This is a genomic window from Candidatus Omnitrophota bacterium (assembly GCA_021735655.1).
GTDB lineage: Bacteria > Omnitrophota > Gorgyraeia > Duberdicusellales > 4484-171 > JAHKAJ01.
In genome coordinates this window covers 1-56791 of record JAIPGM010000011.1, presented here as the reverse complement: position 1 = coordinate 56791, position 56791 = coordinate 1, and the positions used below count along the sequence as shown (strand labels likewise).

Below are 56791 nucleotides of genomic sequence, written 5' to 3'. Positions count from 1 at the left end.
TCTCCTTTACGGGGTCAATTAAGCCCCAGAAAAACAATACAACCTATAACCTATCTACTCTGTGACTATCTATTTATTCTACTGATAATCCAGAGTTTTCACCAACTATCATTGAACAATTATCGTATCATCTCCTTTTGTTTTAAACATTATACCACAATACTAGAATTACCGTCTATGCTTTTACGATTATCCCAGCTCCCAGGAGTAAATCCTTATAATAGAAGGCCGCTACTTGGCCGGGAGCTATTGAGTCTATTTTGTTGACAAGCCTAACCTTAACCCGATTCCCTGTCAAATCTAAGCTACAAGGTACTTCTTGAGCATTATAGCGTACTTTAACCTTAACCTTTCTCTTGCCTGGGTCAGTAAACCAATTAACCGAATGAACTAAAAACTCACTCTGGCAAAGACTGTCCCTATTCCCGACAATTACGTTTTTACTCTGGCTGTCTATGGCAGTTACATAAAGCGGGTGCTTGTGGGCAACCCCCAAGCCACTCCTTTGACCATAGGTATAATAATATATACCCTTATGTTTTCCTAAAACATCTCCGTTTTGATCTACAATATTACCAGCATAACTAGCCGGTGACTTAAGATTCTCTTCAATAAACTGCGGATATTGCTTATCCTTAACAAAGCAGACATCTTGGCTTTCCTTTCTTTGCTTAAAAAGAAGCTTTTTATCTTTAGCGATTTTTTCTACCTGTGGCTTAGTGTAATTAGTCAAAGGAAATATCAAAAACTTTAAAATGTCCGGCCTAACCAAAGAAAGAAAATACTCTTGCGACTTCTTTAAATCTTTAGCCTTTCTAAAAAGATAAGTACCTCTTTTTTTAACTAAACCAGTGTAATGACCGGTAGCTAGATAATCAGCCCCGAAAGACTTTACTTTCTCAAAGAAAATACCGAACTTGATAAAACGATTGCAATAAGCACAAGGGTTGGGGGTTTGCCCTTTTAAATAACTTTCACTAAAATAATCTATGACCTTTGTCCGAAATGAATCGCCAACGTCTAGCACGTAATGCGGAATATCTAAAAAATGACAAAGCCGCTTAGCCTGATCTAAGCTATCTAAATCACAACAACGATTTTCTTGTGGGTAAAATTTAAGTGTAAATCCTAATACTTCAAAGCCCTTTCGTTTAAGAAGATAAGCAGCTACCGTAGAATCAATTCCACCACTTAACCCCACCGCTATTCGTTTTTTTGCCATATTAAATAAAGATCCGACAAGCAAATTAATGAATTCTAAACGTAACTCACCATTCGCTCTAAAGCCAGGCGTGCCTTACTCATGATAGCAGGATCTAACTCTATATCATACTTTAAATTGTCTAAAGATCGATAAACATCATCAAGGGTTGTTTTTTTCATATTCATACAAACCTTAGGGCTGCCTAAGGAGTAAAATGTTTTGTTAGGATTTTCTTTTTTTAAACGGTAAACTAAACCCTCCTCAGTACCAATAATAAACTCTTTCTTATCTGAATTTTTAACCGCCTTAGACATCCCGGCCGTAGAAAGAACCTGATCAACAGCCTCAATAACTTCCCGACGACACTCAGGGTGAACCATAATCTCTGCCTCAGGGTGAAGCTCTTTTGATTTTGTTACATCTTCTTTTGTAAAATACTCATGAACCAGACAATGCCCAGGCCAAAGAATAATTTCCTTACCGGAAACATTCTTAGCAACCCACCAACCTAAATTTTTGTCAGGAACAAAAATTACCTGTTTAGTTGGAACATTTTTTACTACGGTAATAGCATTGGCTGATGTACAACAAACATCACTCAAAGCCTTTATCTCAGCAGAACTATTCACGTAGCTAACAACCCAAGCCTCAGGATATCGGGTTTTAAGCGCGATTAAATCAGCAGTAGTTATCATATCCGCCAAAGGACAACCAGCATCAAGAATCGGCAAGATTACTTTTTTCTGAGGTGAAAGTATCTTAGCCGTCTCAGCCATGAACCTCACTCCGCAGAAAACAATTAACTTCTCTTTAAGATCACGTGAAATCTTGGATAATTCTAAAGAATCGCCGATAAAATCAGCAATATCTTGAACCGCCGAAATCTGGTAATTATGCGCCAAGATTACCGCTTTCTTCTTCTTCTTTAATTTAACTACTTTGTCTTGCAAAATATCCATGACAATGATTTAAGCCATTATAATAAACCTCAATATTATGTCAATTACTTTAACCTTTCATCAACAAAGATAAATAAAAAAGCCTATCCTCACAATCAATAAGGATAGGCCATCATCGTTGATCGCCAAATTTATAGAGTAAAGCTTACTTTGCTTTAAATCCTTTTGCTTATTTTATTGCAACTAGTCTAAAAGTCAACTAGTTAGTTCTTATCTTAGAAAAAACACTGACCACATCATTATAATAATATACACTGTGGGTAATGAAAAAACAAAGATGCCAAAAGGATACAAAATTGGCATTTTCTTATTAGTCTTAACATCTCTGGCAACGAGGAATATGATTCCAAGGAATACTGCCACTATTGAGCCAATTAAGCTAAAAACACCCCAAAATATACTTTGATCTACAACCCCACTAGAAATCAAAGAAATTGCCATCCCAAGTAAAAAATTAATTCCGCAAAAGATAAAACAACTAAAGAGAATTCTTTCTCTTCCTACCCTGTAAGCCAACTCTTCGTTTGTAAGCTTTAAATTTTCATATTTAGGATTGTATTTTTTATTAACTGTTTTTTCAATTATTGACAAACAAAAAATACTATAAATCCAAATAATAACGTCAAAAATAAATAGGTTGTTTGAAAAAAATCTATTCTTGGTATAGGCATAAAAATGATAATCAGAAAAATAGCAGATTAAACGAAGTGTCCAAACCATATACTCAGACCAAAAATAATCCCATTTATTTAAACTCATCGTTAATGCTTGTTTTTATTTTCTCAACCAATCTACTAAAAAATTTGCCTTTAGGGGCATTTCTACTTCTTCCGCCAAATAAAAACCTTATCGTTTCGCTTTAAGGTAAATGGGACTTTTAAGCCACCTTTTTCGCCCCTTTTTAATTGGTCAACAAAAGCATGATTTATCTGAATATCGCTAACCATAGCAAAGGAAGCTGGGGTAGCTTTGCCAACGCAAAGAATTCGGTCGCCTTTTTTTAGATCATGGTCTCTCACCCAAATCTCAGCTACACCTATTTTCTTATAAAACTTTATAACTTCTCCAACATAAACCTTTTCATAGCTACTATCTAAATTTCGGCTAGTCGAGTCTTTAGGTTTACCAAAATAGAATCCGCTGGAAAACCCCCGATTATATACAGTGGCCAACTCTTTCTTTAGCTCGGCTTTTAACTTTTTAGTTAAACAACCGAAAAAATAAGCATCTATGGCTCTTCGATAAACCGAAGTTACTACTGAAACATACTCTGAAGATCTAATTCTGCCTTCTATCTTAAAAGCACTTATGCCAGATTCAATCAACTGATCAATAAAATCTATGGTGCATAAATCTTTTGGGCTCAATAAATAATCCTTACCTAAAATATACTGTGACTCATCGTCACTGTCGGTGATTAAAAACTTTCTTCGACAAGGCTGAAGACATTCACCTCGGTTAGCTGATTTAGAAAATGAGTATTCCGACAAAAAACACCTTCCGGAAACACTAATGCACATCGCCCCATGAACGAAAGCTTCAATTTTACAATTAATGGCTTGTTTCTTTATTTCACTGGCAATAGCCTTAATCTCTGAGAGACGACACTCTCTGGCCAAAACCACTCTTTTTACACCTTGAGCACTATAATTTTTTAAAGCCAAAAAATTGGAAACACTGGCCTGGGTAGATAAATGGATTGGTAAATCTAATTCCTTAGCTAATTTAAAAACCGCCATATCCCAAAGGATAACTCCGTCAACCTTACCTTTCTTGGCCTCAGTTAAGATCTTCTTTACCTTGTTTATTTCTTTATTATAAATAATTACATTCAGGGCCAGGTAAGCACGTTTTTTACTCTTATGCAGGACACTAACCAGTTTTTTGATTTCACTTAGATCAAAGTTTGAAGCCAAATTGCGCATGTTAAGACCTTTTACGCCAAAATAAACGCTGTCGGCACCAGAATTAACAGCACTCTTTAAAGCACTCCAATTTCCAGCTGGGGCGACCAACTCTGGTTTGCTTAAATTTTTTTTCATCTTCATTAACAAAAAGGTTAAAAATCAGCGGGATATTTCGACTACTCGATAACTTAATTTTCCGGCCGGTACATTTATCTCGATAGCATCACCTTTCTTATGTCCAAGGATAGCTTTACCTACTGGAGAAACTACTGAAATTAAATCATTTATTGGGTCAGCCTCGTCTTGGCCAACCAGGGTATATTCAACTTCCTGGTCAGTATCCAAATCAACCAGTTTAACCTTTGAACCGATATAAGCAGCATCGGAAGCTACGCTGTTCTCGTCGATGATTTCAACTCGGCTAAGTTTATCTTCAAGCTCAGAAACCCGTTTTTCATTATAAGACATTGCCTCTTTTGCTGCATGGTATTCGGCATTTTCCTTCAAATCACCCAAAGAACGAGCATGGGCTATTGATTTGGTAATTTCCTTTCGTTTTATTTTTTTTAAATACTCTAACTCTTGAATCAACTTTTCATACCCACCTCTAGTTAAATAGACTCTTTCCATAATAACTTAACTCCTTAAATAAATGTCAGCCAACCTCTTACTGAATCCGCACAAAGTAAACTTAAAACCGTCACTATCAATCCGGCTAAAGCTACTCCGATAGCAATCGCCAAAGCCGCCTTTTTTGTTTTCATTTCAAACAAAGTAGCGGCAACCGTTCCAGTCCAAGCTCCGGTTATTGGTAACGGAATAGAAACAAATAAAACTAAACCCCAAAATCCCCACTTATCGACTATTTTTGACTTCTGCTCAACTCGCCTAAACCACCAACTAAAAAACTTACCGATAAATTTTATATTTTCCAAATGATGAAAGAAATACTTAAACAATAAAAGCAAAGGCACTATCGGAATTAGATTGCCAATTAAAGATAAAAAATACACCTCCAGTAACGGCAGATTAAATTTAATTATCCCTAAAGGTATGGCTAATCTTAACTCAAAAATAGGAAGCGCGGCCACTAAAACAATTAGTAGTTTTTTAGAAAATAGTGCCGTTAAAAATGCAAAAACTTTAGTTTTCATATCCGTATTTACCGATTAGAGGAACAAAAACACAACTAAAAATATTTTCGGTTTTAACTTCTTTATCTGAAATCTTATCTAAAACCGTAAGCTCTTGGCGAGATTGACCGCCAACCGGAACAACAAGCCTTCCGCCTATCTTGAGCTGTTTGACTAAAGGCTCTGGTATAGAACTAGCTGCGGCAGTAATAATAATCCGATCATAAGGGGCGTACTCTTCCCAGCCAAGCGTCCCATCAGCCATCTTCACCTCTGCCCGATAATCTAGACTATCTAAAACCGCTTTAGCCTGATCAGCCAATTGCTTAATCCGCTCAATACTATAGACTCGCGCTCTGAGTGCACAAAGTATAGCGGTTTGATAACCACTGCCGGTTCCTACTTCCAAAACAGTCATTTCCGATTTAAGCTGTAACTCTTTAGTCATTGCAGCAACCATATAAGGCTGAGAAATTGTCTGGCCGTATCCAATTGAAAGTGGACAATCACTATAGGCACTAAGTAGCTGCTCTTTGGGGATAAATTCATGCCGAGGCACAGACCTAAAAATATTAAGAATTCTTTTATCAACAATACCGCGGCTGCTTATCTGTTCAGAAACCATCCGCTCTCTCATTTTGCTAAAGTTGGTTTGCTTCACTTATCTACCTTAGCTATAAAGGTTATAAATCTTATCGCATCCCTAAAAGGGCGAATTTTACTATGCGGGTTCTTAAAATAGATAGTTTTTATCGGCATGCTTTTTATATCAAAGCCCAGTTTCGCCGCCTTAATTAAGATTTCTGATTCTATTTCAAACTTTTTAGTCTTAATAGCTATCTTCTCTAAAACCTGACGTTTGATCATTCGAAAGCCACACTGGCTATCGGGAACCTGCTGACCAATTATCTTTGAAATAAGCCAGGACATAAACTTATTGGTAACGACCCGATTGTAGGGCATACCCAAAGGTTCAACCATTCGATTGCCGATGACGAAAGAACTACCCTTCTCGGCTTCTTCGAAAAACTTGTCTATGTCCTCCGGACTGTGCTGGCCGTCGGCATCCATGAAAATAAGATAGTCAAACTCTTGATGATCAAAAAGATAAGAAATAGCCTTATTCAAAGCTAATCCTTTCCCAAGATTTTTCTCATTTTTGATGGCGACATCGGCTTTAGCCTTAGCTACCTTATAGGTTGCGTCAATCGAACCATCATCAATTACAAGTATAGATAAATTTTTATCGCCCAGCCGATTAAGAAGCGACTCTAAACTCAAAACCTCATTGTAAGCCGGAATAACAACCCAAATCTTCATCGCCCAACTAATTTCTTCTAACTTTTATTTTTAAGATTTTCTTAATCCAGCCAGTATCGATCAAACATGTACCACTGACCCGGATACTGTTTTAGGTACTTTTCTAAAACAGCTATATATTTATTAATTATAGTTACTTCATCACTTTCAGTATCTTTATTTAAAAAAATCGGCTTGTCAATTATAAGATGATAAAAATACTTATCGACTCTAACGAAAAATACCGGCACAATCGGAGTATTGGTTTTTAAAGCAAAAAAAGCAGCCCCGCGAGGAAGTTTAGCCTGACGAGAAAACATCTCGAGCTTTAAACCACCCCCAGAAAAATCTTTATCACCCAAGAGACCTAATACCCTTCCAGTTTTAAGCGCTGAGAAGCAACCGCGCACAGCACTACCAGTAGAAATTACTTGCATCCCTACCATATTACGCCGATGATCAAAAAAATTATTTATCCGTTTATCTTTATGGGGAAGAGCAACCGCAGAGACCGGATACCCTAGAAGCGAAATCACGGCTCCGGCCAACTCATAATTTCCTAAATGAGCAGTAAGGGCTATTACCCCCTTATGTTGATCAATAACCGAACCTAAATTATCTAAACCGATAACTTTTACGTATTTTTTTATAAAGGCTTCATTTAACTTAGGGTAGCGGAAAAAATCAGCTAAATAGTAAGAAAAATTTATGAATACGTTTTTAACTTGCCTTCTTCTCTCTTTCGGATCAAAAACGATGGCCCCCAAATTATAATCTATATTTCGTTTATCTTTAACGAATAGATAAAAATTAGATAAGGCCACTATTTTAGCAAACAAATAACAAATATTCCGGGGAAAAATTGAGGCTAGCAGGCTTCCGAAAACAAAAAGATAATACATTAACTGATTAGCTCCAAAATTAAATCAACTATCCTCAAAGAAGAATCAATAAACGAATATTCTTTTGCCCGCTCTCGAAAACGATACATATCTTTGGGATTACTAAAGAACCTGCCGACAACTCCAGCAACCTCCTCTGCCTTATCGGCCTTAGTTATTGCCTGAACGTTATTTAAATAGTTAACATTTCTCTCTTCTTGACCGGGTATCGGATTAGTAACAATAATACATAATCCTTTAGCTAAACTTTCAGAAATAGTTATCCCACCGCCTTTGGTAATAATAATATCTGAAAAATCCATTATTTTGTATATCTTATGGGTATAGCCAAAGGTAAAAATTGGCTTCTTGAAAAGTCCTTTGTTCTTCGAGAACCATTCGTAAAGTTTCTTATTCTTACCGCAGATGACTATAATCTGAAAATCATGACTTAAAGCATCCAGCTCCTGAGCAATAAACTGTATTGGACCTAAACCTAGGCCTCCGCCCATAATCAATAATGAAGGTAAATTTTTTACAAACCCTAACTCATCAGCAATCTCTTCCTTAGGATAACTACCTAAAAACTTAACCGAGATTGGTATCCCTAATACCTTTATTTTTTCAGGAACAACACCTTGGCCAATTAAAACTTTCCGTGCTTCTTGACAAGCTACAACATAACGATCAACATGAGGATGAACCCAAAAACGATGCGGATGATAATCGGTGACAATGGCAACTAAGGGTATTTTTAAACCCTTACTCTTTTTAAAATCAGCAATTAAACCGCAAGGAAAAGCCTGGGTAGCAACAAAACAATCCGGCCGAGACTCATTTATCAAACGGTTTAACTTACCAAAGGTTATTTTGTGAACAATTTTACGATAAGGGGTTAAAGCTTTTATGACTTTCTTGCGATCATAGGCCTTACCCCAAACAGAAGGAAAGTGTTTTATGGTCATCATATAGGCAAAGTCGACCACTTTCTCTCCTCGCGGATAAAAATGACCTAAGCCGTTTAAAGTTACAACGTCTATCCGGGGGTCTTTGAAAAGAAAGGCTTCCTTGATATTTTGGGCAGCTTTACTGTGACCACCAAACTCAGAAATATGTAAAACGCTAACTCTTTTCATCAATAAATAATACCATAATTACTTTAACGGGTAAATATTTTTGCCAAAACAAAATTACCCTTATTATATAAATCTAAGATACTGTTTGCCCTCAGTCAAAGGATTAAGGGCGTGACGTATCCCAATCTCAGGATTACTTGATAAATCGACCATCTCTCCGGCCGAATCAGAAACAATCTCAACTTGGGGTCGATAGATATCCTCCTCATTCGGCTGACGCACCACAGCTATTCTGGAATCGCTCAAACGCACGATACTTCCTTTTGGCCAAAGACCTAGTATTTTAAAAAACTTATCCAGCAATTTCGGAGAAAATTTAGCCCCTTTCTGCTTATTCATTATTTGATAAACTATCTCTGGCGGATAATCTCTCTTATAAGAACGGCGTTGAGTAAGGGCATCATACTCATCACAAATATGGACAATCGAAGAGGCTAAATGCGGCCTCCGAGAAAAACTAATCTTAGGATACCCCTTGCTATCCCACCCCAAGTGGTGCTCAAAGGCAACGATTGCCGGTAAAACCCCTAACTTATCAGAATGATGCAAAAGAATCTCTGCCCCTAAAATTGTATGGCTTTTAATCTTGGTAAACTCCTCATCCTTTAGTTTGCCTGACTTTTGAATTATTTTTCGAGAAATAGAAAGCTTTCCGATATCATGCAAAAGAGCTGAAACTCCTATATCAAGACAATCATCACGGCCCAAACCTAATTTATGTGAAAAATAAATCGAAAGTACACTTACGTTTAAAAGATGCACGAAAGTTGCACTATCATAATTTTTTACTTCCGAAAGCGATAAAAATATCTGATAACTATCCGATAAGTTGTCCATAATCGCATTAGTAACAAATTTAACCTTTAAAAAATCAACCTTATCCTCATCAATTAAAGAATCCAAAGATTTAGATACCTTATCTAAGCAATCTTTATACTTATCAATTTTATCAAAATTCGATCCATCTTTATCAACCGGACCTAAATCCGACTCAATAATCTTGCCCACTCTAATATTTTTTATGCCAATAACCGATAAGTAATCTTTGAATTCACCCTCAATTTGAGTTTGCGGAACCACCAAGAGCGATATGAACTGGGAAACCTCTTCTTTGTCTACACCTTTTTGGAAAATAATTCTTTCAATGCCTTTTTCTTTTAACTGAGCAATTGCTAAACCTGATTTTTGGCTAAGTTCAAAAAAGATATCTTCACCGCAGGCAAATTCCGATCCAACCACCCCAATAATTAATTCTTTTTTCGCAATAAGTATTGGCTCTAAATTATCGAACACTACGTCTAAAGAGCTCAAAAATCGTGGATGTTCAATCCCGTAAATCTTTGCAACTTGCCAGGTCGAGATAAACTCACGTAAAAATTTCTCGATTATATTAATTTCCATATTTAGTTAAAATAGCATTAGCCTTTCTTCTGACAGCCCGGTTCCAAAAGAATTTATATTGAGTTATAACAACCAGATACTTTTTAGCCTCGGGAAAATATTTTTCGTCGATAAGCCTCATATTCTCCTTAAGAAGTCTCGTCTGTATACCAAAAGAATTATCAAGTGACAAAAGTTCACGGGCCAGCTTAACTCGCGCTGAACGATGTTCTACTAAAACCAAAAAAGCCTGCTTGCGAAGAATAGCCTTTTCAGTGCTCAAAATTAAAAATAAAAATGCTTCATCGTAAAGTTTTAACTCCTGTATCGTTTTAAGAATATCTAGTTTTATAAACTTATTTGAAAAAGCAAAAATGCGTTTAAAAACTATTAAAGCTATTTGGGGATTAATGCTTTTTAATCTCTCAACAATGACTTTGTTAAGCTTAACATTACTACTGTTAAGCTTAACCTGCTGGCAAAAGCGACTCGTTTCTTTAGAAAAAAACTTAAAAAATATCTGAAAAGCATATTTATTAGGTGGCTGCTCTTTAAAAATCTTATTTAGATAAAATTGATAATCCCGAGTACTTTTTTGCATAATTGAAATGAGTCTCGCGAAATCAAAAGTTACTCCACTTGAAAAAACCACATCCTCAATAAAATCACTTATTCGCTGATCGATCTCGCTGGGAAAAAAAGCCGAATCTCTGTCGTTGCCCCGACGGCTCTGAAAAACATCAATAAATTTATCAACATAATCTCTATCCTTATTATGAAAACAATCCGAGAGTTCTGCTAAGATTCGATCGATAACTATATCAAGCCGCTCATGCTCAGTCTCGAGCCTCAATAAATCTAAAAGCATAAGCCGATAGTTACTTTTTAAGTGTTTACGGTCAAAAGAACTTCCGTCCCCCAGAGAAATAGTTGATAAAATTGAAGAAAGGCTGTGCTGGTAAACTTCTGATATATAAGAATCTTCAGGTAAAGAAAAAATACTTTTAATCTTCTCGATGGCCTGCGGGTTATCCTTAATCCATCTTTCTTGTTCAAGCTTTTTAGCTAAAGAATTCGCTATTTTTTCATGATTTTCGCGCTTAACCAGCTTGGAGAATATATTAAAATTTAATGAGTCAAAATTCTTAACGCTTTCTAATTTAGAAAATATAATTGACGCTAAATCATCCGGCTCTAAGTCAATGATAGTTTCCTTAATCTTGCTAACGTCTAAATTCACCGCCTGGGGTGATTCCAAAATTAGTTTCACAAAAGCGCCGAGACACCCCAAGAATCTATTTTTATCATTTTGCCGCAAATACTTAAAAAAATCACCGACGATTAGCTCCAGCTCTTTCAGGTCAACTGGATCCCCAATATCAAATTGAGTTAACATTTTTTCAAAAGTATCCGCTAAAAGTTGCAACTTGGCAGTATCATTATTTTTTAACCCTTTCCTCAAAAGATAAAACCAGCTATACTTATACTCTAGACTTTCGTCCACCAAAAGGTTTGAATAATCTAAATCCTCTACATCAATATTCTGCATTTTCTCCTGATCGAGGATTACCTTTAAACCGCCATTCAGTACAATATCTTTAGGGGATAGGCTGACTTTCTGAAGAAAAATAGTCAGATCCTCAACCGAAACCCCTTTCTCAATTTTAATTCTCTTTACCTTACGTTGATGTAGAAAATTACGCACATTTTCAACTAAATCCGAAATTTTGAGTTGCTCTCCATTACAAGATAAAGAATTATAAGTGATTTCAACCTCCAAGGGACTCGTAAACTGGAAAAGATCAACTATTTTTCTTTTTAAATCCTGAGTAGATTTTACAAAAATCGGATGGTCTTTAAAATAAATAGAGACATTAGTGAGCGCTACACGTAGGCTTTTCAAAAATGATTCGTATTGTTTTTGTTTATCCATAGTGCAAACACATCCTCAAGGAAGACTAAAAATACTCTCGATAAATACTAACCGCGCGTTGTAAAAAAGACTTATTTTTTCTATAATCCAACTCTAAAAATGGCGACAAACCATACCGCAAACACCCGAAAGATGTTGACTGGACCGAACGCTCTAGGCTAGTTGCCAGCTCACAAGAAACGCACCCCCTAAGGAACTTATAAAAACCATCTTTATTTCCTAACTGGCCTAAAAATGAAAAAATAAACTCTTCGCCATCAGTATGCAAATTTATTAACTGGAAAAGATTCTCAACCTCACTCTTAATATAGTCCTTCATAAATAAATTCATAGTCTGGATGCTTAAATTGGCATAGCCCGTCCCCTTCTTTATGGTTATTTCCTTAAAGTAAGGTATCTCTTTGAAAGAAATGTAACGCTCGAATAATTCTTCGGCTAAAGCAAAATCAAGAAAAAATCTTTTTGCTAATTTATCGATTAAAGATTTTAAGTTAAAATTGACCTCTTCCGAAAAAACAAAATCCCCCTTTTTACGAACTACAAAGCTGCTTTGCTGATAGCCACAATACATAACAACTTGTGGTTTATCCGGCTTAGTAAAAACATTAGCATATGTGCTTACCATTGAAGAAACCAGACCAAGGAACTGTCTACCAAAATTATCAAAGATATCTTCAAGTTCCTTATAAACCTTATCTTTTATGCTCACCAACAAAGATTTAACTGCTAATTTTTTAGCCCAAACACCATAAGGAGGCTCCTGATAAGTTGCGCCTCTAGTCGTAAACTGAAGCCCAATATTATGAATACAGTAATCATCCCAATCAAGAAATTTATCCTCAAGATATTTTTTGATAAGCTTTATATCAGAAAAAGAAACTTTCCGCTTGCCCCGCAAAGGCACTATATCCGTCACAATCTTTGTATTAATAAAGCTTTGAGGCAGCTCAAGGAAAACTTTATCTATTTTTAAGTTATGACGCTTGGCCACATTATCAATTGTCCGATTTATCATCTCGGCATTATCTTTAATCGAACTAAATAAATCGGCTGATTTTTGAGAAATAGTTATTGAAAATTCCTCAATAAATAAAAAGGCAGGTTTTTTTAAAAGGCCAAAAGAAAAAAACACCTTACCATCGTCTATCGCAATTGCGCAAGCTCCCTTCATACTTAAAATAGATAAAATTAAATTTTAACGATTAAATCCAACGTAGACTTCCTTGTAACGTAGATCAACGTATTGGATAAGGTCCAATTTATCTTTAAATTTTATATTAACTACACTCTCAAAACGGGCTAATTTTCTCGAAAAATCATTTTTTCCAACAATTACCTTTATTTTTTTATCTAATCCCCCCGATTCCTTTAAAGCGCCCCCTAAATTAACTATAAAATAAAGTGCTTCCGGTTGAGTAGCATTAATCGACTCCACTCTCAGAGAATTAAAAATATTACTCCTTTTCAAACTAGAAATAAGCTCAAAGGCATAATCAAGATTTTTACTACGTAACTTATAGCCCTTGCTAAAGGTCCGAGGATCTTTACCAATCTCGACAACAATTAAATTTTCGAAAGGCTGAAAAGACCCCTCATCAATAAGAATACCTTCTTCATCTAAAGGGAAAAACCTTCTTCCTTTTATCTGAGCATAAGCTATTCGTTTATCTATATTAACTATAAGCGTTGAAGGAAATTTTTTTAGAATGGTCACTGCTTTATATTCCGGATTCTCTTTTAAAATATAATTAACTATCTGCTGTATATTTAAAGCAAATAATGACTCACCCTCCACCTTAGCTCTAACTTCTTGACTCAATTTTAGGTTGGACTGAACAGTCTCTGATCCGACTTTAAAAATACTTGAAGTATAGACGGCGTAGCCCAAGCTGCCAAATAAAGCTAAAAAAATAAGTAGAAAAGATCCAGTCCAAATTGCAACCGGATTCAGTTTAATTTTAAATTTCTTTAACTGTTTAAACTTTTTACGTCTTCTACTCCCCATGCACAATCTCCTTAAATAATTTAGTTAAGCTTCTCACATTAAAAATATCAAAAACAGTTTTTATTAATAAATACCTAGACTATAAATACTCGATCTTTTAAGGCTAGCTCGCTCATTTTTAGAATTAACTGATCAAATTCTATCTGCGCTACCTTGGCTGAAAGCGGTAGAAGACTGTGAGAGGTAAGTCCCGGTATGGAATTAACCTCCAAAACGTGCGCTCTCATTTCTTTATCGAGACGTAAATCAACCCGTGAAAAATGCCGACAGCCTAAAACTTTGTGGGCTGCTAAGCTAATCGCCTGGATATCCTGATAAATACCATCAGGAATCGCAGCTGGCGCAATAAATTCAGTTAAATCATCAGAATATTTTGCATTAAAATCATAATAACCACTACTCGGAACTATCTCGACTACGCCCAAAGCCTGATCATCAAGAATACCCACCGTTAATTCACGCCCCTCAATATAATCTTCAATCAAAATTATATCCTGATGTGAAAAGGCTAAATCAACTGCAGCGTCGAGTTCATTCTGGCTCCTAACGATAGATACACCTAAACTGGATCCGGAACGATATGGTTTAACTACCAAAGGATAGGTTAAATCAGCGGGGACCCTACTTCGATCACAACAAATATGAAATTCTGGAGTAAGAATGCCGGCTTTTTGAAAACTGTGCTTTGACAAAGCCTTGTTCATAGCTAAGGCGCTAGCCTCGGGATCTGAACCAGTATAGGGTATATTCAAACTTTCAACTACTCTCTGAATCCCCCCATCTTCACCAAACTCTCCATGCAAGGCTATAAAGGCAAGATCTAACTCTTTGCCACTAAGCAGCCCCCTAACCTCTTCTCTTTGAGAAGTGTTGATATCGATAAAGGTTGGCTTAAGGTTATTTCTTTCCAAAGCTTCAAACGCCGCCTTGGCCGAAATAAGTGAAATTTCTCTCTCTGGGGAAACGCCTCCCCCGAGAACTCCAATCTTAACATCTTTTAGATTACTCATAGATTAGTTTAAATCTATCGATTAATTTAGCTCCATCGTTTTATCTCTTCATCTAAAATTATACTATATTTATTGCAAACCTCACTCTTAATTTTCTGAATTAAATAATCAACATCTCTATAGCTGGCTCCGCCTAGATTGACAATAAAATTAGCATGTTTAGAAGAAATCTGAGCCCCGCCCTCTTGAACTCCTTTTAACCCACAAGCTTCGATAAGCAGGCCAGCCGACTCACCTTCCGGGTTCTTAAAAATACATCCACAACTAGGCAAACTAAAATCCTGCGAATTTAATCTTTCCTGGATAAAACAGCTTAGTCGCTGCTTTAAACCTTTTGATTTCGATAGGCTAAACCTAACCCAAATAATAATAGAATTTGCTATTGCCGAATATCGATAGCCAACAATTAAATCTTGTCTTTTTAGCTTACGAATATTTCCTTGAACATCAACAAGGCAAACTTCTAAAACCTTGGAAGAAATTTCCTCTCCGTAGCTAGATGCATTCATGGCCAAAAGGCCCCCGATTGTTGCCGGGATACCGACTAAATTCTCTAAACCCGAAAGGTCATTTCTAAGACAATAATTCATTAAACAAGCTAAACTAGTCGCTGCCCCTACCTCTACTATAGAATCAGATCTTTTCTTTATATAATTAAACTCCTGACCTAGTTTTATTATCGGCTTCTCAATCAAAGTATCGGCAATTAGTAAATTAGATCCTTTGCCTAAAATATAATAAGAATCCGATTCAGACAAAGCCCTGCGTAGCTGTTGCAGACTATTAACTAAAAAAAAGGAACTAGCCCTGCCTCCAATCTTAATAGTAGTATAATCTTTTAACTCGGTTATTTTAGTTAACTCGGCTCTTTTTAAACTCATCAATCACTCCTAACATAAGCTTATTAATATCGCCAGCCCCTAAAGACAAAACCAAATCACCATCTTGTAATCCTTCAGGAATACACTCGGCAAGCTCAGCTTTAGGAACATAACTCAATTCAACTGGTAAATGTTTGCCTATCTGGTTTGTAAGCTCCTGAGCAGTTATCCCCTCCAAGGGGCTTTCTGAAGCACTATAGATATCAGTTACTACTAACTTATCAACATCAGAAAAGCAAGTAAGGAACTCCTTAAATAATGCTTTAACCCGAGAATACCGATGTGGCTGCAAAACAACAAAAAGCCGCCTAGGCTTTAAGAGGCAAGCGGCCTTGATCACTGCTTTTATTTCAGTCGGATGATGCGCATAGTCATCAATGAAAGTCACCCCGGCCACCTTAGCACTTAGTTGAAATCTTCTCCTGGTGCCACGAAAATCCTCTAAAATTTTAGAAGCCTTTTTTAAATCCTCATCAAGATACCAAAGATAAGCTAAAGCTGCCAAAGCATTGCGACAATTATATTCACCAATCAAAGGCAACTTAACCGAAGCAATTCGACTTCCACCGGCAAATAAATCAAAACAACTATGTTTTCCATCAAAATTAAAATTTCGCCCCTGCAAATGATTAGAATCTCCCCAACCGAATTTTATCCCCTTCGTTTTATCAATAATTGTCGAAACTGATTCCTGATCACCCCAGCCGAATACTTTATCTTTAGTGTTAACGGCAAAATCTAAAAAACTATCACTTAAGGCTTCGGCTGTTCGATAATACTCAATATGCTCATAATCAATATTAGTAATTATCGAAACTAAAGGATTATAATAAAGAAAACTTCCATCGCTCTCATCAGTTTCAATAAGACAATGCTCGCTCCCCCACCAAGCACCTTGCGAATAGTTCAGTGACGATCCTCCCAGAAACACCGTAGGTTCATAACCTAAAGAAGTAAGCAAAAAGCCTAAAATAGCAGTGGTAGTAGTTTTCCCGTGGCTTCCGGCTACGGCTATTGTTTTCTTATCTCGGCAGAGTTCGGCTAAAAGCTTGCCTCTTTTTAAAATCGGTATTCGCCGCCTCATTGCCTCTTGTATCTCGGGATTACTTTCATTTACTGCCGAAGAATATCCTAGCAACTGGACATCTTTTGATACTTGCTCTTTGCGATGGCCAAGGAAAACCGTGATACCATGCTCTCTCAGCACTTTAATCATATAGCCGGAAGATAGATCTGAACCGCTAACAGAATAGCCCTTAGCTTTAAGCAACAAAGCCAATCCACTCATACCTACTCCGCCGATACCAACAAGATGGATATTCTTTACTTTAGATAAAATTTTATCCATTGTTTCTCTAGCTCTTCATAATTTCTACAGTCACTAAAAGACTTTGAAATAGCGCTCTCAATGCTCTCCCCATGTTTAAGACGAGAAAGGAAATTGGAAAACTTATACTTTCCGTATCGCTTGCTGAAAAAATTAACTATCGAAAATGATTCAACATAAAACAAACTGACATAATCAGCTGATTTTTTCGTTAAAACGCTCGAAGTCGTCCGGATGAGCTCCGATAAAGGTATATGCTTCCCCTGTTTAATCGCGTTCTGTAAATAAGAAAGTCTCCTTTGGTAAAGACCCATGCTATACTTATCCTCAATATAAGTTGCAACTCCTTCATCTAGCCAGAGCGAAAGACGATTTCTACCCGCATATTCGTGAAGAATAATATGTGTTAATTCATGGATAAAAATGGAATTAAAGCTTTTCTGATTAGGGTAGGTGTAGATAATCTTAGCCTTATAGTTAACACAAGCCCCCGACCAACTAGAACAACCAAACTTACTAAGATATTCTTTTTGATCTTTAGCGATAAAGACTTGAGCTCGATTATCCCACAGCCAAAGCTTATCCCGAATAAGATTAAACTGTTGAGTAATTATCCGGTAAAATTTTTCTCCGGTTTTCTTAATATCGTAAACATAATCTTTAGAGACTCCATCTTGATAACGAATCATGAAATGCTCCGAACGCAACTCTTGAAAATCTGTAGTTTTATCTCCAAAAGCAATTGCAACCGGAGTAATCGTAAACAAAAGAGCTAAGCTAACGCCAATAATTAATATCCAAACTTTCAAAATCTACTCCTAGTTCGATTTTAGCTGCATTAAGAGCTAAACGTTCACGTAAGTTATCGTCATAAATAAGACTACTTAAAGACTTGCTAAAATCTGAAAATGAAAAATTATCTTCTGAACATAGTAATGCCGCATCTCTTTGCTGAAAATAAAGCGCATTCTCTCTTTGATGACCAGAAGCCCCGGTATGCGGTATAAGCAAGGCTGCCAACCGGTAGTATGAGATTTCCGATAGAGTTAAAGCTCCGGCTCGTGAAACTACCAAGTCAGCTGCACTATATAAAACTTCCAAATTATAGTAGAAGTCCTCAACAAAGCTTTTACACTCTATTTTATTATAGTTTTCCCTAATCTCCAAGAACTTATCTTTACCAGTCAAATGTATTATTTGACAGTCCCCTTTAAACTGCTGAACGAAACGAACAAAGTTTTGGTTGATAAATCTAGAGCCCTGGCTACCGCCACAGCAAAGGATAACTGTTTTTGCATCAAATTGAAGTATTTCCCGGGCTTTCTGCTTATCTAATCTTTTCAAATTATCTCTTAAAGGAACTCCAAACACAAGATTCTTTTGAGAAGACTCCTGGCTGGGAAAACCCCTCAAGATCTTCTTTACAAACCTTGAAAGAACCTTATTCGCTTTGCCTAAGCTTACATTCGGTTCATAAAGTACAGTGTCTATCGAAAGTAAACTGCTCAATAATATCAAAAAGAAACTATCTCTGCCGCCGAAACCAATAACCCTCTCTGGCCTTAATTTAGAAATTATATAAATTGCCTCAATAAACCTGAAAAAACCCTCTATCGCCAAGCAACGAAAAGAAAAATATTTACCAAAAACAACAAACCCTTCAGCCTCAACATATTTTTTAAGATCCTTTGAGCTAACAAAAAAGTATATCTCTTCTTTTTTCTCAGACTCCGAATCTCGTTGAGCAATTTTTATCTTCTTAGCGATGCTAAGCGCAGGAAAAATATGGCCAGCGCTTCGCTCACAGGCAAATAGAATTCTCATAGTTTCACCTTAGGCGCACGAGAAGCATTAAAAAATAGACCTAAAAGAACATAATGAACTACTAAATTGCTGCCGCCATAACTCATAAAAGGTAACGGCAACCCCTTAGTAGGCAAAAGTCCACAACTGACACCAATATTGATAGTTATTTCTAAAAAAAAGATTAAAACAACACCCCACAAAATTCCTGAACGAAAAGTGTCTTCGACTTCTTTAGAAATTTTAAACATTTTATGAAATAATAAAAAGAATAATGACAGCAGACCTAATGAGCCCCACAGCCCAAACTCTTCAGCTACAATTGAAAAAACAAAATCAGTATGTGAGGCTGGGAGAAAAAATAATTTCTGACGGCCCTCACCTAAGCCAACACCCAAAAGCCCACCCTCACCATAAGCAATCTTGGACTGTCTCAACTGAAACCCTGCCCCTTGCGGATCAGAAGAAGGATTAAGGTAAGCCGTAATCCTTCTAAGCCGATAAGGGTAAGCTTTGACCAGAAAAAAAGAAGCCACTAGGCCCAAAATAACAATAAAAACTAAATGCCGACGGCGAGCCTTAAACAGGAAAAGAAAAAAAATAGTCCAAATCACCCAAAAAACCGCTGTGCCTAAATCTGGCTGAAGCAAAAGTAAAATGCAAATTGAGCCTAAAATCACAGCCAATGGTAATAAGCCCCTTTTTAAGCTTCCAATTAGACCTTTTTTTCTTCGGCAATAGTCAGCGCAATAAATCAAAAAGGAAATCTTTAATATCTCTGCCGGTTGGATATTGAAACCGGCCAAATACAACCACCGTTTTGCTCCGCCGGCGGTTCTTCCTAAAAACACAACAACCACTAAACAGAGAATGGTTAAAAGCAATAATTCTTTATTCCAACGCCGCAATAACTCCAAATCAACAAAAAGGGTTAAACAAAAAAGAAACAATCCGATTATAAAAAAACTTATTTGTTTTTTGAAAAAATAGGTCGCATCAGAAGTTGTCGCAAAGGCATGGATACTCGAAGACTCATACACCATAAGCAAACCGATAAGAGTAATAATAAAAATAGTAATAAATATGAAGCGTCGCTCTTTTTTTATATCTTTAATCATAAAATATTAAAAACTATTGACTATCGCCGAGAATCTATCCCCCCGCTCCTTGTAATTAGAAAACATATCGAAACTTGAACACATTGGAGAAAGAAGAATAGTGTCACCCTGGCTGGCTTGGCTAAAAGAAACAGCTATAGCTTCCTCAAAAGAGGAAAATTTCTGAACCGGCACATGGGCCTCCAACGATTCCATAATTGCTCCTGAGGCCTCACCAAAAAGATTTAACTTCTTTACTGATTTAAGATAAGGCACTAATTCTGAATAATCGAGGCCTTTGTCTTTGCCTCCGGCTAAAAGAATAACTGAACCTTTGGAATTCTTAAGCGCCCAAATAGTTGAAGAGGGGTTTGTCGCCTTTGAATCATTAACAAAATTTATTCCATTAATGACTTTAACTAGCTGCCGACGGTGAGGAAGGCCAACAAATGAAGAAAAAACCTTTTCGCAGTCCAACTTAGTTAAACCATAGATTTGAGCGATCCTGTAGGCGGCCGAAAGATTCTCATCAGAAAACTCATTTGAAAAATATATAGTTTTTGCTTTTACCGATCCTTCTTTTTCAAAATTGAGACTGCTATTTTTATTAAGAACTGCAAAGTCTTCCTTAGTTTGATTTCTAAATATATTCATCTTGGCCGTTAAATATTCTCGAAAATCCTTATAGCGATCAAGATGATCCGGAGCAACATTAAGCAAAGCTGCAACTTGCGGCCTAAAGCTTATAATAGTCTCTAGTTGAAAAGAGCTTAATTCCAAAACTACCAAGTCCCCCTTTTTAGTGTTTAAAACAAAAGAAGAAAACGGTATTCCGACATTACCGCCTAAAAACACTCTTTTCCGTTTAGCCTTAAGCAATTGATAAGTCAGATGACTGGTAGTAGTCTTGCCATTAGTTCCCGTGATCGCTATACAGTTAGCCTTAGTAAGAAGAAAAGCAAATTCAATCTCACCAATATAGGGTAAACCCAAACTAAGTATGGCCTTAATCGCTTTTGACCTCACTGGATCCACACCAGGACTCAATACTACAAGCTGACTCTGCTTAATAAAACTTTCACTATGTGCGCTAAATTCAAAATCAACACCGGCCTTGACTAAGCTATCTATTACTTCGGGTGAAAAACAATTACGCTCTCGCTGTTCGCTCACCTTCACTTTTTTACCTAAAGAAAGCAACAAATTAACCAAGCCAATACCGCTGGCTCCCCAACCAACAACGCAAACTTCATTAAAATCGTCTATATTCATTACTATCTGAGTTTTAAGGTCAGTAAAGCTATTACCGCACAGATGATCGAAATTATCCAAAAACGGATTATTATCTTCGGTTCATCCCAGCCTAGAATCTGGAAATGATGATGCAATGGCGCGGCCCGAAAAAGCTTTTTCCCTCTAAGTCGCACCGAAGCTATTTGCAAAATTACGCTCATCGCTTCTATTACAAATAAACCGCCACTTATAAAAAGTAAAAACTCCTGTTTTATCAAAAGAGCCGTCGCACCAAGGACTCCCCCCAAAGCCAAAGCCCCGACATCACCCATAAAAACTTGAGCCGGATAAGAATTAAACCAAAGAAAAGCTAAGCCGGCCCCAGTTAAAGCAAAACAGAATATTGTTAGTTCGCCGGCACCTTCAATATAGGGAATAAAAAGATAGTTAGCGAAACTTATATGTCCGACAATATAGCTTATCAACCCAAAAATTAAAGAATTTATAACTACTGCTCCAATAGCTAAGCCATCTAGACCGTCGGTGAAATTAACCGCGTTAGAAGTCGCTACGATCATCAAAATTACCCAAAAAATATAAAAATACCCTAAATCAAAAACTATCTTTTTTAAAAAAGGAAAATGCCAAGAAGTAGGAAAATCTTGGTTCAAAATAAGTGCTGCCCCCAATAATAAACCAATAATACTTTGTGAGATTAACTTTTGACGTCGGCTAAGTCCTTTACCCTTTTTTATTTTTAAAAGATCATCGCTCAAACCTACAGCACCCAAAGCAAGCATAACTAATAAAATAGCCCAAGTAAAGTAGGTATCCCATCTTGCCCAAAGAAGAGTTGAGACACACATCGAAAAAATAATCAAAACCCCACCCATAGTCGGTGTCCCACGCTTAGGTCCGTGAAGAGACTCTAGATGAATATGTCCATACATATCTATATTCTCAACCATTTTTAATTTTGTTAGTCTCTGTAGGGTAAATTTCCATAAAGCCATCACAACAATAAAAGAAGTAATAAAAGCACAGCCTCCTCGAAAAGTTATATATTTAGCGACATTAAAAAATGAAAAATATTTAGTTAACGGATAAAAAATATGATAAAGCATGTTTAAATCTCCTCAATAAAACTTTATTTACCTTAGATATGAAACTACTTTCTCTAACTCCATCCTCCGAGAACCTTTCAGAAAGACTAAATAGCCCTGATTACGGTTTTGTTTTAAATTAATTTTTTTACTAATAAATTCGGCCAAATCCTTATGTGAAAGAAAATGAAACGCTCGCCGATAGCCTAACTCCGATAAACTTTTCTTAAGATGCTGAGTATGACGGCCAAGCATAAGACAATAATCAAAATTATTCTCAATAATCTGAGGAGCTAGCAATCGATGATAGTAAGCACTCTTTTTGCCTAATTCTAACATGTCCCCAATTACGACAATTTTTCTCAAGGGATGATCTTTTAAACTTTTTAACCCCACTTTAACTGAATAAGGATTGGCGTTATAGGCATCATTTAAAATCAAAAGTCGATTTAGCTTCTGGATCTGCATTCTCATTGAAGGAAAATCTTTAAATTTACTTATCTTTGACACTAGTTTAGCTATCGGTATTCGATAAAGATGTGCCGCTAAAACAGCAGCTAAAATGTCAGTGATAAAGCCTTCCCGGTAACGCGGCAAAGAAAGTTTAAAAGAGTCTTGAATCAAAAAGTGGGAACTCTGGCTGTCGCGATTCTTACAGGCTGCCGAAAGATCAAGATTATCTTTACTACCAAACCAATAAATATTCTTTGTGCTTTTAACCCTTCTTAAATACATATCATCATGATTGAGAACTAGTTTCATCTTAGGATTACCAGAGAGTAACGATAATTTCTCCTTAAGAATACCCCTTAAGCTACCTAGGCCCTCCAAGTGAACTGGTTTAATAAAAGTAATCACCCCTACATTTGGCGCAAGCATACTAGACAAAGTGCTAATCTCACCCTTTTGGTTTGTACCTAATTCGGCAATAACAACATCTTGATCTTTCAACGAAAGAATGGTTTTAGCTACCCCAAGAATGTTATTCTCAGTTTTTTTGTTCTTAAGAACTCGACAATGATCTTTAAGTAAAAAATAAAGCATCTCCTTGGTGGTAGTTTTGCCGATCGAACCGGTAATAGCATAGACAAAAGGTTTTTTCTTATCTCTTATCAGGCGCACAATCGCACTCAATGCCTTATAGCTATCTTTAACTACCAAAAAAGGCACTTGTTGCTTTGTTGCTACATACTTTTGAGCAATAATACAAGCTGCGCCATTGGCTACGGCTTCTTCGATAAACTCATGACCATCACAAAGCTTACCTTTAAGAGCAATGAATCCTTCACCCTTAGTTATTGAGCGAGAATCAATCGAAAAAGCCTTAAGAATACGAAAGCTCGAACGATTATAGACCCGCAAAGGCTTAATTAAACGCTCTAAAATTTTTAAATCTCTAACTAGGATTGTTGCCATCTTTAATTATCGTCCTTATGACTTCGCTGTCTTTAAAGGGTATCTTTTTTGAACCCACAATTTGATAGTTCTCATGCCCCTTGCCTGCTACCAAAAGACAGCTTTTCTTATTTTTTGGATTAAGACTTTTTCTTTCCTTAACTAATAAACCAATAGCTTTTTTAATCGCTTGCTTTCGGTCAATTACAACTTCATAGTTTTTACTCTGAAAACCCTTTGTTATTTGGCTGCAAATAAGCTCGGGATCCTCGCTTCGCGGATTATCAGAGGTAACAAAACTAAAATCGCTATATTTATCAGCCACCTGCCCGATCAGCTTTCGTTTACCTTTATCTCGATCTCCACCGCAACCAAAAACCGAAATGATATTTTCATAGCCAATGTTACGCAAAGCCATTATAACTGTCTCTAAAGCATCAGGAGTATGCGCATAATCAATAAAAATATTCTCACCAATTACCTCTAACCTCCCCTCAACATTGGTAAATGATAAAATTTTATCTGCAATCTTTCGGGGTGAAATTCCTAAAGAAGCTATAAGACCAAAAGCTCCGGCAACATTATAAACATTATGTCTTCCACAAAGCTGGGTCCTGATTGAATAAATTTTATTGTCATATTCAATATCAAAGTGACTACCGCTTTTAGTTAAGCTTACCTTAGAAATTTTAAAATCACTAATATCTTTAATTCCATAAGTTAAGCTTTTAGGCAAAGAACGAAATAGCTTTACCCCGCAAGAATCATCAATATTAATTAATGCCGGTGTCCGCTTGTTATCTAAAAATAACTTCTTCTTGCTCTTAAAATACTTTTCGGGAGTTTTATGATAATCAAGATGGTCACGGCCTAAGTTAGTAAACAAACAACGCTCAAATTTAATCCCTTTAATTCTTTCTTGTTCGATAGCATGGGAAGAAACTTCAATGATCAAAAAATGGCTTCCTGAGTCTTTGGCTTCTTTCAAAAACTTTCTTAAAGTAAGAAATCCTGGAGTAGTACGTTCAGCCTCATAAACCTTTGGACCAATGCAATATTTTACCGTGCTGATCAAGGAAGCTGGGATCTTTAATTCCTTAAGCAAGTGATAAATAAGCATGCAAGTAGTAGTCTTGCCATTAGTCCCGGTGACACCAATGAATTTAAGGTCATTATGCTTAAATTCATAAAATAAATCTACTGACCGATAAAATTCTTTCTGAATATTATCTACATAAATAATGGGCGTATCCTTAATTATATTTTTTAGCTTCTTGCTTTGTGAACTTCTGGCTACAAAAGCAGATACTTTAGGTTCAATCTCCTTTAAAACTGAAAAAATATCAAAATTTCTTCTTTCGATAATAAAAAAAAGATCGCCTTTGTTGACCAAACGGGAGTCATCACTTATTCCAGAAATAGAAATTTTCCCCAATTGATCCTTGCTGAGTTTAGAAAAGATATTTTTTAGCTTCATCATGATAATCAATTTAAAGAAAAATCTGACCTTGGGCTTTTAGTCACACCCTGACTCTCGACGTAAGCAATTATTTTCTCGGCGATTTCTCGAAACACCGGCGCAGCTACTACTCCGCCAAAATGTGAACTACGCGGCTCATCAACGCTAACGGCAATAACTATTGGCCGATCTAAATCAGCTATAAAACCAGCAAAGGTGGCCCGATAGTCACTCGGTGAGTATCGCCCTAGTTTAGAATCATACTTCTGGGCAGTACCGGTTTTACCGCCAATAACTCGTTGTTTAATTCCGGCTCGCTTGCCAGTGCCTTCGGCTACAACCTTAATCAGGATACGCTTAGCCTCCTCGGCAACTGAAGAACTAAACACCCTTTTACGACGATAGTTAACATCCTTACAAAAATTATAAGAACAGATACTTTTAGCTAAATGCGGTTTAACTAAATAGCCGTCATTAACGATAACCGCAAATGCCCGAGCTAGCTGGATAAGATTTACTGATATTTCTTGGCCAATCGGAATGATATAACCTGACCTTCTTGACCATTGGCTGAAGCTTCTTAATTTTCCAGGTGATTCCCCAAAAAAATCTATACCGGTTAGTTGACCAAATCCTAGTCGTTCGATATAACTAAAAAAAGTCTCCTGACCCAAGGCAGCAACAATCTTAGCAACTCCAATATTGCTCGATTTCATAAACACTTCTTCAAAAGCAAGTTCTCCGTAAGGTTTCCAATCATGAAGTGGTTTACCGGGAATATCAAAAGTTCCATCCTCGCAAAATATAATATCATCCTTAGAGAAAGTCTTTTCACTCACCGCCGCTAAAAGAGCAACTACCTTAAATACCGAACCTGGCTCGAATACATCAGTCACCGCCCGATTATTTATATATTCCAAAGACTCAGTCTCCCGTTCGTTAGGATCAAAAAAAGGATAATTAGCTAAACTGATTACTTCTCCGGTCATTGCATCCATAACTATAGCGCTTGCACCTTTAGCCCTAAAATCCTTAACTACCTTTTCCAAAGCTTCCTCAACCCAGTACTGTATCTGAGCATCAAGAGCTAAGACAATATCAGCACCTCTTTGAGGTGTTATTACTTGGGAAGAAAGAATAAGCTGACGTGAAGAAGAATCTTGCAAAACTCTTACTTGGCCGTCTTTTCCCTTTAAATACTTCTCGTAAAAAATCTCCAGCCCCTCTTGGCCTTTATTATCGATATCAGTAAGGCCTAATACTGATCCAGCAACGGTCTCATGAGGATAAAACCGCTTTCTTTCTCTAATAAACCTAATTCCCTCTAGTTTTAACGACGCTATCTTTTTCTGCTGGTCTAGAGAAATCTTTCTTTTAATCCACACAAATCGCTTATTTTTATTGAGCCGCGACAAAATCATTGTCTTAGGTACATCTAGATTCTTTGCGAGAACTTTGGCGGTTAGTTCCGGATCATCTACTAACGATGGGTCGGCAAAGACAGAATAACAATGTAAACCAGTAGCTAAAACTCTTTTGCGTCGATCAAAAATTACACCACGCTGGCCTTCCAATCTTATATTTCGATAATGCTGATTCTTAGCAAGCTCTCTGAAAAAGCTGCCTTTAACTACCTGCAGATGAATAATTTGTGCTGCTATAGCAGAAAAGAAAAAGACAAAAAGAAAATATACAGTAACAGCTCTTTTCTTAGTAATAGCTCTTGCCACTTCTTCCCCTACGACACTATGTAATTTAAAATCCTGAGGATGCGGGTTTACCGGCTATCCTCTGCTAAAACCGTTGAAGTAGATACCGAGGTTTTCAAGAAACGGTTCAGCAATGAGGCAATCGCGCTACCATGGACTTGCTTCTCTCTAGCAGGAACTAAAGCTAAAACTTTTTCCCTACCAACAGGAGCAAAAGACTCATTTTTAGCCCATTGATTAACCTTAGTCAGCGAAATTTCCTTAGCAAAATTATACATCAAGTAGTCTCTCTTATCAACAAGTTCGTTATAGCGCTGATGATTGCTATTTAAGCGGTAGGCCTCAACGTAAATCTGGACTTTTTGGTGCAGATATAGCAAACCGGTAAAGAACACAAAAAGCGATAACAACAATGGTAATAACTTTTTCATAATTACTAATTTCGTTCTGCTATTCGTAATTTAGCTGAGCGAGAAGCTAGGTTTTCTTCTCTTTCTAAATCCGTAGGAATTAAAGGTTTTTTAGTAATCACCTTTAAAATTCCCTCCGAAGCATAGTTTTTAAAAACATGTTTAACGATTCTATCTTCAAGTGAATGAAAAGAAATGACACCAATTCTTCCACCTTTATTGAGAAGTTCAACTGCCCTTCCTAACCCATCCTTGAGCGATTCAAGCTCTCGGTTGACCGCTATACGCAAAGATTGGAAAATTCTTGTTGCTGGATGAATTCGACCATGCTGAGATTTAACCGAAAGTGCACTAACAATAATACGAGTTAATTGGGTAGTTGTGGTTAACGGTTCTTTTCTTCGGGCCTCCACTAAACGAATAGCTATTCTACGAGCGTGACGTTCTTCACCAAACTTTTTAAAAATACTAGCTAGCTCCCCTTCGCTTAAATTATTCACAAGGTCATAGGCTGAAACAAAAGCATCCTGATCCATACGCATATCTAATGGACCTTCTTTTAAAAAACTAAAACCTCTTTGAGGGCTATTTAGCTGATAAGTTGAAATCCCTAAATCAAATAAAAAAGCATCAACTCGGTTAATTTTCACCTTAGCCAATACTTGATCAAGATTAGCAAAATCGCCTCTAGCTACGGTAAATCGACCATTGAAACTTTTTAGGTTCTTTTTAGCAACTTCCAATGAATCCTGATCGCGGTCAATTCCAATTAAAAGGCTATCTTGACTCATAGATTCAAGCATTTTAGCAGCATGCGCCCCGAGGCCCAAGGTGCAGTCAACTATCACCTTTCGCCTCTGAGGCTCAAGGAAATTAAGCACCTCTCGATACATAACCGGATAATGATATGGTTCCACCATTTTTTCTACAGTACAATTTGACATAATAAACTCTTCAAAATAAAACCTAGCCTGTTGATTTACGTTTCAACAAAGCTGTTGAAGCTAATTGTCGGTTACTCATTTGGCAAATTCTAAATCCGGACAAGGTTAACATTGATATCCCCAACGGAAGGTCAGAAGACTTGCGACTGAGTTTAGTAACATTTTTCTTAGCTTTAGCTAATTCTGTTGCCATCGGCTACCTCCTTATTCTTCAAAAAGATTCTCGGCCATTTCTTCAAAACGCTTTTTATTATGATTATAAAAGCTGCTCCAAATTTTCCGATCCCAAACTTCGATGCGATTAACCACACCGATTATGACTATCTCTCGGTTGATTTGGGCAAAACTTTTAAGATATTCGGGGACGGTTACCCTTCCTTGTGCGTCCACTTCTATTTCGCTGGCACCGCTGAAAAGTAATCGATTAAAAGACCGAGACTGCTTCTTGGTAAAAGAAAGTGTTGAAAGCTTCTCCTCCAACTGTTTCCAAGCAGTTTCAGCGTACAAGGAAAGACAACCGTCCAAACCACGGGTTATATAAAACTTTTTTTTCTTGAGAGTTTTTATTTTTTCACGGAATTTTGCCGGAAGGATAAACCTATCTTTATTGTCGAGGGTATGATTGTGTTCGCCGTACCACATTCCACTTTACTCCACTTTATTCCACAACATAAATATATAATAAAAGCCCTTATTTGTCAAGGGCTTTTGCGAAATAAATGGTTATGCCACAAGGGGTTGTGGATGCTTTAGGAAGGAATACTATATTTTGAGGTTATCTGTCGGACATCTTTAGCAATCGCCGACTGTAAACTGGGAGAATTTGAAAACTTACGCTCATCTCTTAGCCTTTTTAAAAATACTATTTCTATAGTCTTTCCTAAAATATTTTTACTAAAATTAATAAAATAAGCTTCAATGATGCATTTTTTCAACGAAGTTAATGTCGGACTCCGACCAATATTTACTGCCGCCAGATACTTCTGCTTATTCAAAATTACATAAGCCGCATACACCCCTCGAGGAGGCACAACATAATCTCCAGCTGAAATATTAGCAGTCGGAAACTTTAACTGCCGACCAATCCCCCTTCCTTTAACCACCTTCCCTTTCAACGAAAAATCTCTACCCAAAAGTTGTTTTACTTTTTTAAGTTCAGCTGACCTTATATGGTGACGGATTAGTGAACTGCTTATCAATTCTTGTTTAAACTTTGTCTTAGCTATAACCGTGAGTTTAAAACCAAATTCAGAAGCAACTTTCTTTAAGTATGAAACATCGCCTCCACCGGCATAGCCAAAACGAAAATCCTCTCCAACGATAAGTTCCTTTATTGAAAAATAACTAAAGATATAACCAAGAAAGGCTTCCGGGCTAAGTTCGAGCAGTCGTTGTCGGGTTTTTAAAAACCAAAGAAAATCAATACCTAGCGGCTGAACGAAACCTATTTTTTGTTCTAAATCAGAAAGTATTCCTGAGAATGCTTTAGTTGACCGCCAAGTATTATGCAGGTGTTTACGCCGCAAAAATTGTTGAGGAGCAAGATCAAAGGTAATAGCCAAAGAGCTAACCTTTCTTCTTTGGGCTGATTTTATTACTTTATCCAGGATGAATTTATGCCCCTTATGGATTCCGTCAAAAGTGCCAATTGTAGCTACACAATTAACTCGCCTAGAAGGTAATTTTTTGTAAATGACTTTCATTAATCTTGGCTGGCTCTATCGCATCATCTAATTTAAACGGCCCAATGCTTAAGCGTACTATTTTTACCATATGCGCCCCGCAAAAAAGCTCCTCACCAATATCTTCAGCAAGCTTCCTGATATAAGTACCCTTGGAACAACGGGTGATAAACTCAATAAAAGGGAGATCAATCTTAGTTATCTCTAAAGAATGTATAACTATCGCGCGAGAGGCTCGCTCAACTACAATTCCTTGCCGAGCTAAACTATAGAGTCGCTTGCCTTTAATCCTCAAAGCGCTTACCATCGGAGGTATCTGCTGAATGTTGCCAGTAAACTTCTTAAAAGCCTGATTGATTTTATCCTGACTAATTTCTTTAAAACTCGCCTCCTTAATCACCTCACCTTCTGAATCTCCAGTAGTAGTAGTTTCTCCTAATTTTAGGATACCAAAATATTCCTTATCGAAATTAACAAACTTAGTAAATGACTTAGTAAATCGGCCGACTAAAATGATCAATAACCCTTCGGCCAAAGGATCTAGGGTTCCAGCATGACCAACCTTTCTGGTTTTGAGCTGCCGACGCACGATATCAACAACATCATGTGAAGTAATGCCCTTTGGTTTATTAACTAAAATGATTCCTTCTTTTGTGTTGGAATTAATCATAAAACTATTTTTTCTAGCGGGATTTACGCAAAGACGCACTAGCGTGCTTTTTGATAAAAGAAATTACCTTTTTTTCTGCAACCTCTAAAGAACAGTCTATAGTGGTTCCGCTGGCTCTTTTGTGGCCGCCACCACCGAAGAATTTAGCGATTTTATTAACATCTACGCTTGAACGTGAACGGAAATTAACTCTGGTTCTATTTCTATCAACTTTCTTAAAAAGAAGAAAGACCTCAGTTCCTTTTAAAAGTCGCATGGTTGAAAAAATTACCTCGCTGAGATCATAAGTTTTATTTTTCCAGCTAGTGACATTTGCCCAACATATTTTTTTAGTTGGATCAAACTTTAAAGATGAAATAATTTTACCGATGAAATTTAAGTCCGAAGGCACACAAAGGCTATGTATAATATCATAGATCATATGCGGATGTAGATTATATTTCATAAGCCTTGAAGCTATCCAATGAGTTTCGCTATCAGTACTAGCATAAGTAAAGTTTCCGGTATCGGTAAAAATACCAGTATATAAACAAAGAGCAATATTCTTATCCATAACCTTAAACTTATCGCAAAGTCGATAGAGCATCTGGGTGCAAGACCCCAAGTGAGGCTCAACCCAGTTAATATCACCAAAATAGGTATTGCTTACATGGTGATCAATATTAATAATACAATTAGCTTTAACCAGGCTGTCCTTAACTTTTCCGGCACGCGACGAATCTGAACAATCTAAGGCTAACGCTACGTCGAAATCTTCATTTTTTATACTATTTCTTATCACCCGATGAAAAGGTAAAAACTTATATACTTCCGGAGTAGGATCATTATTATATATTACTACCTGTTTTTTTAATTTTTTAAGCAAAATATAGGTAGCTAGTTCTGAACCAAGGGCATCACCCTCTAAATTCATATGAGCGGTAATCAAAAACTTTTTACCTTTTTTGATTCTATCGACTATTGTTTTAAGCGGATTTTCACTCATTATTGCCTTCGGACTCCTTTAAATCTTTAAGTTTCTTATAGACGTCAACGCTAAGTTTGATTGATTCATCAGGTATAAAACTTAATTGGGGGGTAATCTTAAGATGCACTCGCTTGCCAAGCAAGCCGCGGATAAAACCCTTCATCTTATCGAGCACCTCTTGGGCCTTCTCGTATTGGGCATCATCAAGCAAACTATAATAAACTCTGCTTTCCTGCAAATCAGACGTAGTCTTAACCCGAGTAATTGATAAAAATTCCATATCCGGATCATCGATCTCCTGCTGAATTATCTCGGTGATTCTCTTGCGTAACTCTTGGTCAACCTTCTCCATTCGAAGCGACATAACTCTCCTTGATTGCTGTCTATTAAAGATGAATTATAGCTTAAATTACTCGTTTTATCAACCTGCTTTTCTTAAGACTTCTTCTGCATTCTCTTAAAGATACGCTTTACTTCCCTGATTTCATCACCTTTGCTCTTTAAAGCTTTACTAAGCTTCGCCTGGGCTAGACGCTTAAGTAACTTCCCATAAAGAACCGTTGGCTCAAAACCCAATTCTTTAAGATCTCTGCCTTTTAGTTCGATGCGACTATGGATAAGCTCATCTAAAAAATGTTCAATATTCTTGCGCAGTTTGACCCTTGAATAATAAGCATAGAAAAATAATATTGCCTCAAAACTATATTTATCAAGGATTCGATGAATTACCTTAGGGGCCAACTTAGAATCCAATTTCTTGACTCTAAAAAGACCTTCTTTAATTGAGCTAACTATCATTCGCTCACCTTTTTTAAATCCGAAATCATGCAAAATCTTCTTGATTTTTTTGGCAGGAAATCTAACCAATAAACCACTAAGATAAACCAACCAAATCTGTAGTTGGCGAGATTTATCAAACTTCTTCTGATAATGTTTTGAAGCCTTATTAATCCGGTCAAAAAGCTTAGAGTCTTCCTTTTTTAATTTTAAACCAGAACCAATGAATGAAAGACTGACTAGACCATCTAAACGCCTGATATAACGTTGGGGCTCTAGTTCTTTTAAAATAAGTATTAATTCATTCCTTAGGCGATGCAAATTAACTAAGCTTAAAGCCTTTTCCCTAATCGCTTGCTTTAAAAGGCTTAAGCTGTGAGTCTCGATTTTGAACCGAAAGCGTTGCTCAAAACGAATAGCTCTAAATATTCTAGTTGGGTCTTCTAGAAAACTTTGGCTGTGTAGAACTCTAATTAAACCTTTTTTTAAATCCTTAAGGCCTCCATAAAGATCAATGAGCTTTCCGTGATCAGCCTTGTTTAAGCCGATGGCGATAGCATTAATCGTAAAATCCCGCCGGCAGAGATCTTCAACTAAAGAAGCTGGCTTAACTTTAGGTAAAGCCCCCCAGTGAGAGTAAGTTTCAGAACGAGAAGTAACAAAATCTATTTTGTGACCCTGCCAACCTACAGTAGCCGTACCAAAAGCATGGTGCTTTTTAAAATCAGCTTTAAGTTGTCTGGCTAGCCTTGAAGCAAGCTTGATCGCATCGCCTTCAACGACTATATCTAAATCAAAAACATCTTTGCCTAAAAGCAAATCTCTAGCTACTCCGCCAACAAGATAAACCTTGCAACCGGCTCGCTCAGCAATACCTGAAGTAAGTTTTAGTACCTTTCTAAATTGAGGCGATAACTTTTTTAATTGATTAACCATAATTTAAAAATAAACTCATTATATCCTATTTTGCCCGAGGATGAAACTGCCGGTGAATCTTTTTAAGCCTAGTCTCATTCACATGAGTATAAATCTGAGTCGTAGTAATACTGGCATGGCCTAACATTTCCTGAACGCTGCGTAAATCTGCCCCCCGCTCAAGCAGATGGGTTGCAAAGCTATGACGCAAAGTATGTGGGCTTACCTTTTTTCGTATTCCGGACTTTCGCACTTGTTTCTTAATCATCTTCCAAACACTCTGACGGCTTAGGGGGCGACCGCCTTGAGCTAAAAAAAGATAGATACTTACCTTTTTACCTAAAAGCTTCGCCCGAGCTTGAGTAATATAGCTATTTATAAAATGATCAGAAATCTTGCCCATCGGGACAATTCGTTCTTTTGACCCCTTACCCTTGCACCTAAGAAACCCGACATCTAAATTGACATCGGAACTTTTAAGTTTAGTCAGTTCAGAAACTCGCAAACCAGTTGCATACATTAACTCGAGGATTGCCCTATCTCTTATGCCTTGCGTTTTCTTGAGATTAGGTGCCTTCAAAACCTTATTTACTTCTTCAATCGATAGGTAAGAAGGGATTTTTTTCTCTATCTTAGGAAGCTCGATCAAGTCAGTCGGGTCAGCCGATACTATCTTTTCACGAAGTAAAAATCGATGAAACCCCTTAACGGTTGAAAGAAATCGCGAAATACTTCTTACTGAAACATCTTTACGTAAATTAAATAAGTAATCGGTGATATCTTTACGACTTATCTTTTTAGGGTCCTCTATGCCCAATTTCTTCAAAGCAGCTATATACTTTTTTAAATCATGTCCATAGGCATAAATAGAGTTAACCGATAAACCCTTCTCAACTTTGAGATAATCCATAAAGGCTTCTAAGTAAAGTTCCATTTCAAAAATTATTTTTTACAAGAAAGGGTTCTCTTTATTTTCTCTTCCGATGGTAGTTGAAGAACCATGACCGGGGTAAACTATTGTCGCATCAGGCAAAACCATCACCTTCTCCTGCAGTGAACTGATCAAAGCCTCAGGCGAAGCTAAAGGTATGTCAGTTCTACCAACAGAGTCGAAAAATAGGGTATCACCGCTAAAAAGCCAATCAACTATTTTTATGCATGTTGAACCGGGAGTATGTCCGGGGGTATGAATTACTTCAATTTTTTGTCCGCTAAAGTTTAAGGGTTGCTCTTGATTATAAAAATTAACCTTCCTTGAAGTAATGACTCCTTCGCCAAAAAGAAAGGAACCATTCAACTGGGGATCGCCGAGCAAAGGCTTATCGGCAGGATGGATATAAAAAGGACATTCGAAATCATTTAACCCGTGAATATGGTCAAAATGGCCATGAGTAAGGAGAATAAAGGCAAGCTCTACCTTTTGATTTTTAATAAAATCAACAACTTCTCGCGAATCCCAGGGACTATCAATAAGACAACCTTTTTTCCTGTCTTGACTAAGAATCAAATAGCAATTGCTAGACAGAGGTCCGCTGACAAAAGTCTTTAGCTTCAACTCATCCATTGCTCAGCATCGCTATAGTTAAAATCTTTCTCAAATATCCTTTTAAGATGCTCGATCCTACGAATAAGGGAATTACGTCTCACCTCACTCATGTTAGGAGCTTTTTCAACCTGTTGACGGATATAAAGTAAGTCGTCATATATCGGGTAAATCTCTTCTTTGCCTTCAGTATTAAAAAAAGAGATTATCTGTTCAACATTCATAATTGCCTCAGATATGGCTCGACGCTGCCTTTTATAACTTATTCCTTTTTTGAGCGCCGCTGACAATTCATCAAGCCAACCACGAACAAAAATATAATAATCTATATAGGCATCGCGTGAAGGTTTTGTCGGATACTCTTTGAAATCAACATAAACTGCCTGCTCCTTTTCGATTTTTTTCTTACGAATGAACTTTTTACGCAAAGCATGGCACCCAGAATTAAAAACTAAAAGAGTAATCAAAAGATAAGTAAATAGCCTTTTCATGAGAAAATTATACCATCTTGGCCTTAAAAAGGCTACTGAAAGTTAGCAGTTCAAAAAAAGCAATCAATAAGATACTTTATACAAATAGAGGCCGGTAGCCGGGGCTGGCTTGTTCATGTAAGGGGCTTTTTGCTCTAAAATAAGGCTGGCTTGCTTAAGGCTAATCTTATCCCTGGCAACCTTGACTAAAAAAGAGACAATATTTCTAACCATATTTCTTAAAAAACCATTAGCTTCTATATCAATATAGATTAGACTGCCTCGCTTTTTTATTGTAATACTGTTTACAATTCTTAGGCAATCCCTATATTTTTTTGCCTCTTTAGCAAATAAACCAAAATCTCTTTTTCCAATCAATTTTTTAGTAATTTTCTCAATCTTCACTAAATTAAGCGGCTCAGCAATTTGCCAGGCAAAATTATTCCAAAATACTGAAAACTCCTTTGCGTTGCGAATAATATAACGATAGCGCTTATGTTTAGCCGAAAACCGGGCATGAAAATCAAGCGGCACTTTTTTTGCTCTTATTACCCTTATATCGGAAGGCAAAAATGAATTAAGCGCGATCTTAATGTTCGTTAACGGTATTCTACTGTTAGTCTTAAAATTAACTACCTGTGCCCTAGCGTGGACACCCCGATCAGTTCTCCCAGAAGCAGCAACCCTTATTTTTTCTTTAAAAAGTTTCTTTAAGGCTTGTTCTAATGCGCCTTGAATAGTCATTTCATTCTTAGATCTTTTCTCCTGTATTTGAAAACCGAAATACTCAGTACCCAAATACTCTAATTCTAACAATATATTTCTCTCCATATTTTGCTACTATACACAAAATAAAAGGTTTAGTCAATAATTCTTGATTTTTCTCCTGCCTCAGTGGTAGAATGCAACATAAGGAGGAACTATGCAAAAATCATTCACTCTAATCGAACTAATCGTAGTAATTGCTATCATAGCCATTCTAGCCGCTATCATAGCTCCCAATGCTTTTAAAGCTATTGAGAAAGCGAAAATTACTGAAACAATAGGCGACTTTAAAGCCGTAAAGACTTCTATTTATTCCTTGTATGCTGATACAGGTAAATGGGGTATAGAAAATCATATTCATACTACCAGCCCCACTGGATTTTTGGTATTTATAGATCATCCTAATCCCACTCCATATGATGCTAGATTTAGCGAGTTAGTTAATGATCCAAATAACGATAGCGATCCTAATAATGATATGTCTGGTTGGGACGGACCTTATATTGAAAAATTAAAAGGAAAGACTCCCTGGAAGAATTCTTATGCTATTCAATCTCACGATTGCGAAAAAGGCCCAGCAAGAGAAATTTGGTTTGACTTTGAAGATTGGTGTTACAATCCGGCTGACGGCGGAAACGGAGCCTGCCCGATATCTTCTTCTGTAGCAACAAAGATTGACCAGGCACTTGACGACGGGAACCTTACTTCAAGTAATTTTAGAAATTGTCCTAATTGGTGTGGTTGCAGTAACGAAGAATATTCTGCAGTTATCGCCTGAGACGCTTTATAATACTTAGCTTAAAGCAGAGTTTCAGCAATCTGGACAGCATTTAAAGCAGCACCTTTTCGAAGATTATCAGCAACGCACCAAAGCCAAAAAGAGTTTTCTTCGTCTGGATCAAAGCGTAACCTTCCCACATAAACCTCGTCTTTCCCGTCAACATCAAGGGCCAAAGGTAAATCTTCGGGGCGATCTAAAAACTTAACCCCGACCGAACTTTTCAGGGCAGATTTTATTTGATCAAGGGTTGCCTTATTTCTAGTAGTAAAATATATCGACTCTGAGTGTGAGTTAAATACCGGAACCCTCACACAAGTAGCTGATATTTTTATCAAATCATCACCATAGATTTTACGAGTTTCGTTTACGGCTTTTAACTCTTCACTGGTATAACCATTATCGGAAAAACCACCAATCTTAGGAATAGCATTAAAGGCTATCTGAGCTGGAAATTCTCCGCTTAAATTTCTGGCCCTCTTATCAACCTGGCTATAAGAATCAGCATCTTGATTATTATTAACTATCTGTTTGGCCTCATCCCATAAAGCTTGGATTGCTCCACGGCCAGCCCCAGAAGTTGCTTGAAAACTAGTTAGAACGATCTTGCTTAAACCAAATTGCTTATATATGCCGCCTAAGGCTACAACCATTTGAATCGTAGTGCAATTAGGGTTAGCTATTATTCCCTTATTATTAGCTACCTTGTCTCTATTAACTTCAGGAACAATTAGAGGCACATCTTTTTTAAGACGAAAATCATTACCATTGTCGATAACTACTGCTCCCGAATCAATAAACTTTTGAGCATACAACACTGAGGCGCCTTTCTCACCTTCAGTACCGGCAAAAAGAGCGATATCGATACCGGAAAAATCAGCCCCCTCTATCGCTTCAACAGCATAATTGATTTCACCAACTCTTATATCTCTTGAGCTACGGGCAAAAATCCGTAAATTTTCTATCGGGAACTTCCGTTCCCTTAAGATTTTTAATATCTCTACCCCTACTGCCCCCACCCCAATCACTGCTACATTTTTTTTCATATCTAGTTATTGCCCTTTCTTATCCAGGTCTATTTACAAATTCTTAACTACTAAATCCCCGACCTCAGTCGTTGAATAACCCATTCTTCCGGCTCCAAGGGTTTTTAAATTTTCCCGGGCTATCTTAATAACTGAACTCTCAATTGCCTCGGCTGCTTTTTCTTCACCAATCTGACTAAGCAACATTGAAAGAGCACAAATTGCAGCTAAAGGATTAATTACATTCTTTCCGGTATATTTAGGAGCGCTTCCACCGATAGGCTCAAACATACTTACTCCTTTAGGATTAATATTTCCTCCGGCAGCAATACCCATTCCGCCTTGAACCATCGCTCCTAAATCAGTAATAATGTCTCCGAACATATTATCAGTAACAATAACATCAAACCATTCGGGATTTTTAACCATCCACATACAAGTTGCGTCAACATGGGCATAGTCAGTTTTTATATCTGGATAGTCTTTGGCTACTTCGTAAAATGTTCGCTCCCAAAGATCAAAGGCATAAGTTAAAACATTGGTTTTACCGCAAAGCGTCAACATCTTCCTTTTGTTACGTTTGCGCGTATATTCAAAGGCATAACGAAGGCAGCGTTCAACCCCAGCCTTAGTATTGTAAGAAATCTGGGTAGCTACCTCATTGGCAGTTCCTTTATCTTTAAACTCCCCCATTCCCTTATATAACCCTTCAGTATTCTCTCTAACCACAACAAAATCTACCTGCTCAGGAGTTTTATCCTTAAGCGGACAAAACCGGCTATCATAAAGCTTAACCGGCCTTAAGTTTATATATTGATCTAAGGCAAAACGTAGACTTAACAAAATACCCTTCTCTAGGATTCCCGGCTTAACATCAGGATGACCGATTGCTCCTAAAAAAATGGCATCAAAACCAGAAAGCTCTTGGGCGGCCGAAGCAGGTAAAACTTCTTTAGTTCTTAGGTAACGGTCTCCGCCAAAATCATAATTAACAGTCTGACATTTAAAACCATACTTAGCTGAAACTACATCTAAAACCTTTAATCCTTCAGCTACCACTTCAGGTCCGGTGCCATCACCAGGAATAACTGCTATTTTATACTCTTTCATCATTTCTCCTTCTGTTTAAGCCACTTCAAGAGCCCCCCTGAAGAGATAATCTCCTGCATAAAAACCGGAAAAGCCTCACAAACTAACTGCTTACCGGAACTAGAAATATTTATTAACCCTTTTTCTAAATCAACCACTAAACTTTCACCAACTTTAATCTGCTTGGCCTGTTTGCAAACCAGTATCGGAAGACCGACGTTGATTGAATTACGATAAAAAATACGAGCAAAACTCTCAGCAATAACTAAAGACACTCCACAACCCTTAATTGCAACCGGCGCATGCTCACGACTTGAGCCACAACCAAAATTCTTGCCGGCTACTATTATATCACCTTTTTTAACTCGTTTTATGAAATTACGATCAATATTCTCCATACATTTTGACCCTAAGAATTCATCATCCTGAGAATCTAAATACTTGGCCGCGATAATATCGTCGGTATTTATATTATTGGCGAATTTATGAACTTTTCCTTTAATCGTCATCTTACAACTTAGTTTATTAACTAATATCGTTAGGGTCAGTGATTCTCCCGGTAATTGCCGAAGCAGCAGCTACCGCCGGACTGGACAGATAAACAAAACTCCCCGGATCACCCATCCGACCGATAAAATTTCTATTGGTCGTAGCCAAGGCGACTTCGCCTTTATCTAAAATTCCGGTATGGCCGCCTAAACAAGGCCCACAAGTAGCCGGTGAAATCATAAACCCGGCCTCAGCAAATATTTCTAGATATTTTGCTTTTTCAGCCTGGCTATAAATCTTAGGAGTTGCCGGTATGACTATTGCCCGCAAACCTTTTTTAACTTTTTTGCCTTTTAGTATTTTAGCAGCAATAGCTAAATCGCTTAATCTACCATTAGTACAAGAACCGATCACAACTTGATCAAGTTTAACTTTGCTGCAACTAGCTGCACTCTTTGCATTACTTGGTAAATGCGGACAAGCAACTTGCGGCTTAATTTTACTTACATCTATTTTTATAATCTTACTATATTTAGCATCGGAATCACTTTTTTCTAATTTTATATCCTTAGCTTTAACCCCAGCACCTTTTAAGTATTTAACCGTTTTTTCATCTGGCTCGATAATCCCGGTCTTGCCACCGGCCTCAATAGCCATATTGCACATAGTAAAGCGATCGTCGATAGCTAAATTTCTAATAACCGGACCGGAAAACTCCATAACCTTATATAAAGCTCCATCTACTCCGATCTTGCCAATGGTATAAAGGATTAAATCCTTACCCGATACATAAGGCTTTAACTTTCCTTGATAAACAAACTTTATAGTCTCCGGCACTCTAAACCAAGCTTTGCCAGATTTAATTGCCGCGGCTAAGTCGGTTGAACCAACACCAAAACTTGCTGCCCCGAGAGCGCCATAAGTGCAGGTATGAGAATCAGCTCCAATAATTAACTCCAGCGGTTTAATCAAGCCCGACTCCGGCAAGAAAGCATGCTCGACTCCGCAAACATCAATATCATAAAAATGTTTAATTTTAAACTTATCGGCAAAATCTTTAAGTAGCTTTACATTATTGGCTGCCTTTAAGTCCCGAGCCGGAGTAAAATGGTCACAAATAAAACCTATTTTTTGAGAGTTAAATACCGAGTTAAACTTCGCTTGGTTGAATTCTTTAACTGCTAAAGGGGCAGTAATGTCATTACCAAAACAAAAATCTACCTTTGCATAAATAAAATCCTCTAACTTTTTAGATAGAGAATGCTTCAATAAGATCTTTTCAATTAATGTTAAACCCATAACTGCAATTAGCTTATTTGAATTTTTTAACCAAAAGAGTGGCGTTGTGACCCCCGAACCCTAAAGAATTAGATAAAGCAACTTCTCCTTCAAAAGGCCTTGCTTCATTAGGTGTATAATTTAAATCACATTCAGGGTCAGGATTCTCATAATTAATCGTAGGAGGCGCTACTTTATTTTTAAGCGTCAAGCAGCAAGTAATAAACTCGATTGCTCCGGCAGCTCCTAAAGTGTGTCCGGTCATTGACTTTATCGAACTTATCATAACATCCTTAGCTGAAGAACCAAAAACCATTTTTATTGCTTTAGTTTCCATCTTATCGTTCAACTGAGTACTTGTTCCGTGAGCGTTAAGGTAAACCTTCGTGTCAATATTAACTTTAGCTTCTTCTAAGCTTAAGGAAATTGCTTTTGAGGCAGCACCACCCTCAGGATCAGGAGCAGTTATATGGTAAGCATCACAAGTTGCCCCGTATCCACACAGCTCTCCATAGATAAAAGCGCCTCTTTTCTTAGCATGCTCAAGCTCCTCTAAAACAACCATGCCAGCTCCTTCGCCCATAACAAAACCATCTCTTTCCCTATCGAAAGGCCGAGAAGCTCTTTGCGGCTCATGGTTTCGTTTTGAAAGACCCTTGACTGCACAAAACCCGCCAACGCCCAAAGGAACAATGCAGGCCTCTGTACCACCACAAGCCATCACTGTGGCTCTACCATATTTAATAGCTAAATAACCTTCGCCGATAGCGTGGGCTCCTGAAGCACAAGCCGTAACTGTACAAAAATTAACCCCTTTTAACTTAAAATGAATTGCCACATTTCCGGCAGCCTCATTGGTAATAAGCATTGGAATCATAAAAGGCGAAAGCCGCCTCGGCCCCTTTTCCAAAAGAATTTTATATTCCCGCTCAACCGTTTCAAGACTTCCCACTCCAGTACCGATAATTGTACCAATCTGGTAAGGATCCATCTTGTCGGAACTAATTCCACTCTCAGCTAAAGCCTCTTCAGTAGCTTTTATAGAGAATTGAACAAAGCGTGGGGTCCTTCTAAGGTCTTTGTGGGATAAAAAGGAGGGCGGGATAAAATCCTTTACTTCACCGGCTATTCGGGAATCAAATTCACTGGCATCAAAATGAGTGATTTCGCCTACACCGCTCTTAGCGTTAACTAAAGAATCCCAAAAAGAGTTCTTTTCTAACCCTACGGAAGATACCACCCCGCATCCGGTTATAACTACACGTCGCATCTTTCAAAAAACTAGGATTCTTTTTTGGTAACTTTATTGTCAATATATTTAACTGCTTCACCAACCGTAGTTATCTTTTCAGCATCTTCGTCAGGAATTTCAATTCCAAACTCTTCCTCTAGAGCCATAACTACTTCCACTGTATCCAAAGAATCAGCCCCTAAATCATCAATAAAGGAACTCTCTGGCTTAATTTCTTCTTTCTTTACTCCTAACTGTTCAGAGATAATGTCTTTGACTTTTTCGTCAACACCCATCTCAAACCTCCTTTTGCTTTCATTAAATCATTCCACCATCAACAACAACAACTTGTCCTGTTATATAATCAGCTGCCTCAGATGCTAAAAATAACACTGCATTTGATACATCAGCTGGTGCACCGAGCCTGTTCAAAGGTATGCGCTTAAGCATTTCCTCTTTTATCTTGTCCGATAACTTATCGGTCATTTTGGTCTGAATGTAACCAGGAGCAACGGCATTAACGCATATGCTACGTGAGCCTAGCTCTTTAGCCAAAGACTTGGTCAAACCAATCAAACCAGCCTTAGAGGCTGAATAGTTTGACTGGCCAGCATTGCCAACTATGCCGATTATCGAGGAAACATTAACTATCTTGCCGCTACGCTGTTTAAGCATAATTTTAGCGGCTAATTTAGAACAAAGAAATGCCCCTCGCAAATTTACTGCGATTACCTTATCCCAATCATTTTCAGAGAGCCTAAGAATTAAATTATCCTTAGTTATGCCCGCATTGTTAACTACTATATCAATCTTTGAAAACTTGTCAATAATTTTGTTTATAACTTCCTCAACTCCTTTACCATCAGTGACATCGACACAATAATAAGCGCATTCTGAATAGGCAGCTATATCTTTTTGAGCTGAAGCCAAGGCCTCTGAGCTTAGATCAATAATAACAACCCGAGCTTTAGCCTTAGCAAAATCTAAGGCAATCTGCTTACCAATGCCCTGAGCTGCTCCGGTAACAAGAACAACCTTTCCTTCAAAGTTCATAGTCCTCCTTCTTCTCTAGATTAATAACCTTAATTTCCGGGTTTATCTTTCTCATTAAGCCTCTTAACACTTTAGAGGGTCCGACCTCAAAAAACTCTGATACACCCTTAGCAACCATAAAGTCTACACAATCGTTCCATAAAACAGTAGAATTAAGCTGACTTATCAGATTCGCTTTTATCTCTAAAGCCTTTGTATGAGCCCTGGCGGTAGTATTGCTTATTATTGGAATGCTGGCGTCAGAAAAATTTAAAGTATCAACAACCTCAGACAAGGCAGCCTTGGCCGAATCCATAAACGGCGAATGAAACCCACCGCTAACCGCCAACTCGATAACTTTTGCTCCTTGAACCTCTAAGGATTTACGAACAACCTCTCTTTTTGCTTGATCTAAAGATATGACTGTCTGAGTTGGTGAATTTATGTTAGCAATATAAAACCCCAATTTTAAAGAGCTCTCTCTTAAAGATTCCCTAGTTAAACCAATGACCGCAAGCATGGTAGCAGAATTCATTGCCGCTGCCTCACGCATAGCCTTAGCTCTTTGATTTACTAAGGTCACTACATCCTCTAAAGAAAGTACCCCTGAAGCATAAAGACAACTATATTCACCAAGGCTTAAGCCGGCTAAATAATCAAACTTTATATTTTTGGCCTTTAAAGCTTCGAAAGCTGCCAAACTAACAGTTAGAATAGCCAGCTGCTGGATTGAAGTATCTTTCAACTCCTCCTGGGGACCTTGAAAGCACTTAACTGACAGTTTAAAACCAAGAATACTGTCTACCGAAGAAAAAATATCTTGAGCTTTAGGAAAGCTCTCATAAAGACTCCTCCCCATGCCCACGTATTGAGAACCTTGACCAGGAAAAATAATTGCTTTCATTTGCTTAAATCCACTTTATCGCGCAGCTCCCCCAAACTAATCCTCCGCCAAAAGTATCCAAAACAACTATATCGCCCTTTTTAATTCTATCCTCTTCCCAGGCTTCGCACAAAGCAACTGCACTTGATGCCGAAGACATATTACCGTACCGAGCAACGTTAAGATATATTTTCTCCTTAGGTATCTCCATTCGAGCTGCCACAGCATCAATTATTCTCTGATTAGCCTGATGAGGAATAAATAAATCCACATCATCTATGCTCAGGTTTGCTTCGACTAATGACTTTTTTGCTGCCTTAACCATCACCCTTACAGCAACCCGAAACAACTCATTACCTTTCATCTTCATATAATGCATTCGTTCATTCACTGTATCAATTGAAGTAGGAATGCGTGAACCTCCGGCTGGCAGGTTTAAAATATCCCCTTGAGAACCGTCTGCCCCTAGATAAGAACTTAAAAAACCATCAGTTTCGGTAGCAGTTAGAATCGCGGCTCCGGCACCATCTCCAAATAAAACACAAGTAGAGCGATCATTCCAATCAGTTATGTTTGAAAGAACTTCACTGCCAACAACTAAAATATTTTTATAAAGACCGCCGGCTATAAACTGCCAAGCAGCTGTTAAACCATAAACAAATCCTGAACAAGCAGCCGAAAGATCAAAACAAGCAGCTTTAGCGGCCTTAAGCTGACCCTGAAGACAACAAGCAGTTGAAGGAAATTGGCTATCGGGAGTAATCGTGGTAACGATGATTAAGTCAATGTCTTTAGCTGAAATGCCGGCCCGCTTTAAAGCAACTAACGATGCTTGATAGGCTAAGTCCGATGCTGCTTGACCTTTAGTAACGATTCTTCTTTCTTTTATGCCGGTACGAGTAGTAATCCACTCATCAGTCGTATCTACTCTTTTTTCTAAATCGGCGTTAGTTAGGCAATTAACTGGTAAGTATTTGCCTAACCCTGCTATCTTTGCAGATTTCATCAACTTTTTCCTTTATCTCTTCGGTTAAATTTCTTTTTAGCTCTCTTACCGCAACCTTTATCGCATTTTTAACAGCCAGACCATTAGAGCGGCCGTGGCCAATAATCACAATCCCGTTAACCCCGAGCAGTGGAGCTCCTCCCCAATCAGAATAGTCCATTTTACGTTTGAACTTTCTCAAATTAGACGAGGCAAGCAATAAACCTAATTTACCTAAAAAGCCCTCACTCATACTTTCAATAAGGAACCGACCCACAGTTTTCACACTGCCCTCAGCAACCTTTAAGGCAACATTGCCAATAAAGCCATCACAAACTATACAATCACACTTACCGGAAAAAATCTCTTTAGGCTCAACGTTGCCGGTAAAGTTAAGTGATGAAGCTTCAAAAAGCTTGTGTGAATCCTTAAGCATACTCAATCCCTTAGAGGCTTCCTCGCCAATATTAAGCAGACCTACGGTAGGATTATCTTTGTTCAATACTGAGCTATAATAAACTGAAGCCATTATCCCATATTGAAGAAGATGCAGTGGTTTACAATCAATATTTGCCCCGACGTCAATCATTAAAGAGATGCCGGTCTTGCTCGGCACTAAAAGCGCAATTCCCGGACGCTCGACCCCCTCAATCATCCTTAAACGCAAGGTAGCGGCCGCCACAACTGCTCCGGTATTACCAAGAGAGACAAAAGCATCTATTTTTTTATCACGTAGTAAATCAGCTCCAATAACAATTGATGATTTCTTCTTTCTTCTAACTGCGACCGTCGGAGAATCAGCCATCTCAATCTTCTCCGAAGCATCAACAATCTCGAATTTATCGACTGAACAATTATTCAACTTTAGCTGCTGCTCGATCTCGGACTTAACCCCAATTAGAACAATGTCTTGTTCAAGCTCTTTTTTAGCCAAAAGAGCCCCTTTGATAATTGCCTCAGGTGCAAAATCTCCTCCGGAAACATCTAAACCTATTTTGTAATTCATGTTTTGATCTTCAAGGCTAGAAAAAATTAACGGTTCGTTTTTTTCTTCTTCTCTTTGAGCTTGATTTCTATAACTTCTTTGCCCTTGTAGTAGCCACAAAAGGGACAAACCATATGTGTAGGCTTAAGACGCTTACAATGAGAGCAATTCACTAAAGAAGGCATCGAAACTTTCTGATGAGTCCTCCTTTTTCTACCTCTGGAACGAGAAGTCTTTCTTTTTGGATGAGCCATATTACCTCCGTAAACTTAATACTCTATATTATTAATTTTCTTAAACTTTGGACTCTCTTTACATTTACACTGATCAACATTCAAATCAACCCCGCAACCAGCACAAATCCCTTTACAATCGGGAGTACACAAAAGTTTAGCCGGGAAGTTAAGTAAAATTTCCTCCCGAATGTCCTGGCTTAAATCTAAATACTCACCTAGTTCTTTGGTCGAATAACTACGGCTAAAATTATTAACTTGAGTCTGATGAGCAAGATTCAAGCAACGAGAACAAGTAATATCTCTCTGAGTAGTTATCTCTGCCTCAACAACTACCTCTTCATGAACTTTAAAATAACTACAATCAACGTGTATCGAACCTACAAAAATAACATCAGAACTATCCATCTCCCAATCCTTAGCCGGGATGTCTTCCTCGAGATGGTTTTTTTTATCATTAATACTCTCAATCGAGATCTTCACTTGAGCTTGCCCCTTAAAGCTTTAAGCACTGGTAAGGGAAGAAATTTCTTGAGATCAGCCCCCAAGCTAGCTGCCTCTTTTATCAAACGAGAAGAAATATAAGAATACTCTGGGTGTGGCATAAGAAAAATTGTCTCAACTTCTGGTGATAAATTGCGATTAGTCAAAGCCATCTGAAATTCATATTCAAAATCAGAAATCATCCTCAAGCCCCGAACAATTACTTTTACTTTCCTTTTGCGGGCAAAATCAACGACCAAACCACCAAAACCCTCAACCTTAACCCCTTTTATATTTTTAGTAGATTCTCTAACCAATCTTAACCTTTCCGGGTAAGAAAAATATGTGCCTTTGTAGCTCTTTTTAACTACTGAAACCGTAACCTGACCAAAGATTGAAACAGCCCGCTTGATAATATCAAGATGGCCGTTAGTTATCGGATCAAAAGTACCTGGATAAATAGCTGCTTTCATGATAATTAACCTTTTAGACTTCTTAAGCTTTAACGTAAATTAAGAGGACTGTTTGACCGTATTTTTTATTAACCTTTAGAGAAAAACCACTGATTTCAGTGACAAAATCGTCTTTTTCATAACAAAAAGCAACCAGATAACCGGAAGGGCATACTATATCATATTCGCTAATTCGTTGCAAGGCTTTTGTAAGCATTTGTCGATAGTAAGGGGGATCTAAAAAGACCAAACTAAACCTTTCCTGGCGGCGGTAAAAAGCTTCGATTGCCAAAAAAGCATCCTTTAAATATAGCTCAGTTTCAGCCTCAAGGTTAAGGCTTAAAATATTCTTTTTTATGGCTCCTTTAGCTGAATTACTTGAATCAACAAAAATGCATTCTTTGGCTCCGCGTGATAAAGCCTCTAATCCTAAGGCGCCACTTCCTGCGAATAAATCCAAAACCTTCTTATCCTGAACCTCATCGGCTAATATATCAAAGCAAGATTTTCTTATCCTCTCCGATACCGGCCGAGTCTTGCCGGCGGCAACCAGTTTTCTTCCCTTTAGTTTTCCGCTAACAATCCTCATTACCCTTTTGCTCCTTTCTCGCCCAAATCATTCCTAGAAAAAAGATACTCCTTTATGCAATGATGCTCTCTTTTAGCAAGACTAGGATCACTCTTAATCACCTGATAAGCAAATACCCGAGCTTGACCAAGGATATCTAAATCACGCAAAGGATTGGCAATCTTTAATTGAGGTAAACCATGCTGTAAATTACCAAAAAAATCACCGGGCCCTCTCAAGAGCAAATCTTCTTCGGCAATCTTAAACCCGTTGGCTTCTTTAGAAATAACCTCTAATCTATGCTGAGCAGCTTGACTAAGTTCAGTTTTACTAATAACAATAAAATGAGGCTTATATTTTGAGCGTTGAATCCTGCCTCTTAACTGATGTAACTGGGCTAATCCAAACCGCTCAGGATTTTCAACCACCATAACCGTAGCATTAGGAACATTCACCCCTACTTCAACTACGGTAGTCGAAACTAACACTTGAGTTTTGTTATTTTTAAAATCATTAATCGCTTTTATTTTTTGATCGATCTTCAAGCGGCCATGTAGCATGCCCAAAGAATATCCCTTAAACCGCCTTGAAATTTTGTCATACATCGTCTCCAAAGACTGTAGATCCTCATCCTGGCTTTCTTCAATCAAAGGATAAATTATATAGGCCTGGCGACCGCTTTTAAGTTGCTTTTCTAAAAAATCATACATTTCCTTACGTTTATCCTCCTTAAGCCAAAGCGTCGAAGGAGCAATTCTGCCCTTAGGCAATTTACTAATAACTGAAGAATCTAAATCTCCATATAAAGAAAGAGCTAAGCTTCTTGGAATCGGAGTGGCACTCATGACCAAACAATGCGGCATGAGATCTATCCCTTTTTTGGGAAGTAGGGCCCGCTGGGCAACTCCGAATCTATGCTGTTCATCAATTACTGCTAAGCCTAAGTTTTTAAACTTTAGTTCACTTTGAATAAGCGCATGTGTCCCAACAATAACCCTAATTGTCCCCTTTCTTAAATCCTGATATATCTTATCTATCTCTGACTTAGGCAAAGAAGAAGTAATCACTTTAATCGTTAAGCCGCCGCTTCGCTTACCCTTATTAAAAGGTAAGCTCTTAAATAAACTCTCTAAAGTCTCCCTGTGTTGATAAGCTAAAACTTCAGTAGGGACCATAAGTGCCGCTTGGAATCCAGAATCAACACATGCAGCCATAGCAAAGGCCGCAACTATTGTCTTTCCACAACCGACATCACCCTGTAAGAGACGATGCATCGGGTAAGACTTCTCTAAGTCGCTCAGAATTTCCGATAGAACTTTCTCCTGATCATCAGTTAACTCAAAAGAAAAAACCTTCCGTAACTTATCCAAAAGACTTTGTCTAACTTTAAACCGGGGACCTTTCTGAAGACGATGTTTTGCCTTACGCAAATACACTAAAATTTGCGAAAAGAATAACTCCTGAAAAATAAATCTTTCTCGAGCACGCTCAACCTCAGCGAAAGAAGTCGGAAAATGCATCTCTTCAAAAGCCTTTACAATATTAGGGATATCTCTTTGTTTACGTATCTGAAAAGGTAAGGGATCCGGATAACCAGAACAATAACTTTGAATGGTTGTCAGCATGAGTTTACGCATAAACCGCTGATTAAACTCAGCTGGAAGCCGATAAACTCCTACAATCTTACCTATATTCAAGGAATCACTTTTTTCAACTAGCTCATATTCAGGGGCAACCATTTGAATCCCTCTTTTACTATGAGCTAACTTTCCGCAAAGAATAAGTTCTGATCCTTGAGTTATACTTTCAGCAAGATAAGCCTGATTAAACCAAACACAGCGTAGATTGGCTGATGAATCATCTAGAATGATTTCAAAAATACTTTTAACCTTGCGCTTGCGCACAAAGTAGGGTATTTTTTTCAAATTTACAGCTAGCACCTTACCTTTAATTACTGAAAATTCACCAACCTTGAGATCTTTTATCTTGGTAAAGTTTCGGCGGTCTTGATAACGAAAAGGGAAATAAAAAAGAAGATCACGCAAGCCATAGACGCCAAGGCGATTAAAAATGACTTCTTTAGCTGGCCCTACACCTTTCAGGTAACGTATTGAGCTGTCTTTATCTAGTTTACCTTTAAGGTTAACGGTTGGCTTTTGTTTTAATGTAGTCTTCAATGACTTCTCGGTGATCAAAAGCAATTTTTTTAGGTAAATTATCGAACTGATAACTTTTAGCGCTCTTTGCATCAGAATCAGCCTTAAGGATTCCTTTCCCCTGGCCGATAAAAATTACTGAAACCGTATGAAAACGTGGATCCCGCTGTGGTTCTGAGCAAGTTCTGAATTGCCTAAAGTCTAAAAAATCAAGACCAGTCTCTTCTTTAACTTCTCGAACCACTGCCTGCTCAACGCTTTCGCCATAATCAACAAAACCTCCAGGAAGCGCCCAACCCAAAGGAGGGTTACTTCGCTCAATCATAACGATTCCGCTCTTGTATTCAATAATTCCATCAACAGTAAGAAAAGGCCCCTGACTCATCTTTTTACTCATATATTCAAGATAATCAACAACATTTTTATTAAAAATATCAAATGACTTTTTAGCATTTAAAACAAAACTTATCTTTTTTAAAGTCTTGCCCTTAACTTCCTGCATATATCTAAATACTTCTTGGGCCATTATTTTAGAGGCAGCTTCATAGCTAAAGCCACCCACTCCGCACCCTAAAGCACAAAAAGCAATTGATTTAATTTTATTGCTTTGAGCACAAAGCAAGGCCTGATAGGTTGCTTTGCGAATTATTTCTTCACTAGTCTTAAAATCCATTTTCATGGTTGAAGCATGAATAACATATTTTGCTGCTAAGCTTCCAGCCGAGGTTATTACTGATTCACCGACCTCAACCGGCCCCTTAGCCACCGCTTCATCCTCAATTACTTTCCCACCTTTTCGCTTAATAACTCCGGCTACTCCACCATCCATTAAAAACTTATGGTTAGCAGCATTAACTATCGCTTCAGATGCGTTCTCAGTTATGTCACCCTCAACAACAATAATCTCAATATCGTTTATCTTCATAGGTTATTTCTTTTTGGCCTTTTTAGGAATTAATTTCTCAGCCAGCCTATAAGCCTCCTGCTTAGTTGAAATCTTCCCTAAAGCCTGGTCTTCATGAACTTTTCCTAAAATCTTACCAACTAAGATGCTTGGTTTAAGCTTAAACTGCCTCATTATATCATAGCCATCGACCAATTTAGGCAAAGGTTTTTTGTCATTTTCGACAAAGTAACCATCAATTAACCCCAACATAACTTTTTCGTGTTTTTTTCGCTTAGCGGGATTAATTAACGGGCCACAAGTTGCCCGCCAGTCGCTCAATGAAAGAATTATAACTGCCGCCCCATCATTTTGGGTGTCGCGGAAAAAGCGATAAATTGCACGCTTAGTGGGATTCATCTGATCAGCCAAGTAACCGGGTCTAAGATGCCAAAAGATTAGTTTTTTAAGTACTTCTATTTCACGAACCGATAATCGCATTCGCTTGCCTATTTTTACAACCATATCTCGACCTATTTTTTCATGAGTATGAAAAATAGTCTTTTTATTTAATCTTTTCTTAGCTTGGGGCTTTCCGACATCATGCAAAAGACAAGCCAATTTTATGATCTGAACTCTTTTTCTTCGATAGGCAATTTCCTCATTTAGATACCGATAGATTTCCTTATCTTTAATCAGCCTTTTTTGAATTAAAAGTTCAAACTGCCGCAAAGCTTCTAAAGAATGCTTCCAAACCGGCAAATGATGGTAACTGCCCTGGCGGACTCCGCGCATCGAAGTCACTTCGGGAATAAGTTCATCGATAATTTTAAACTGATCGATTAGCTTAATCACTTTATAAGAACTCTTTGCGCCTAATATCTTAAAAAACTCCTCACTTACCCGTTCAGAAGAAACTTTTTTAATCAGGTGCTTATTTTTTTTCATGACCATCAAAGTCCTCGGTTCAATCCTAAAATTATAATTTGCCATCAAAAAAAACCCTCTTAATATTCTTAAGGGATCGTCGGCGATAACTTTTTCTCTAATCACTCTGGCAATTTTAGAATTTAAATCTCGCTTTCCTTGATAGTAATCAACTAATTCCAACGGTTTTTGGCCTAATTTTACCGCTAGAGTGTTGACTGAAAAATCTCGCAGAGCTAAATCTTCTAAAAAATCTTTACCTCTCAAACGGGTAAAATCATAAGTATAATAAACACTTTTTTTCTTCAGGATAACTCTTAGACTCTCATGAGCCTTATCCAACACAATGCATTTAGCTTTTATCTTCCTAGCAAATTCTCTGGCCACGGCAGTTGTGTTTTTTTCTACGCAAAAATCAAAATCAAGCAAAGGCTTATCGACTTTAAGGTAGACATCCCGCAAAAATCCACCAACCAGCCAAAGATTAACACTGCGTTTTTTGCAAATTACCGAAAGCACTGAAACTTTAGGAATTTTTTTTAATTTTGAGGAAAGATTCATTTCACGAAAGGAGTTAGCCGGTATTTTGCATCAACCGGATTGGTTTAATTTCTTAAAAACCTGATTGGTTACAAAAATCGGTGATTTAGTTCGTACCGCTAAGGCGATACTATCTGAAGGACGAGCATCAACAATCTTAGCTATGTCACCATTCAAAGCCAAATGTAATTTAGCGTAAAAAGTTCCTTGAATCAGATTATCGATAACCACTTTTTCTAAACGTGTGCCTAAATTATCAAGAATCGATGAAATTAAGTCGTGAGTTAACGGTCGCGGCGGTTCAAACCCGCTCAACTTCATCTTAATCGCGCTAGCTTCAGTTATGCCGATTACAATCGGAAGCAATCTTTGACCTTTTTTCTCTTTCAGCACAACAATCTGCTCTTTCTTTTCTTCGTCAATAATAATTCTGGAAAGCTCTAGTTCTATCACTTGACCTTTTTATTAAATACACCCTTCAGTTCTCTCATAAACTGATTAATATCTTTAAACTGCCGATAAACCGAAGCAAAACGCACATAAGCAACATCATCTAAGTCAGCTAACTTTTCCATAACCACCTCACCAACTTGATGAGACTCGACTTCTTGTTCAAACTTTTTTTGCAAATCCACCTCTATCTGAGTGACGATATTTTCTAGCCGCTCAATGCTAACCGACCGTTTTTCGCAAGCCTTAAGCAGTCCGTTCAATATCTTTTGATGGCTAAAAGCTTCTCGCCGACCATCCTTTTTTATTACCATTAAAGGAGTTTTTTCAACATATTCATAGGTAGTGAAACGCTTTCCGCAATTAGAACACTCACGCCTACGGCGAATAGCTGCGCCTTCAGAAGTTTCACGAGAATCAGTTACTTTGTCTTCGTTATGATTACAAAAAGGACATTTCATTTCAATTAAAGTTTTATTTCTTCAGTTTAACTAATTCGGGATCTTCTAACTTCCTTAAGCCTATTTTGGCCTGATCTAAAAACTCAAGGGCCATTTTATCAGGATATTCATTGAAAACAATAACTTCCTTTATCCCAGCATTCACAATCATCTTAGCACAAATGCTACAAGGTACGTTAGTTATATAGATAATACTATTTTTGGTTGATACTCCGTGAGAGGCAGCTTGCAAAATTACGTTTTGCTCTGCATGTAAGCCCCGGCAAATCTCATGACGCTCACCGGAAGGAATATTCAATTCGCTTCTTAGGCAACCTTTCAAATCACAATGGGTAATTCCCGAAGGAGCACCATTGTAACCGGTAGCAAGAATCTGCTTATCCTTAACTAATACTGCACCAACCCTTCTCCGAAGGCAAGTTGAGCGCTCAGAGATTAAAAAAGCAGCCTTCATGAAATATTGATCCCAGTTTGGTCGCTTTATTTTTTCACTCATGTTATCGTCTAATTAATACCCGGATAAAGAACAAAGTTCTTAGTTAGCTCAGCAACCCAAGACCTAACTTTTTCTAAAATCTCAAGATTATCCTTATTAGTTAAAACCAAATCAATAGCCTCAGCGATTTTTTCCATCTCAACTAACCGCATCCCTCTAGTTGTAACCGCCGGGGTTCCAATACGAATACCGCTGGCAACTGCCGGTGGTTTAGAATCAAAAGGTATTAAATTTTTGTTAATCGTAATATTTACACTCCCTAAAAGCGAAGTTGCTTCTTTACCGCTGATATCTTTAGAGCATAAATCAACCAAGAACAAATGGGTATCAGTTCCTCCGCTAACTATTCTATAGCCCTTATCCTGCAAACTTCTAGCAAAATGACTAGCATTAGCTACTACCTGCTTCTGATACTCCACAAACTCGCTAGTCGCAGCTAGCTTAAAAGCAACTGCCTTAGCGGCAATAACATGCATTAATGGCCCGCCTTGAATTCCTGGAAAAACAGTTGTATTAATTTTTTTGGCAAATTCCTTCTTAGCCAAAATAAAACCTCCACGCGGCCCGCGTAAAGTTTTATGAGTAGTTGAAGTTACAAAATCAGCATACTCACAAGGATTAGGATGTATTTTTGCGGCAACTAAACCAGCAAAATGGGCCATGTCGACTAAGAGCAGTGCCCCAACCTTATCGGCGATTTCTTTAAAACGCTTAAAATCTATTATTCGCGGATAAGCACTTGCTCCGGCAACAATTAACTTAGGCTTATTTTTTAAAGCCAAACTTTCTATTTCATCATAGTCCAACCTTTCAGTTTCTTTATTGACTCCGTAAGAGACAACCTTATAAAATCTACCGCTAAAATTTAATGCATGGCCATGTGAAAGATGTCCACCACAAGCTAGATCCATGGCTAGCATAGTGTCTCCAGCCTCTAGGGCCGCCATCATTACGGCCATATTAGCCTGCGTGCCTGAGTGTGGCTGGACATTAGCATATTCGGCTCCGAACAACCCCTTAACTCGCTCAATGGCTAACTGTTCAGCTTCATCGACATACTCACAGCCACCATACCAACGAGCCCCTGCATATCCTTCGGCATATTTATTAGTTAGCACTGAACCCTGAGCCTCCAAGACAGCCGGCGAAGTAAAGTTTTCACTGGCGATTAACTCAATATGGTCTTTCTGCCGTTTAAGCTCTCTCGCTATTGATTCATAGATTGACTTGTCAATATTTTTCAAATTATCAAGCATTTTCCCTCTCCTCTATTTCTTGAATTTTCTTAACTCTCCGAGCATGTCTACCAGCTTCAAAGCTCTCTTTTAGCCAACGCAAAACTATTTTTTTAGCTTCGTCAACTTTAAAAAGATATGACGGCAGAACTAAAATATTACTATTATTATGACGACGTGACATATAAGCACTCTTTAAGTTATAAGCCAAAACCGCACGTATCCCTTTCACCTTATTGGCAACAATTGCGCTACCAACCCCGGTATAACAAATCACAATCGCTCGGTCGGCCTTTTTGCTTCTAACTCGATCGGCAGCCAAATAGGTATAATCGGGATAGTCACAAGACTCTTCAGAATAAGTCCCGCAGTCAAAAATATCATAACCTTTATCTTTCAAAAAGTCACTTAAAACATTCTTTAACTTAAACCCTCGATGATCACTGGCTAAAGCTATCTTCATTTACCCCTCATTTTGTTTAAACCCAATCCTTTAACTCTAGAATTGCCTCTTTAATAAGTAAATATACCCTCTCATAGACGGCCTTGGGTTGACCAATTGGATCAGGTATATCCTTTTCTAGATTAGCCGGAAGAAATTTATTTAGATGGAAAACTCGACCAATAGCCGTAGGCATCGAACGTAAAATATATTCAGACTGTCGCTCCTCCATAGTAAAAATCAAATCTGAAGAAAGAACCGTTGCTCGATCTAGAGCTTTAGCTGAAAAACCTCTCAAGTCTAAATCTTCCTTATCTTTTAATATTTCAACTACTTCTTTGGAAGCCTTTGAACCTTCAAAAGCAGATATACCTCGTGAAATTATCTCATATCTGTCTTTAAAATACAACTTGCTTTCACTCAAATACTTCTCAAGCAAATATTGAGCCATCGGAGAACGACAACTATTTCCGGTGCAGACAAAAAGCACTCTCTTTTTGATAAATACTTTAGCAATATCCTCTTCGGAAACTGCACCTTGACGTATGATCTTAAAAGGTTTCTCAGTGAGATCTAATATCGTTGAAGCTTTAGCCAAAGGACAAGGACCGCTGTCAACGATTAAGTCAATTTTAGAATCAAAAACCCGCTCAACCTCTTCGGCGGTCACTGATTCTTTCTGGCCACTTAAATTAGCTGAAGGTAAACACACCGCTACGCCAAGATTCTGTAAAATTTGAGCGATAGTCTCATGCTGAGGGACCCGGACGCCGACCTTTTTATCATCGTTGGTATAATAAATAAGTGTAAGCGGACCCGGCCAAAACTTTTCAATCAACCGATGAACAAAAGGTGCAAAGGTACTAAAATAACTCTTAAAAACCTCCTCAACGCTGCCCAAAGCAAAGGAAAATGGCTTATCACGCGGTCTTTCCTTTAAGGCATAAAGCTTATCGACCGACTCCTTATTGTCAGCCCGAGCAGCTAAGCCGTATACGGTCTCGGTAGGTAAGGCCACTATGCCTCCTTCCGAAAGCTTAAGCGCAGCCTGCTTAGCTAAAGACTGGTCAATATTGCTTGGATCGATGAATAACTTATTCACTTTTTAAATTTAGCTTTTAACTTTTTAAGAGTAGCTGCTGCATTTTTATCTTTGAGGGCGAGTATTTCTAAAGAAAAAATTATAGCGTTAATGAAAGCGCTTTCCCCTACACCAGTTGAAGCCATACCAAGGCCTTTGGGACTGCTAACCATTGAAAAAAGAGCATCCAGGCCATCAAGAAGCCCGCCTTTTAAAGCAACACCGATAACCGGAATATTTACATAAGAAGCAATAAAGCCTGGCAAGGCTGCAGCCATGCCAGCACAGGCAATAACCACTTCCGTACCTTTTTTCTCTAAGCCCTGGCAGTATTTACGTAATTTCTCAGGATTCCGATGAGCTGAGATAACTTCCACCGTATAAGGAATCTTAAACTCTTTAAATAAATCAAACCCGTCTTTTAATTTAACAATATCGCTTTTACTTCCTAAGACAATAGCAATTTTTGATTTCATTTTTTTCTCCTATGTTAATTGTCCAGTATATTCTACTCTCAAAATATCAAGCCATTTATCGCAAGCCCTACATTAGGCTGGAGATAAATGGTAAACTTTTTTATCAGATTGTAATTTAAAATTACTAAAATCTTCA

63 protein-coding genes are annotated in these 56791 nt (G+C 37.7%); 1 reads left to right on the top strand and 62 read right to left on the bottom strand.

Annotated elements, in window-relative coordinates; genetic code table 11:
• Nucleotides 1-175: 175 nt before the first annotated feature.
• From mnmA to truA, 38 genes are all read right to left on the bottom strand, one after another.
• On the bottom strand, nucleotides 176-1222 hold the full coding sequence (gene mnmA / locus K9L86_07830) for a tRNA 2-thiouridine(34) synthase MnmA (GenBank protein ID MCF7908761.1): 1047 nt from the start codon (nucleotides 1220-1222) through the stop codon (nucleotides 176-178).
• 35 nt (nucleotides 1223-1257) lie between these two features.
• Nucleotides 1258-2163, bottom strand: a complete 906-nt coding sequence (gene nadA, locus K9L86_07825; protein ID MCF7908760.1) for a quinolinate synthase NadA — start codon at nucleotides 2161-2163, stop codon at nucleotides 1258-1260.
• 210 nt (nucleotides 2164-2373) lie between these two features.
• Nucleotides 2374-2922, bottom strand: coding sequence for a hypothetical protein (locus K9L86_07820; protein ID MCF7908759.1), 549 nt, complete (start codon nucleotides 2920-2922; stop codon nucleotides 2374-2376).
• 62 nt (nucleotides 2923-2984) lie between these two features.
• Nucleotides 2985-4205, bottom strand: coding sequence for a U32 family peptidase (locus K9L86_07815; protein MCF7908758.1), 1221 nt, complete (start codon nucleotides 4203-4205; stop codon nucleotides 2985-2987).
• Between the two features lie 24 nt (nucleotides 4206-4229).
• Nucleotides 4230-4700: a transcription elongation factor GreA gene (gene greA, locus K9L86_07810; GenBank protein MCF7908757.1), complete on the bottom strand. Its 471-nt coding sequence runs from the start codon at nucleotides 4698-4700 to the stop codon at nucleotides 4230-4232.
• Nucleotides 4701-4714: 14 nt separating this feature from the next.
• Nucleotides 4715-5224 (bottom strand): small multi-drug export protein, encoded by a 510-nt coding sequence (locus K9L86_07805; protein MCF7908756.1) that lies wholly within the window; start codon nucleotides 5222-5224, stop codon nucleotides 4715-4717.
• Complete coding sequence (locus tag K9L86_07800; protein MCF7908755.1) at nucleotides 5214-5840, bottom strand: protein-L-isoaspartate(D-aspartate) O-methyltransferase; 627 nt, start codon at nucleotides 5838-5840, stop codon at nucleotides 5214-5216. The genes K9L86_07805 and K9L86_07800 overlap by 11 nt, the downstream gene beginning before the upstream one ends.
• Nucleotides 5841-5860: 20 nt before the next feature.
• The gene (locus K9L86_07795; protein ID MCF7908754.1) at nucleotides 5861-6523 is read right to left on the bottom strand and encodes a glycosyltransferase family 2 protein; all 663 of its coding nucleotides are present in this window, start codon (nucleotides 6521-6523) and stop codon (nucleotides 5861-5863) included.
• A gap of 41 nt (nucleotides 6524-6564) precedes the next feature.
• Nucleotides 6565-7404 (bottom strand): lysophospholipid acyltransferase family protein, encoded by an 840-nt coding sequence (locus tag K9L86_07790; protein MCF7908753.1) that lies wholly within the window; start codon nucleotides 7402-7404, stop codon nucleotides 6565-6567.
• Nucleotides 7404-8519, bottom strand: coding sequence for a glycosyltransferase (locus tag K9L86_07785; protein ID MCF7908752.1), 1116 nt, complete (start codon nucleotides 8517-8519; stop codon nucleotides 7404-7406). Before K9L86_07785 ends, K9L86_07790 begins: the two co-directional genes overlap by 1 nt.
• A gap of 63 nt (nucleotides 8520-8582) precedes the next feature.
• Nucleotides 8583-9920: an HD domain-containing protein gene (locus tag K9L86_07780; protein ID MCF7908751.1), complete on the bottom strand. Its 1338-nt coding sequence runs from the start codon at nucleotides 9918-9920 to the stop codon at nucleotides 8583-8585.
• On the bottom strand, nucleotides 9910-11832 hold the full coding sequence (locus tag K9L86_07775) for a hypothetical protein (GenBank protein MCF7908750.1): 1923 nt from the start codon (nucleotides 11830-11832) through the stop codon (nucleotides 9910-9912). The genes K9L86_07780 and K9L86_07775 overlap by 11 nt, the downstream gene beginning before the upstream one ends.
• Nucleotides 11833-11857: 25 nt before the next feature.
• The gene (locus tag K9L86_07770; GenBank protein MCF7908749.1) at nucleotides 11858-13003 is read right to left on the bottom strand and encodes a hypothetical protein; all 1146 of its coding nucleotides are present in this window, start codon (nucleotides 13001-13003) and stop codon (nucleotides 11858-11860) included.
• A 24-nt stretch (nucleotides 13004-13027) separates the two neighbouring features.
• On the bottom strand, nucleotides 13028-13837 hold the full coding sequence (locus K9L86_07765; protein ID MCF7908748.1) for an FtsQ-type POTRA domain-containing protein: 810 nt from the start codon (nucleotides 13835-13837) through the stop codon (nucleotides 13028-13030).
• A gap of 74 nt (nucleotides 13838-13911) precedes the next feature.
• Nucleotides 13912-14847 carry a D-alanine--D-alanine ligase gene (locus K9L86_07760; GenBank protein MCF7908747.1) on the bottom strand — a complete coding sequence of 312 codons (936 nt, stop codon included), beginning with the start codon at nucleotides 14845-14847 and terminating at the stop codon, nucleotides 13912-13914.
• Nucleotides 14848-14873: 26 nt separating this feature from the next.
• On the bottom strand, nucleotides 14874-15728 hold the full coding sequence (gene murB / locus K9L86_07755) for a UDP-N-acetylmuramate dehydrogenase (GenBank protein ID MCF7908746.1): 855 nt from the start codon (nucleotides 15726-15728) through the stop codon (nucleotides 14874-14876).
• Complete coding sequence (murC, locus tag K9L86_07750) at nucleotides 15700-17076, bottom strand: UDP-N-acetylmuramate--L-alanine ligase (protein ID MCF7908745.1); 1377 nt, start codon at nucleotides 17074-17076, stop codon at nucleotides 15700-15702. Before murC ends, murB begins: the two co-directional genes overlap by 29 nt.
• The gene (locus tag K9L86_07745) at nucleotides 17052-17864 is read right to left on the bottom strand and encodes a hypothetical protein (GenBank protein MCF7908744.1); all 813 of its coding nucleotides are present in this window, start codon (nucleotides 17862-17864) and stop codon (nucleotides 17052-17054) included. The genes murC and K9L86_07745 overlap by 25 nt, the downstream gene beginning before the upstream one ends.
• Nucleotides 17833-18879 (bottom strand): glycosyltransferase, encoded by a 1047-nt coding sequence (locus tag K9L86_07740; protein MCF7908743.1) that lies wholly within the window; start codon nucleotides 18877-18879, stop codon nucleotides 17833-17835. The genes K9L86_07745 and K9L86_07740 overlap by 32 nt, the downstream gene beginning before the upstream one ends.
• On the bottom strand, nucleotides 18876-19976 hold the full coding sequence (gene ftsW / locus K9L86_07735; protein MCF7908742.1) for a putative lipid II flippase FtsW: 1101 nt from the start codon (nucleotides 19974-19976) through the stop codon (nucleotides 18876-18878). Before ftsW ends, K9L86_07740 begins: the two co-directional genes overlap by 4 nt.
• A 6-nt stretch (nucleotides 19977-19982) precedes the next feature.
• Nucleotides 19983-21227: a UDP-N-acetylmuramoyl-L-alanine--D-glutamate ligase gene (locus tag K9L86_07730; GenBank protein ID MCF7908741.1), complete on the bottom strand. Its 1245-nt coding sequence runs from the start codon at nucleotides 21225-21227 to the stop codon at nucleotides 19983-19985.
• Nucleotides 21228-21229: 2 nt separating this feature from the next.
• Nucleotides 21230-22312: a phospho-N-acetylmuramoyl-pentapeptide-transferase gene (gene mraY / locus K9L86_07725; protein MCF7908740.1), complete on the bottom strand. Its 1083-nt coding sequence runs from the start codon at nucleotides 22310-22312 to the stop codon at nucleotides 21230-21232.
• 27 nt (nucleotides 22313-22339) lie between these two features.
• Entirely contained in the window at nucleotides 22340-23707 is a 1368-nt protein-coding gene (gene murF / locus K9L86_07720; protein MCF7908739.1) for a UDP-N-acetylmuramoyl-tripeptide--D-alanyl-D-alanine ligase, read from the bottom strand.
• Nucleotides 23688-25166, bottom strand: a complete 1479-nt coding sequence (locus K9L86_07715) for a UDP-N-acetylmuramoyl-L-alanyl-D-glutamate--2,6-diaminopimelate ligase (protein ID MCF7908738.1) — start codon at nucleotides 25164-25166, stop codon at nucleotides 23688-23690. The genes murF and K9L86_07715 overlap by 20 nt, the downstream gene beginning before the upstream one ends.
• Nucleotides 25167-25171: 5 nt before the next feature.
• The gene (locus K9L86_07710; protein MCF7908737.1) at nucleotides 25172-26875 is read right to left on the bottom strand and encodes a penicillin-binding protein 2; all 1704 of its coding nucleotides are present in this window, start codon (nucleotides 26873-26875) and stop codon (nucleotides 25172-25174) included.
• Nucleotides 26876-26922: 47 nt separating this feature from the next.
• Nucleotides 26923-27285, bottom strand: a complete 363-nt coding sequence (locus K9L86_07705) for a hypothetical protein (protein MCF7908736.1) — start codon at nucleotides 27283-27285, stop codon at nucleotides 26923-26925.
• 5 nt (nucleotides 27286-27290) lie between these two features.
• Complete coding sequence (gene rsmH / locus K9L86_07700; GenBank protein MCF7908735.1) at nucleotides 27291-28181, bottom strand: 16S rRNA (cytosine(1402)-N(4))-methyltransferase RsmH; 891 nt, start codon at nucleotides 28179-28181, stop codon at nucleotides 27291-27293.
• Between the two features lie 49 nt (nucleotides 28182-28230).
• A complete protein-coding gene (locus K9L86_07695; GenBank protein ID MCF7908734.1) occupies nucleotides 28231-28401 on the bottom strand; it encodes a hypothetical protein in 171 nt (56 codons plus the stop codon).
• Nucleotides 28402-28412: 11 nt separating this feature from the next.
• A complete protein-coding gene (mraZ, locus tag K9L86_07690) occupies nucleotides 28413-28850 on the bottom strand; it encodes a division/cell wall cluster transcriptional repressor MraZ (protein MCF7908733.1) in 438 nt (145 codons plus the stop codon).
• Nucleotides 28851-28957: 107 nt separating this feature from the next.
• Nucleotides 28958-29911, bottom strand: coding sequence for a bifunctional riboflavin kinase/FAD synthetase (locus K9L86_07685; GenBank protein MCF7908732.1), 954 nt, complete (start codon nucleotides 29909-29911; stop codon nucleotides 28958-28960).
• On the bottom strand, nucleotides 29880-30560 hold the full coding sequence (gene truB, locus K9L86_07680) for a tRNA pseudouridine(55) synthase TruB (protein MCF7908731.1): 681 nt from the start codon (nucleotides 30558-30560) through the stop codon (nucleotides 29880-29882). Before truB ends, K9L86_07685 begins: the two co-directional genes overlap by 32 nt.
• Nucleotides 30561-30573: 13 nt before the next feature.
• Complete coding sequence (locus K9L86_07675) at nucleotides 30574-31545, bottom strand: bifunctional oligoribonuclease/PAP phosphatase NrnA (protein ID MCF7908730.1); 972 nt, start codon at nucleotides 31543-31545, stop codon at nucleotides 30574-30576.
• A complete protein-coding gene (gene rbfA, locus K9L86_07670) occupies nucleotides 31538-31891 on the bottom strand; it encodes a 30S ribosome-binding factor RbfA (protein MCF7908729.1) in 354 nt (117 codons plus the stop codon). The genes K9L86_07675 and rbfA overlap by 8 nt, the downstream gene beginning before the upstream one ends.
• Before the next feature lie 71 nt (nucleotides 31892-31962).
• Nucleotides 31963-33240, bottom strand: coding sequence for a hypothetical protein (locus tag K9L86_07665; GenBank protein MCF7908728.1), 1278 nt, complete (start codon nucleotides 33238-33240; stop codon nucleotides 31963-31965).
• Nucleotides 33241-33265: 25 nt separating this feature from the next.
• Nucleotides 33266-34153, bottom strand: coding sequence for a site-specific tyrosine recombinase XerD (xerD, locus tag K9L86_07660; GenBank protein ID MCF7908727.1), 888 nt, complete (start codon nucleotides 34151-34153; stop codon nucleotides 33266-33268).
• Nucleotides 34154-34168: 15 nt separating this feature from the next.
• On the bottom strand, nucleotides 34169-34783 hold the full coding sequence (locus tag K9L86_07655; GenBank protein ID MCF7908726.1) for an MBL fold metallo-hydrolase: 615 nt from the start codon (nucleotides 34781-34783) through the stop codon (nucleotides 34169-34171).
• On the bottom strand, nucleotides 34771-35253 hold the full coding sequence (locus K9L86_07650; protein MCF7908725.1) for a hypothetical protein: 483 nt from the start codon (nucleotides 35251-35253) through the stop codon (nucleotides 34771-34773). Before K9L86_07650 ends, K9L86_07655 begins: the two co-directional genes overlap by 13 nt.
• A 63-nt stretch (nucleotides 35254-35316) precedes the next feature.
• Entirely contained in the window at nucleotides 35317-36063 is a 747-nt protein-coding gene (gene truA, locus K9L86_07645; GenBank protein MCF7908724.1) for a tRNA pseudouridine(38-40) synthase TruA, read from the bottom strand.
• Between the two features lie 91 nt (nucleotides 36064-36154).
• On the opposite strand from truA, the gene K9L86_07640 reads away from it, so the two are divergent.
• On the top strand, nucleotides 36155-36775 hold the full coding sequence (locus tag K9L86_07640) for a prepilin-type N-terminal cleavage/methylation domain-containing protein (GenBank protein ID MCF7908723.1): 621 nt from the start codon (nucleotides 36155-36157) through the stop codon (nucleotides 36773-36775).
• Nucleotides 36776-36795: 20 nt separating this feature from the next.
• On the opposite strand, the gene K9L86_07635 is transcribed toward K9L86_07640, so the two are convergent.
• From K9L86_07635 to K9L86_07520, 24 genes are all read right to left on the bottom strand, one after another.
• Nucleotides 36796-37821: an aspartate-semialdehyde dehydrogenase gene (locus K9L86_07635; protein MCF7908722.1), complete on the bottom strand. Its 1026-nt coding sequence runs from the start codon at nucleotides 37819-37821 to the stop codon at nucleotides 36796-36798.
• Between the two features lie 33 nt (nucleotides 37822-37854).
• A complete protein-coding gene (locus K9L86_07630) occupies nucleotides 37855-38913 on the bottom strand; it encodes a 3-isopropylmalate dehydrogenase (protein MCF7908721.1) in 1059 nt (352 codons plus the stop codon).
• Entirely contained in the window at nucleotides 38910-39398 is a 489-nt protein-coding gene (locus K9L86_07625) for a 3-isopropylmalate dehydratase small subunit (protein MCF7908720.1), read from the bottom strand. The genes K9L86_07630 and K9L86_07625 overlap by 4 nt, the downstream gene beginning before the upstream one ends.
• Before the next feature lie 16 nt (nucleotides 39399-39414).
• Nucleotides 39415-40677, bottom strand: coding sequence for a 3-isopropylmalate dehydratase large subunit (gene leuC / locus K9L86_07620; protein MCF7908719.1), 1263 nt, complete (start codon nucleotides 40675-40677; stop codon nucleotides 39415-39417).
• Nucleotides 40678-40690: 13 nt separating this feature from the next.
• Nucleotides 40691-41926: a beta-ketoacyl-ACP synthase II gene (gene fabF, locus K9L86_07615; GenBank protein ID MCF7908718.1), complete on the bottom strand. Its 1236-nt coding sequence runs from the start codon at nucleotides 41924-41926 to the stop codon at nucleotides 40691-40693.
• A gap of 11 nt (nucleotides 41927-41937) precedes the next feature.
• Nucleotides 41938-42183: an acyl carrier protein gene (gene acpP / locus K9L86_07610; GenBank protein ID MCF7908717.1), complete on the bottom strand. Its 246-nt coding sequence runs from the start codon at nucleotides 42181-42183 to the stop codon at nucleotides 41938-41940.
• Between the two features lie 22 nt (nucleotides 42184-42205).
• Entirely contained in the window at nucleotides 42206-42940 is a 735-nt protein-coding gene (gene fabG, locus K9L86_07605) for a 3-oxoacyl-[acyl-carrier-protein] reductase (GenBank protein ID MCF7908716.1), read from the bottom strand.
• Entirely contained in the window at nucleotides 42930-43823 is an 894-nt protein-coding gene (gene fabD, locus K9L86_07600) for an ACP S-malonyltransferase (protein ID MCF7908715.1), read from the bottom strand. Before fabD ends, fabG begins: the two co-directional genes overlap by 11 nt.
• A gap of 4 nt (nucleotides 43824-43827) precedes the next feature.
• The gene (locus tag K9L86_07595) at nucleotides 43828-44808 is read right to left on the bottom strand and encodes a ketoacyl-ACP synthase III (GenBank protein MCF7908714.1); all 981 of its coding nucleotides are present in this window, start codon (nucleotides 44806-44808) and stop codon (nucleotides 43828-43830) included.
• The gene (gene plsX / locus K9L86_07590; protein MCF7908713.1) at nucleotides 44762-45793 is read right to left on the bottom strand and encodes a phosphate acyltransferase PlsX; all 1032 of its coding nucleotides are present in this window, start codon (nucleotides 45791-45793) and stop codon (nucleotides 44762-44764) included. The genes K9L86_07595 and plsX overlap by 47 nt, the downstream gene beginning before the upstream one ends.
• A gap of 26 nt (nucleotides 45794-45819) precedes the next feature.
• Nucleotides 45820-46026 carry a 50S ribosomal protein L32 gene (rpmF, locus tag K9L86_07585; GenBank protein MCF7908712.1) on the bottom strand — a complete coding sequence of 69 codons (207 nt, stop codon included), beginning with the start codon at nucleotides 46024-46026 and terminating at the stop codon, nucleotides 45820-45822.
• 15 nt (nucleotides 46027-46041) lie between these two features.
• Nucleotides 46042-46413 (bottom strand): DUF177 domain-containing protein, encoded by a 372-nt coding sequence (locus K9L86_07580; protein MCF7908711.1) that lies wholly within the window; start codon nucleotides 46411-46413, stop codon nucleotides 46042-46044.
• Nucleotides 46414-46484: 71 nt separating this feature from the next.
• Nucleotides 46485-46961 (bottom strand): pantetheine-phosphate adenylyltransferase, encoded by a 477-nt coding sequence (gene coaD, locus K9L86_07575; protein MCF7908710.1) that lies wholly within the window; start codon nucleotides 46959-46961, stop codon nucleotides 46485-46487.
• A 22-nt stretch (nucleotides 46962-46983) separates the two neighbouring features.
• Nucleotides 46984-47529, bottom strand: a complete 546-nt coding sequence (gene rsmD / locus K9L86_07570) for a 16S rRNA (guanine(966)-N(2))-methyltransferase RsmD (protein MCF7908709.1) — start codon at nucleotides 47527-47529, stop codon at nucleotides 46984-46986.
• On the bottom strand, nucleotides 47529-49757 hold the full coding sequence (gene recG / locus K9L86_07565) for an ATP-dependent DNA helicase RecG (GenBank protein ID MCF7908708.1): 2229 nt from the start codon (nucleotides 49755-49757) through the stop codon (nucleotides 47529-47531). Before recG ends, rsmD begins: the two co-directional genes overlap by 1 nt.
• Nucleotides 49651-50589 (bottom strand): macro domain-containing protein, encoded by a 939-nt coding sequence (locus K9L86_07560; protein ID MCF7908707.1) that lies wholly within the window; start codon nucleotides 50587-50589, stop codon nucleotides 49651-49653. The genes recG and K9L86_07560 overlap by 107 nt, the downstream gene beginning before the upstream one ends.
• A 3-nt stretch (nucleotides 50590-50592) precedes the next feature.
• Nucleotides 50593-52035: an HD domain-containing protein gene (locus K9L86_07555; protein ID MCF7908706.1), complete on the bottom strand. Its 1443-nt coding sequence runs from the start codon at nucleotides 52033-52035 to the stop codon at nucleotides 50593-50595.
• A 30-nt stretch (nucleotides 52036-52065) separates the two neighbouring features.
• A complete protein-coding gene (locus K9L86_07550) occupies nucleotides 52066-52464 on the bottom strand; it encodes a bifunctional nuclease family protein (protein ID MCF7908705.1) in 399 nt (132 codons plus the stop codon).
• Entirely contained in the window at nucleotides 52464-52925 is a 462-nt protein-coding gene (gene nrdR, locus K9L86_07545; GenBank protein MCF7908704.1) for a transcriptional regulator NrdR, read from the bottom strand. The genes K9L86_07550 and nrdR overlap by 1 nt, the downstream gene beginning before the upstream one ends.
• A 13-nt stretch (nucleotides 52926-52938) precedes the next feature.
• Nucleotides 52939-53421, bottom strand: coding sequence for a cytidine/deoxycytidylate deaminase family protein (locus K9L86_07540; protein ID MCF7908703.1), 483 nt, complete (start codon nucleotides 53419-53421; stop codon nucleotides 52939-52941).
• A gap of 8 nt (nucleotides 53422-53429) precedes the next feature.
• The gene (locus K9L86_07535; protein MCF7908702.1) at nucleotides 53430-54677 is read right to left on the bottom strand and encodes a serine hydroxymethyltransferase; all 1248 of its coding nucleotides are present in this window, start codon (nucleotides 54675-54677) and stop codon (nucleotides 53430-53432) included.
• Nucleotides 54670-55119 (bottom strand): ribose 5-phosphate isomerase B, encoded by a 450-nt coding sequence (gene rpiB, locus K9L86_07530; protein ID MCF7908701.1) that lies wholly within the window; start codon nucleotides 55117-55119, stop codon nucleotides 54670-54672. The genes K9L86_07535 and rpiB overlap by 8 nt, the downstream gene beginning before the upstream one ends.
• A 16-nt stretch (nucleotides 55120-55135) precedes the next feature.
• A complete protein-coding gene (locus K9L86_07525) occupies nucleotides 55136-56200 on the bottom strand; it encodes a threonylcarbamoyl-AMP synthase (protein ID MCF7908700.1) in 1065 nt (354 codons plus the stop codon).
• Entirely contained in the window at nucleotides 56197-56655 is a 459-nt protein-coding gene (locus tag K9L86_07520) for an AIR carboxylase family protein (GenBank protein ID MCF7908699.1), read from the bottom strand. The genes K9L86_07525 and K9L86_07520 overlap by 4 nt, the downstream gene beginning before the upstream one ends.
• Nucleotides 56656-56791: the final 136 nt, after the last annotated feature.

Coding starts and splice junctions, on each gene's coding strand:
- mnmA (MCF7908761.1), bottom strand. CDS start 1,222: ATGGCAAAAAAACGAATAGCGGTGGGGTTAAGTGGTGGAATTGATTCT.
- nadA (MCF7908760.1), bottom strand. CDS start 2,163: ATGGATATTTTGCAAGACAAAGTAGTTAAATTAAAGAAGAAGAAGAAA.
- K9L86_07820 (MCF7908759.1), bottom strand. CDS start 2,922: ATGAGTTTAAATAAATGGGATTATTTTTGGTCTGAGTATATGGTTTGG.
- K9L86_07815 (MCF7908758.1), bottom strand. CDS start 4,205: ATGAAAAAAAATTTAAGCAAACCAGAGTTGGTCGCCCCAGCTGGAAAT.
- greA (MCF7908757.1), bottom strand. CDS start 4,700: ATGGAAAGAGTCTATTTAACTAGAGGTGGGTATGAAAAGTTGATTCAA.
- K9L86_07805 (MCF7908756.1), bottom strand. CDS start 5,224: ATGAAAACTAAAGTTTTTGCATTTTTAACGGCACTATTTTCTAAAAAA.
- K9L86_07800 (MCF7908755.1), bottom strand. CDS start 5,840: ATGAGAGAGCGGATGGTTTCTGAACAGATAAGCAGCCGCGGTATTGTT.
- K9L86_07795 (MCF7908754.1), bottom strand. CDS start 6,523: ATGAAGATTTGGGTTGTTATTCCGGCTTACAATGAGGTTTTGAGTTTA.
- K9L86_07790 (MCF7908753.1), bottom strand. CDS start 7,404: ATGTATTATCTTTTTGTTTTCGGAAGCCTGCTAGCCTCAATTTTTCCC.
- K9L86_07785 (MCF7908752.1), bottom strand. CDS start 8,519: ATGAAAAGAGTTAGCGTTTTACATATTTCTGAGTTTGGTGGTCACAGT.
- K9L86_07780 (MCF7908751.1), bottom strand. CDS start 9,920: ATGGAAATTAATATAATCGAGAAATTTTTACGTGAGTTTATCTCGACC.
- K9L86_07775 (MCF7908750.1), bottom strand. CDS start 11,832: ATGGATAAACAAAAACAATACGAATCATTTTTGAAAAGCCTACGTGTA.
- K9L86_07770 (MCF7908749.1), bottom strand. CDS start 13,003: ATGAAGGGAGCTTGCGCAATTGCGATAGACGATGGTAAGGTGTTTTTT.
- K9L86_07765 (MCF7908748.1), bottom strand. CDS start 13,837: ATGGGGAGTAGAAGACGTAAAAAGTTTAAACAGTTAAAGAAATTTAAA.
- K9L86_07760 (MCF7908747.1), bottom strand. CDS start 14,847: ATGAGTAATCTAAAAGATGTTAAGATTGGAGTTCTCGGGGGAGGCGTT.
- murB (MCF7908746.1), bottom strand. CDS start 15,728: ATGAGTTTAAAAAGAGCCGAGTTAACTAAAATAACCGAGTTAAAAGAT.
- murC (MCF7908745.1), bottom strand. CDS start 17,076: ATGGATAAAATTTTATCTAAAGTAAAGAATATCCATCTTGTTGGTATC.
- K9L86_07740 (MCF7908743.1), bottom strand. CDS start 18,879: ATGAGAATTCTATTTGCCTGTGAGCGAAGCGCTGGCCATATTTTTCCT.
- ftsW (MCF7908742.1), bottom strand. CDS start 19,976: ATGATTAAAGATATAAAAAAAGAGCGACGCTTCATATTTATTACTATT.
- K9L86_07730 (MCF7908741.1), bottom strand. CDS start 21,227: ATGAATATAGACGATTTTAATGAAGTTTGCGTTGTTGGTTGGGGAGCC.
- mraY (MCF7908740.1), bottom strand. CDS start 22,312: ATGCTTTATCATATTTTTTATCCGTTAACTAAATATTTTTCATTTTTT.
- murF (MCF7908739.1), bottom strand. CDS start 23,707: ATGGCAACAATCCTAGTTAGAGATTTAAAAATTTTAGAGCGTTTAATT.
- K9L86_07715 (MCF7908738.1), bottom strand. CDS start 25,166: ATGATGAAGCTAAAAAATATCTTTTCTAAACTCAGCAAGGATCAATTG.
- K9L86_07705 (MCF7908736.1), bottom strand. CDS start 27,285: ATGAAAAAGTTATTACCATTGTTGTTATCGCTTTTTGTGTTCTTTACC.
- K9L86_07695 (MCF7908734.1), bottom strand. CDS start 28,401: ATGGCAACAGAATTAGCTAAAGCTAAGAAAAATGTTACTAAACTCAGT.
- mraZ (MCF7908733.1), bottom strand. CDS start 28,850: ATGTGGTACGGCGAACACAATCATACCCTCGACAATAAAGATAGGTTT.
- K9L86_07685 (MCF7908732.1), bottom strand. CDS start 29,911: ATGAAAGTCATTTACAAAAAATTACCTTCTAGGCGAGTTAATTGTGTA.
- truB (MCF7908731.1), bottom strand. CDS start 30,560: ATGATTAATTCCAACACAAAAGAAGGAATCATTTTAGTTAATAAACCA.
- K9L86_07675 (MCF7908730.1), bottom strand. CDS start 31,545: ATGAGTGAAAATCCGCTTAAAACAATAGTCGATAGAATCAAAAAAGGT.
- rbfA (MCF7908729.1), bottom strand. CDS start 31,891: ATGTCGCTTCGAATGGAGAAGGTTGACCAAGAGTTACGCAAGAGAATC.
- K9L86_07665 (MCF7908728.1), bottom strand. CDS start 33,240: ATGGTTAATCAATTAAAAAAGTTATCGCCTCAATTTAGAAAGGTACTA.
- xerD (MCF7908727.1), bottom strand. CDS start 34,153: ATGGAACTTTACTTAGAAGCCTTTATGGATTATCTCAAAGTTGAGAAG.
- K9L86_07655 (MCF7908726.1), bottom strand. CDS start 34,783: ATGGATGAGTTGAAGCTAAAGACTTTTGTCAGCGGACCTCTGTCTAGC.
- K9L86_07650 (MCF7908725.1), bottom strand. CDS start 35,253: ATGAAAAGGCTATTTACTTATCTTTTGATTACTCTTTTAGTTTTTAAT.
- truA (MCF7908724.1), bottom strand. CDS start 36,063: ATGGAGAGAAATATATTGTTAGAATTAGAGTATTTGGGTACTGAGTAT.
- K9L86_07640 (MCF7908723.1), top strand. CDS start 36,155: ATGCAAAAATCATTCACTCTAATCGAACTAATCGTAGTAATTGCTATC.
- K9L86_07635 (MCF7908722.1), bottom strand. CDS start 37,821: ATGAAAAAAAATGTAGCAGTGATTGGGGTGGGGGCAGTAGGGGTAGAG.
- K9L86_07630 (MCF7908721.1), bottom strand. CDS start 38,913: ATGATGAAAGAGTATAAAATAGCAGTTATTCCTGGTGATGGCACCGGA.
- K9L86_07625 (MCF7908720.1), bottom strand. CDS start 39,398: ATGACGATTAAAGGAAAAGTTCATAAATTCGCCAATAATATAAATACC.
- leuC (MCF7908719.1), bottom strand. CDS start 40,677: ATGGGTTTAACATTAATTGAAAAGATCTTATTGAAGCATTCTCTATCT.
- fabF (MCF7908718.1), bottom strand. CDS start 41,926: ATGCGACGTGTAGTTATAACCGGATGCGGGGTGGTATCTTCCGTAGGG.
- acpP (MCF7908717.1), bottom strand. CDS start 42,183: ATGGGTGTTGACGAAAAAGTCAAAGACATTATCTCTGAACAGTTAGGA.
- fabG (MCF7908716.1), bottom strand. CDS start 42,940: ATGAACTTTGAAGGAAAGGTTGTTCTTGTTACCGGAGCAGCTCAGGGC.
- fabD (MCF7908715.1), bottom strand. CDS start 43,823: ATGAAAGCAATTATTTTTCCTGGTCAAGGTTCTCAATACGTGGGCATG.
- K9L86_07595 (MCF7908714.1), bottom strand. CDS start 44,808: ATGAAATCTGCAAAGATAGCAGGGTTAGGCAAATACTTACCAGTTAAT.
- plsX (MCF7908713.1), bottom strand. CDS start 45,793: ATGAATTACAAAATAGGTTTAGATGTTTCCGGAGGAGATTTTGCACCT.
- rpmF (MCF7908712.1), bottom strand. CDS start 46,026: ATGGCTCATCCAAAAAGAAAGACTTCTCGTTCCAGAGGTAGAAAAAGG.
- K9L86_07580 (MCF7908711.1), bottom strand. CDS start 46,413: ATGGATAGTTCTGATGTTATTTTTGTAGGTTCGATACACGTTGATTGT.
- coaD (MCF7908710.1), bottom strand. CDS start 46,961: ATGAAAGCAGCTATTTATCCAGGTACTTTTGATCCGATAACTAACGGC.
- rsmD (MCF7908709.1), bottom strand. CDS start 47,529: ATGAGGATTGTTAGCGGAAAACTAAAGGGAAGAAAACTGGTTGCCGCC.
- recG (MCF7908708.1), bottom strand. CDS start 49,757: ATGCAAAGAGCGCTAAAAGTTATCAGTTCGATAATTTACCTAAAAAAA.
- K9L86_07560 (MCF7908707.1), bottom strand. CDS start 50,589: ATGAAGATAAACGATATTGAGATTATTGTTGTTGAGGGTGACATAACT.
- K9L86_07555 (MCF7908706.1), bottom strand. CDS start 52,035: ATGAATCTTTCCTCAAAATTAAAAAAAATTCCTAAAGTTTCAGTGCTT.
- nrdR (MCF7908704.1), bottom strand. CDS start 52,925: ATGAAATGTCCTTTTTGTAATCATAACGAAGACAAAGTAACTGATTCT.
- K9L86_07540 (MCF7908703.1), bottom strand. CDS start 53,421: ATGAGTGAAAAAATAAAGCGACCAAACTGGGATCAATATTTCATGAAG.
- K9L86_07535 (MCF7908702.1), bottom strand. CDS start 54,677: ATGCTTGATAATTTGAAAAATATTGACAAGTCAATCTATGAATCAATA.
- rpiB (MCF7908701.1), bottom strand. CDS start 55,119: ATGAAGATAGCTTTAGCCAGTGATCATCGAGGGTTTAAGTTAAAGAAT.
- K9L86_07520 (MCF7908699.1), bottom strand. CDS start 56,655: ATGAAATCAAAAATTGCTATTGTCTTAGGAAGTAAAAGCGATATTGTT.